Consider the following 57,671-nt stretch of genomic DNA (forward strand, 5'->3'; position numbering starts at 1 on the left):
CGCTCACCGGATACGGATGCGCCGGAGCGAGCGCCGTGCAGTACGGGCTCGCCTGTCTGGAGCTGGAGGCCGCCGACTCCGGGATCCGGTCCCTGGTCTCCGTACAGGGCTCCCTCGCCATGTACGCCATCCACCGGTTCGGGTCCGAGGAGCAGAAGCAGACGTGGCTGCCGCGCATGGCCGCCGGTGAGGTCATCGGGTGCTTCGGACTGACCGAGCCCGACCACGGCTCCGACCCCGCCTCGATGCGCACCTACGCCAAGCGGGACGGCGGCGACTGGGTGCTGAGCGGGCGCAAGATGTGGATCACCAACGGTTCCGTGGCGGGTGTCGCCGTCGTGTGGGCGCAGACCGACGAGGGGATCCGCGGGTTCGTCGTGCCGGCCGGCAGCGCCGGGTTCTCCGCGCCGGAGATCCGGCACAAGTGGTCGCTGCGCGCCTCCGTCACCAGTGAACTCGTCCTCGACGACGTACGGCTGCCCGCCGATGCCGTGCTGCCGGAGGTGACCGGCCTGCGCGGGCCGCTCAGCTGTCTGTCCCACGCCCGCTACGGGATCGTCTGGGGTGCGATGGGCGCGGCGCGCAGCTGCTTCGAGACCGCCGTGGAGTACGCGAAGTCGCGGGAGCAGTTCGGGCGGCCCATCGGAGGCTTCCAGCTCACGCAGGCCAAGCTCGCCGACATGGCGGTCGAACTGCACAAGGGAATTCTGCTCGCCCATCACCTCGGGCGGCGCATGGACGCCGGCCGCCTGCGTCCCGAGCAGGTCAGCTTCGGCAAACTCAACAACGTCCGTGAGGCCATCGACATCTGCCGTACGGCCCGGACCATTCTCGGTGCCAACGGGATCTCGCTCGAATATCCCGTGATGCGGCACGCGACCAATCTCGAATCGGTGCTCACCTACGAAGGCACCGTCGAGATGCACCAGCTCGTGCTGGGCAAGGCGCTCACCGGAATCGACGCGTTCCGGTAGAACCCGCGGGGAGCGGGGGCCGGTGAGCGGCCCTGCCTCAGCTCTGGTTGTAGAAGCCGTCCGTCCGGTGCGCCGCCGGCTCCCCGCTGACGACCTCCGTGTCGGCCGGGCTCAGCAGGAACACACGGGTGGAGACCCGTTCGATCGAACCGCGCAGACCGAAGATCAGCCCGGCCGCGAAGTCCACCACGCGCTTGGCGTCGGCGGCGTCCATGGCCGTGAGGTTCATGATGACCGGGACCCCCTCACGGAACATCTCCCCGATGGCACGCGCGTCCCGGAAGCTGTCCGGGGTGACCGTGCCGATGCGACGGCCCTTCTCCTCGGCGACGTCCGAGGCCACCTTGACCCGAGGGTCGGTGACCCAGGCATCCCCGGGCTCGGTCCCGTCGGAGTAGTCGTCGTCGTAGTAACGCTCGTCTTCGTTGTCGTCGACGAGGCCAAGCCAGGCACTCGCCTTGCGTACCGATCCCATGGACGCCTCCTCTCACAGCGGTCTTTCGTGCTTTCCGCATCCCTATGGTCATCCATGATGCGGACGGTGCGCCAAGTGGATAGACGCCGCGCGGGGGGTTTGTGACGGTACTGGTGCACAGCGAATCCGTCGAGAGTCCGTGTGTCCCAAGGGTCTTGCCGTAAACGGATGCTGACTGTGAGTGAAATATGATTCTTGGCTGCGTACGGGTGAGGAACGCGGCGTACGGGTGAAGAGATCCGGTCGATACGATGCGTCGCTCAGCGTCATCGTGCGTACCACGGGGGAACGTCGTGTTCGGAATTGTCAGGCCCTGCCGTCACCGGCTCGGGGAGAGTCTCGCCGGCCAGTGGATGGCCCACCTGTGCGGGCTGTGTCTCGCGCTGCGCGGGGACCACGGGCAGTTGGCGCGGGTCGTGACGAACTACGACGGGCTGCTCATATCCGTCCTGACGGAGGCTCAGGCCGACCAGGGGAACGCGGGCGGGCGGCGGCGTACGGCGGGGCCGTGTCCGCTGCGCGGGATGCGCACCGCGTCCGTGGCGCACGGCGAGGGGGCGCGGCTCGCGGCGGCCGTGTCGCTGGTGCTCGCCTCGGCGAAGGTGCGGGACCACGTCGCCGACGGGGACGGGCTGCTGGCGCGCCGGCCGGTGGCGCTCGCCGCGCGCCGGATCGCCGCGAACTGGGGCGCGGCCGGGGCCCGTACCGGATCGGATGTCGGTTTCGACACCGCCGTCCTGGTCGACGCCGTGGACCGGCAGGCCGGCGTAGAGGCGCTCGCCGGCCCCGGAACCCCGCTCCTCGCCGTGACCGAGCCGACCGAGACGGCGACCGCCGCGGCCTTCGCACACACCGCGATCCTCGCCGGGCGGCCGGGGAACGCCGAGCCGCTCGCCGAGGCCGGGCGCCTCTTCGGACGGCTGGCGCACCTCCTGGACGCCGTGGAGGACCGGGAAGCTGACGCCGTGTCGGGTGCGTGGAACCCGCTCACCGCGACCGGCACGCCCCTCGCCGAGGCCCGGCGGCTCGCGGACGACGCAGTGCACGGGATTCGGCTCGCGCTGCGGGAGGTCACCTGGGGGTCAGGGAACTCCCCGGAAAAGCGCGGCGCGGACGCGAAGCTCGCGCACCTGCTGCTGGTGCACGAGTTGCGCCGCTCGGTCGACCGGGCCTTCGGCACCGCCTCCTGTGCCCACGGCGCCGGTCCCCACTCCCCGCCCGGCGGCCCGGGCGCTCCGCTGCCTCCACAGCCGCCGCACCGCGACCGGCGCGGGCTGCTCGCGGGATGCGCCGTGTGGCTGGGGCTGGCCTGTACGTGCCAGCTGTGCTGCGGCACGTACGAGGACCCCTGGTCGCGCGAGCGCAAGCAAGGCCCCTGCACCAACTGCGACTGCGACTGCGGCGGCTGCAGCGACTGCTGCGGTTGCTGCGAATGCTGCGGCAACTGCTGCGACGGCTGTGACTGCGGCTGCGACTGCTGAGCGGGCGTCGACCCGCCGTCAGTCCTTCAACCCCGGCGGCGAGATCCGCAGGACGGGAGTTGACGTTGCAGGTGATGCAGGAGTTGACGTGCAGCCCAAGGCGACCCGCCTCGAAAAATCACCCGCAGGACGGACAACTCGCACAGGTGGCTCAAAGGCTGACGGCCGAAAGGCACCCTTGCGCCCGTCGGCCGCGCCACCGAATACTCGCCCCAGCGCTTGTCAGGGGCACAACCTATCCGGAATGCGGACCACAAGAGCCCCTGGCTGCGCCTCACGGGCCCACAACCCCACGCGGGCCCCCGACTTCCCCTGTGGAGGAACGAAAAGTGAGGATCAAGCGCACCACTCCCCGTAGCGGTTTTTCGAGACGGACCCGGCTGATCGCCGTTTCCACCGGGCTCGTGGCCGCCGCCGCGATCGCGGTCCCCAGCGCGAACGCCGACACCCCCACCACTTTCAGCAGCGCCCAGCTCAAGAGCGTCAGCGGCTCGGTGCTCAAGGCCGACGTCCCGGGCACCGCCTGGGCGGTCGACTCCAAGACCAACCGTGTCGTCGTCACCGTCGACAGCACGGTCTCCCAGGCCGAGATAGCGAAGATCAAGAAGCAGGCCGGCGCCAACGCCGAGGCCATCACGATCAAGCACACCCCCGGCAAGTTCAACAAGCTGATCCAGGGCGGCGACGCCATCTATGCGAGTAGCTGGCGCTGCTCCCTCGGCTTCAACGTCCAGAACAGCAGCGGCACCCAGTACTTCCTGACCGCCGGTCACTGCACCGACGGCGCGGGCACCTGGTACTCCAACTCCGGCCGCACCACGGTCATCGGCTCGACCACCGGTTCGAGCTTCCCGGGCAACGACTACGGCATCGTGCGGTACAGCGGGTCCGTCAGCAGGCCCGGCACCGCGAACGGCGTGGACATCACCCGCGCGGCCACCCCGAGCGTGGGCACCACCGTCATCCGCGACGGCTCCACGACCGGCACCCACAGCGGCCGGGTCACCGCCCTGAACGCGACCGTCAACTACGGCGGCGGCGACATCGTCTCCGGCCTGATCCAGACCACGGTCTGCGCCGAGCCCGGCGACTCCGGCGGCCCGCTCTACGGCAGCAACGGCACCGCGTACGGTCTGACCTCCGGCGGCAGCGGCAACTGCACCTCGGGCGGCACGACCTTCTTCCAGCCGGTCACCGAGGCCCTGAGCGCCTACGGCGTCAGCGTCTACTAGGCCCTACCGGCCCTACCGGCCCTACCGGCCCTACCGGCCCTACCGGCCCTACCGGCCCTGCCGGCAGCCGGCTGCGCGACGAGCCCCCGCACGCCAGCGGCGTGCGGGGGCTCGCCCGTGTACGGGCACGGAGTTACCGTCGAAGCACACACCAGGAGCGCGCCCGCGGCACCGGGGCGTGAGCACGCCTGATGCGCCCACTTCGGAGCTCTTAAGGGGGCCGTGATGGTCGAGGAGCTGGTGACGGCGGCAGTGACGGTGGCATCCGCCGGAGCGGTGTACGTGGTGGCGGCGGCGCGGGTCGTCAAGCAGTACGAACGGGGTGTGGTGTTCCGGCTCGGCAAGCTGCGTTCCGAGGTGCGCGGGCCCGGGTTCACCATGATCGTTCCGCTGGTGGACCGGCTGCGCAAGGTCAACCTGCAGATCGTGACCATGCCGGTGCCCGCGCAGGAGGGCATCACCCGGGACAACGTCACGGTGCGGGTGGACGCCGTCGTCTACTTCAAGGTCGTGGACGCCGCGGAGGCCGTGGTGAAGGTCGAGGACTACAGGTTCGCGGTCTCGCAGATGGCGCAGACCTCGCTGCGGTCGATCATCGGCAAGAGCGACCTGGACGATCTGCTGTCGAACCGGGAGAAGCTGAACCAGGGTCTGGAGCTGATGATCGACAGTCCGGCGATCGGCTGGGGCGTGCAGATCGACCGGGTGGAGATCAAGGACGTGTCGCTGCCCGAGACCATGAAGCGGTCCATGGCCCGGCAGGCCGAGGCCGACCGGGAGCGCCGGGCCCGGGTGATCAACGCCGACGCCGAGCTGCAGGCGTCGAAGAAGCTGGCCGAGGCGGCGCAGCAGATGTCCGAGACGCCCGCCGCGTTGCAACTGCGGCTGTTGCAGACGGTGGTGGCGGTGGCCGCGGAGAAGAACTCGACGCTGGTGCTGCCGTTCCCCGTGGAGCTGCTGCGGTTCCTGGAGAAGGCCCAGCAACAGGTGCCCCAGCAGGCACCGGGAGTGTCCCGGCAGTCGGTGCAGGAGCAACTTCCGCCCCTCGTCGCCCCGGTGGATCCGGACCTTGAGGGGACGAAATCCAGCCAGGACTAGACCTCACGGAGTGCGTGCAGATTACTCGGGGTAACGTTTGCACTGCAGAAGCCGCCTGACGTTCCGTCCGATTTGACCGTGGACGGTCAAAGTTGAGGGGGCGCGTGCCGCGCAATCTACGCGCGTCCTGAAGTCGACCTTGTGCGCTCCCTGTCGTCCTCGGAATAGTGGGCGCCGTTCAACCGGCACGGACGCGTCGACGCGCGGCATTTTGTCGTGCGCAGGCTCCGTGGCCGTACGCCTTCCGGTTCGTGAGGTCCCCACAACCTCCCGGGCCGACCCCCCACAGGAGGACGTCAGTTGAAGCACCGACGCATACCCAGGCGGCGTGTGGCCGTGGCAGGTGCGGGCATCGCCGCACTGGTCGCCGCGGGAGTCACTTTGCAGTCCGCGAACGCCAGTGAGACCCCGAAGGCCTCCATGCCCGAGACCCTGTCGGTCACGGCGGCCGGAAAGCTCGCCTCGACGCTCGCCAAGGACCTCGGCGCGGACGCGGCGGGTACGTACTACGACGCGAAGACCAAGAAGCTCGTGGTGAACGTGCTGGACAAGACCGCCGCGCAGACCGTCGAGGCGGCCGGGGCCCAGGCGAGAATCGTGGAGAACTCCCTCGCCGAGCTGAAGAGCGCCCGCAGCACCCTCAAGCAGGACGCGACCATTCCGGGAACCTCCTGGGTGACCGACCCGACGACCAACAAGGTCGTCGTCACCGCCGACCGCACGGTCTCCAAGGCCGAGTGGGCGAAGCTCTCCAAGGTCGTCGACGGCCTCGGTGCCACGGCGGAACTCCAGCGCACCAAGGGGGAGTTCAAGCCCTTCATCGCCGGCGGCGACGCCATCACCGGTGGCAGCGGGCGCTGCTCGCTCGGCTTCAACGTGGTCAAGGGCGGTGAGCCCTTCTTCCTGACCGCCGGGCACTGCACGGAGTCCATCTCCACCTGGTCGGACTCCAGCGGCAGCGAGATCGGCACCAACCAGGACTCCAGCTTCCCGGGTGACGACTACGGTCTGGTCAAGTACACCGCCGACGTGGCCCACCCGAGCGAGGTGAACCTCTACAACGGTTCCACGCAGAAGATCACGGGCGCGGCCGAGGCCACCGTCGGCATGAAGGTGACCCGCAGCGGCTCCACGACCCAGGTGCACGACGGCACGGTCACCGGGCTGGACGCCACCGTGAACTACGGCAACGGCGACGTCGTCAACGGGTTGATCCAGACCGACGTCTGCGCCGAACCCGGCGACAGCGGCGGCTCGCTCTTCTCGGGGAGCAACGCGATCGGGCTCACCTCCGGCGGCAGCGGTGACTGCACCTCGGGTGGCGAGACCTTCTTCCAGCCGGTCACCGAGGCGCTGTCGGCGACCGGTACGCAGATCGGCTGATCCCCCCGAGGTTCCGTGAGGTCCCGCCCCGCGCGCGAGGGGCGGGACTTTCGCGTTGCGTCTGCGGTCGCGTCGCGGGAGGGGTCGGCAGTCGGGCTGCCCGGGCGTTTGCGCAGGTGGGGTGGGGGTGGACTCTTGTCGTACACGCATTCGAAAATTGGTCTATGGTGGGGGTGAGGTAGCTGGGAACAGACGTTCGAGGGATCGTCGGGTCCATGAGTGCGGGAGGTGCGTGTGCCGGGGTTCACGCATCTGCACACCGTCTCCGGGTTCTCCCTGCGCTACGGTGCCTCGCACCCGGAACGGCTGGCCGAGCGTGCCTCGGAGCGGGGGATGGACGCCCTCGCCCTGACGGACCGCGACACTCTGGCGGGCACGGTCCGCTTCGCCAAGGCCTGCGCCAAGGCGGGGCTCCGTCCGCTGTTCGGTGCCGAGCTGGCGGTGGCGGGGCCCGAGCCCGTGCGGGGGGATGCGTCCGTACGGCGGGAGCGGCGTCCGGCACCCGTGCGTGGCGGTGCCTTCATCGACGAGTCGGCCCCGCGCGTCACCTTCCTCGCCCGGGACGGTGCCCGCGGCTGGGCCGACCTGTGCCGGCTGGTGTCCGCCGCCCATACCGCGGCGGGAACCCCCCTTGTGACCTGGGCCGACAATCACGCCGACGGCGTGACCGTCCTGCTCGGCCCCGGCTCCGATGTCGGCCGCGCCCTCGCCGCGGGCCGTCCGGACCGTGCGGCCAGGCTCCTCGCGCCCTGGCGGGAGGTCTACGGCGACGCTCTGCGGCTGGAGGCCGTCTGGCACGGGCGGAAAGGCACGGGGCCCGGCTCCCTGCGGCTTGCCGCCCGTACCGTCGGCTTCGCCGCCGAGCAGCGCGTCCGGCCGGTGCTCAGCAATGCCGTCCGGTACGCCGACCCCGGCCTGGGGCCGGTCGCCGATGTCCTGGACGCCGCCCGCCGTCTGGTGCCCGTCGACCCCACCAAGGAGCTGGACTCCGGTGAGGCCTGGCTGAAGGACGCGGGCGCGATGCGGCACGCGGCCGAGCGGATCGTCGAGGCCGCGGGCTACCGGCGGGAAGCCGCCCACCGCCTGCTGGAGCAGACGCAGGAGACCGCCTTCGAGTGTGTCGTCGACCCCGAGGACGACCTCGGTATCGGTACCGTCCACTTCCCCGAGCCGCACCTCGTCGGCGCGGGACGCCGCACCGCCCAGCGGACGCTGGCCTCCCGGGCGGCGGCGGGGATGGTGCTGCGCGGTTATGCGGGGCGGCGGGAGTACTGGGAGCGGGTGCACCACGAGCTGGACATCATCGCCCACCACGGCTTCGCCTCCTATTTCCTGACAGTGGCTCAGGTAGTGGACGACGTGCGGGAGATGGGTGTCCGGGTCGCCGCGCGCGGCTCCGGCGCCGGCTCCCTCGTCAACCACCTCCTCGGCATCGCGCACGCCGACCCGGTCGAGCAGGGGCTGCTGATGGAGCGGTTCCTGTCGAAGGAGCGGGTCGTCCTGCCCGACATCGACATCGACGTGGAGTCCGCGCGCCGCCTGGAGGTCTACCGGGCGATCATCGGCCGGTTCGGCACCGAGCGGGTCGCGACGGTCTCGATGCCGGAGACGTACCGGGTGCGGCACGCGATCCGTGACGTCGGTGCCGCCCTGTCCATGGACCCCGCCGACATCGACCGCATCGCCAAGTCGTTCCCGCACATCCGGGCGCGGGATGCCCGGGCCGCGCTGGAGGAGCTGCCCGAACTCAGGCAGCTGGCGGAGGAGCTTCAGCGGGAAGGGGCGCGGTACGGCAAGCTGTGGGAGCTGGTCGAGGCCCTCGACGCCCTCCCGCGCGGTGTCGCCATGCATCCGTGCGGGGTGCTGCTGTCCGACGCCTCCCTCCTGGCCCGTACCCCGTGTAGGGGGCGAGGCTTCATGCGCAATACGAGCGTTCTGACCTGCAGTTCCAGAAAACATGCGCAACGGATCCGGTCCGGTCGTCCGAGGCAAATGCGCAACCCGCGAAGCCCGTGAAATCTGACCATCACGCGCTGTGAGACGCACAGCCTGTGGCGTCAGGAGGAGTTTCGGGCCCAGCGCGCCATCGACGTCGGACACTCCAGCAACTGTTCGTCCGCGGCACGAGGCGCCTGGGTATCCCATGAAGTGAGCAGGGAAGTCGTACTCACCGACCGAGCCGGGCTCATGGAACTACGTCGGCGCCGGGACGACCACCACTTCGGCCTCATGACATGGGGACTGAGTGACCGGGTCAGTAGGTCAAAACTCCACGCGAGGTCGTTCGCTGATATCCCTGCTGAGCAGGTTCCGAACGTCGGCTTCCGGAAGTCCGGAACGATTGATGAAATCGGCGAAGGAGATGCCGGTTGTTTCCATGAGCTCTAGCGCGCGTTCCAAGAGTACAGGAGCCTCGGGATTCCCTAGGGGGCCTGGCTCTACTTTCCTCCATCCTCGAACGGACAAGGCTTTCCACCCCTGCGCGTAGGTGTGTTCGCTCATGACGCCGAGCGTTTTTGCCCTGACCAGGAGAGCGGCTAGTGAAACGTGCCACTTCGCTTTCAAGCGGAGAAATTCGGGCCAGTCGAGTCGTTCCGGAAGCTCGGATTTGATGTCGTCGGCTGGCATGAGGAACGCGGCGGCGAACTCGTGGGCTTGGCTCTCGGTGACCTTGTCGCCAATTTTTCCGGTGAGGCCATGCAAGACCAGGTGGCCTAGCTCGTGAGCCGCATCGAAGCGGGAACGGTCGCGCAGTCCCTTGTCGGCCCCGAGAGCAATAATGGGCCGATCAGGAAAGTCGACGCAGAATGCATCAACTTTTTCAATACTGACACGGAAGCGGACGACAATAATTCCGTTCTTTTCCAGCAGTCGCACGACATTTTGGACTGGACCGGGTGGGACGTTCCAGTGGTCACGAACCTGGGCTGCTGCTTGTTCGATATCGGCGGCCTGAAGAGGCTGTCCTTCGCCGATTGGGACGCGCGGCAGATTGAGGTCGGGCAACGCGACGTGTTTTTCGAGCTCAAGCGCGAGTTCCCGTGCGAGGTGCACGTGCGCGAGCGCTTGTTGGCGATCCCGAGGGGAGGTGGATCGAAGGCTGCGGAAGAAGCCGTTGACCTGATCCTGAGCAGGGGGACGGGCTGGGGCGGCGAAGAACGACGGCGGTACCCGCAAGGCGACTGCGAGACGGCGAAGCGTCGATGTGGCGGGCTTCGTGTGTCCGGTCTCGAACTGGCTGATCGAGGCCGCGGTGACAGAGCCGACTTCCCGGGCCAGTTGCACCTGGGTGAGCCCACGGAGTTCGCGTGCCATTCGCAGTCGGGCGCGATCGAACAGGGCTGCGATGTCGCCGGGGTCCAGTTGCGGGTCGTTCACGTCGCTCGTCTCCGGGCCAGTCGACGTCCACCGATCAGCGGACGATTCTCGATCTTGAATGCTCCGCTCGCATCTTAGGCACACCTTGGTTACCGGTCGGTCAAATCACTCGGCTCCAGCGGAACACGCCCGAGTGAAGTGTGTCGAGTTGCATCCCCGGCGTGTCGTGTACTCTACCGAAAACATGGAAGATGATGTTCAGATCTGAGGTGACCCACCGCGCGTGGGGGGATGGAGTTGAGGGGATGCGGGTTCAGGAGTGCGTGCTGTCGGACGAGGTGATCACCGCCGACTCAGCAGAGGCCGGGTTGTGGGACGCCATCGTGGTGCCGGAGGAGATCAAGGAGCGGTTGCGCAACCAGACCGTGTTGTCCCTGCTCGTGCGGCCTGACCTGCCGTTCACGGTGACTGCGTTGCACGGCTTGTGCACGCTCTACGGTCCTCCCGGCACCGGCAAGACCACCCTGGCACGGGGCTTGCCGGCGCAGGTCGCCCGCTACGTCGCCGGAGGCGGGGTCCGGCGGATCGAGATCAATCCGCACGGGCTGATGAGCGCCGAGCACGGGCAGTCGCAGCAGCGGGTCAGCGAGCTGCTCGGCGAGTACGTGCCGGGTCTCGCGTCGGATGGCGTGCCGACCGTGGTGATCCTCGACGAGGTGGAGTCGATGGCAGTCGCCCGTTCGGCGGCGTCGCTGGCCGCCAACCCGGCCGATGTACACCGCGCCACCGACGCGGTGCTCACGGCCTTGGATCTCAACGCCGCCGAGCACCCGCACCTGTTCTTCGTCGCAACCAGCAACTTCACCACCGCCCTGGACGAGGCGTTCCTTTCCCGCTCCGACGCCGCCATCCTCGTCCCGCTTCCCGAGCCGGAGGCGCTGCGGAAGATCCTGGCCTCCACGCTGCTGATGCTGGCCGACAAGTACCCCGCCTTGGGTGAGCTGGCGCGCTCCTCGGCGGTGGTCCGCATCGCCGAGGCGGCTCACGGGCTGGACGGCCGCCGTACGCGCAAGGTGGTCTTCGAAGCCCTGGCTCAGCGGCTGGACACGGTGCTGGACCCCGGCAGCCTCACCGAAGACGACCTGGCCGCCGCGGTGCACAACGCCGTCGCGGAGATGAGGGAGCCGGAGGTGTCCCGTGCGGCGCACTAGGGAGGTGGCGGCCTCCCCCGTGCGTAGCGCCAGCGGAACCTGGGCGGTGATCTCGGACCTCGTGGCGGACACGGTGGCGCAGTCCTCCGCGCTGTCCCGCGACGAGGCGGTGCAGGCGATGTCGGCCGCTGAGGCGGTCGGGCGGATGCTGATCGCTGCAGGGCACTTGCAGCAGCACCCGATCACCCTGGTGGCCGGCAAGGTGCACTGCGAGATCACGACGGTGTCCGGCACGGCGGCGCTCACATTGGAGGAGAACCTCAACCCCGTCCCCGGCGCGGCGGGCGCCGACGATTTCACGATCCACCTGCCGTCGCCGGTTCCGCTCCAGGAGCAGGTGAAGGCAGCCGTCGGCGGTCACGCCCGCTTGTCTGACGCTGTCCCGCCCGCTCCGGAGACGAAGGCTTCCAACTCCGGTCCGCTGATCGACCGTGAGGCTCTGCGACGGGCGGTGACTCAGCGATGACCTCCACGTACACCTATAGCTACACCCGGACCCACACCGCCACGCACCTAACCGACGTCATTCTCGGCGCCATCAGCGACATCCTCGCCGACCTGGGGATCAACATGGACCGGATGCGCCGCGACTGGGTGCAGAACGAGAACGCGATCAAGGCGTGGATCGAGGAGGGCTCTCTCGACACGGTCGTCCTCGAGTGCCACCAGCCCTCGGGCGCCGTGGCACCAGTGATCGAGTTCCCGGTGTCCTACACCACCTCCGGCAACGGCAACGCCGAGTTCACCGCCTCCCGCGCCCGAGCCGCCCGGTTCCGAGCCAAGTTCGACCGGGTGCCCCCGGGCACCACCTACCGGCTGTTCTGCACCTTCAACGGGCCGCGCACCCCGCAACCAGGTTGGGGCCCCGGCCATCGGGCGAGCATCGACGGCCTGCGCGGCATCACCTTCGGCACCCTTGGCTCCGCCCCGCACGCCTCGACCGGCATGCGGTACTACCACACCTGAGACCACGAGCAGGGGACACAGCGCTATGGGATACATCGACGACGCCTTCGCCAACCTCAAGCACAACCTGGAGATCACCCAGACCGAGCAGAACCTGGCGAAGGCACGGCACGAGGCCATTCGAGACTTCGTCCGGTCGCACTGGGACCTCGCCGACGACTTCCTCACCGGCAGTTACCGGCGCGACACCAAGACGAAGAAGCTCAAGGACATCGACATCTTCGTGGTCCTCGATGCCAACGGCTCCCAGGCCGGCTTCCGCGATCAGGCCCCCATCCAAGTGATCAACGCACTGGAGACCCTGCTCCGTCAGAAGTGGAGCGCCGCCGCCCACGACGGCATGGCCGTCGTCATCCCCTACGGCTCCGACGACGAGGTCATGTCGATCGACGTAGTTCCCGCCTTCAAGCGAGAGGACGGCGGCTACTACATCCCCAATCCCTCGGCAGGGGACTGGATCGCGACCAACCCCAAGCGCCACCACGAGCTGAGTATCGCCAAGAACGGCGACTGCGACGGCAAGTACGTGCCCTTCGTCAAGATGGTCAAGGGCATCAACCGCGAACTCGGCGAGCCCGTGTCGCCCTCCTTCCTGCTGGAGGTCATGGCTCAGTCGCTGGTGAAACCGCCGATCGGGCGGTACCAAGACGAGATCGTTCTGTTCCTGGCCACAGCCGCCGAACGCATCGGCGACGAGTGGCCCGACCCTGCTGGCCTGGGCGGTGACGTCAACGACGTCATGAACGCGACCCAGAAACTCGCCGCGGCCAACGCGCTCGACCAGGCCCGAGCCATCGCGGAACAGGCGGTCGACCTGGAGGACGAGGAGCAGGAACGCGCCGCCTACGACGAGTGGAAGAAGCTGTTCGGGAACCGGATGACCAGGCCATGAACCTCTCCATCGACCCCGACGGCGTCCGCGGGATCCCGTCTCGGGCCATCCACGAGCGGCAACTCGACGACGACATGCTGCTCCTCCAACGCGCCGCGTCGGCAAGCCACCAACGCGGCCAACTCCTCGAAGCCGTGCGTGTCACCGCCGCCGTCGCGCTCGCCGCCGCCGGCGTCCTGATCACGCTGATCGGCCACGGCCGGACAGCCGTCTCGATCGTCGGGTTCTTCTGGTTCGTCGTCTCCGCGTTCCTGCTCAAGGGCCTCGCCGGGAACACCGCCCGCCAGGGCGCGCTGCTCCAGGAGATGTTCGACACCGCCCTGTTCCACTTGCCGTGGCGCGCCACCGTTGCAGGCGACCCCATCCCCGAACCAGACGTCCGCCGTCTCGCGCGCAAGCTCCCGCGAGGCGGCGCGAAGGACAAGCGCATCACCGACGGCTGGTACGACCCCACCAACGACGTCCACCACCCCTACGACGTGTTCATCGCTCAGGAACAGAACCTCGCCTGGGACGCCCGCCTCCGCCGCCGCTACAGCCACCTCATCGCCGCTACCGCGATGCTGTGGGCCGCCGTCGGCCTCGTCGCCGGTCTGGTGGTCGCGGACGCCACTCTGGGCGACACCCTCCTCAGCTTCTTCGTCCCGTCCCTGGCGGCCTACCAGATTGCCTACGAGATCTGGTCCGGCCAACGCAAGGTGGCCGAGGAACGCGACCGACTCACCAAGGTCGTCAACACCGAGCTACACAACGGACGCCCCGGCCCCATTCCCGACGACGAATGGCACCGCCTACGGAACGTCGCACGAGACGTGCAGGACGGCGTGCTCCGCACCCGCCTGGACACCACCCGAGTACCCGAGTGGTTCTACAAACGGTTCCGCGGCGACGACGAACGCGACTTCGGCGACACCGCAGAAGGCCACCGCGTTCGCCTCGCCCAAAAAACATCCCCACCTCCATAGTCCGCTGGGCGGGACGCTCCAAGCTACTCAGTGAACCGCGGGCACTGAAAAGGGAGAGGTGACAGGCCCGAATCTGAAATCTAGTTTCCGCCGGTTAACGTTCGATGTGGTATCGGCTTTGGGAGATGACGGCCTGGCGGAGTTTGGCGGTGAAGTCTGGTGTGCGGGCGATGCGGTCCACACCGCCGGCTTTGCTCTGACGCAGGGCGCTTTTGAAGTTCTGCTCCAGCGTGCCCGTCATGCGGGACATGAGGTCGTCGCTGAGGTGGTCGAGGTCAATGTTGAGCAAGTCCCGCGGGGTGGGCTGCCTCAGCCTGGTCAGGGTGTGGGCGGACATGGCTGCCAGGGGGTAGAGCCAGTTCTCTAGGGTTTCTCCCAGCAGGGGCCGGTCTTCGGTGTACTGAGCGAGGAAGGTTCGTAGGCGGGTGTGGACATCGAGGCATAGGCGGTAGATGTCCAGGTCGTGGCGGGAGGAGAAGATCTGGGCGTAGTGCTGGTCGTCCAGTAGCAATGCGTCCGAGTGCCGCAGGGCGGTGTGTGGTTCGCGCAGGACGAAGGCGGTGAACTCCCGGGCCAGGCGGGTCATGCTGATGACCCGGTCAAGGGGGAAGCCGAGGTTGCGGTAGTAGCTGGCGCGGCGTTCGTAGTAGTAACCACCGGCGTGGCCCAGGCTTTCCTCGATGTCCTTCTGGATGGCTTCGGTGGCTCGCAGGGCGCCCGCCGGTAGCTGCGTCTGGCTGTTCGTGGCTCGGATGATGCGGTCGCGGGCGGTACCGGACTCTGGTGCGACCACGATCTTGACCAGAAGGGAGCGGTCGCGGTGCTGGCCGCCGTTCTGAAAATAGCTGTAGATCTCATGGCTGGTCTGCAGCCCGTTGACGATCTGCGGCTCTTTGACGACGATCCTTTTACCTGCGATCTGGGCAGCGTCGGCGACCACGGTGACACCGTTGTTGAACCACCAGAAGTCCTCGCCCGTACCGGACTTGAGCGTCTCGCCGATGGCGTTGTTCACCGCAGTAGACCCAGCGTAGTCGCGCACGTTCGATTCGAACAGTTCCAGTCGGAGTGCTTCATTGTCCGAGGTGATGAAGCGGTAGTACTCGTCCAGGCGGGCCAGGCAAACGTATCCTTCGCCGAGCGAGGTGCTCATCGGGGTTTCGGTGAACACCAACTGCGCGACCGCTTTGGCACCTCGGGCGGTGCGTTCGCGTAGGTCAGCGGCGTTGAGGTACTCCAGCTCTGCCTTGGTGTCCGAAGTGATCTTCGCGAGCTCTCGCCGCAGCCGATCTCCCTTGGCCTTCACGTTGGGGTGCGGCGTCTCGGCGGCTTTGTTGGCGTAGATCACCTTGATGCGGACCTGCGGGAACGACGACGCCAGCTCTTCGAGGATGTGTAGGAAGCGCCGTGTGCGGTCCAGGAGCTTGGCGTTCGTGTGTGCGACCAGGTCATCTTCGTCCCGGCTCATATCCAGCAGCGTCGGCAGATGGAAGTGCAGCTTCTCGACCACGGTCTCCTGGTAGCCCGTCGAGGTCTTGGCTTGCAGGATCACCAATTCGATCTTGCCGGCACGCGACGGCAGGAACTGATGGGCATCGGCGGTGACGTAGCGCTCATCCACGAAAGTCCAGATGCCATCGATGCCGCAGTCGTGAGCACCGTCCACGATCCCGTCCATGATTTCGTCGTTGTCGAGGTCCCAGTCCTGCAGGGCCTTGTCGGCAGCGAAGAACGTGAAGAAGTCGTCCCTGCTCTTGTCCGGTGCCAGCTTCCGATGCTGGTCCTCCAGGATGCGGTCGAGTAGCCGCTGGTCGTTGTTCTGTACGGACGTCATACAGCACCACCCCCACCAAGGCGTCAAACCCGGACAACGATGTTGGCAGGCGGGTTGGGCCGTGAACAGCCCGCGCGCTGCCGAAAGTTGGGGAAAACTGCTGGTGTCTTGGGTGAGCGAGCCCCTCAAAAGTCCGGTTCTTAGGGCACTGTAGATCCCTGCAAGCTCAATCGAGGTCCTTGGCGTGCTTGTGACGGCGGTGGCACGGAAAGGTGATGGGCAATCAGTTTCCAAGGTGGCTGTCGATCCAGGACAGTCCACCAAGGTCGAGATGGCGACGCGCTCGGGTGACCGCGACATAGGCGAGACGGGCGTCAGTATCGCTGACAGGTTCAGGGATAGGACGGCTTTCGGAGTCCTGTTGGTCGGAGTCCTTGGGAGGTGGGAAATCGTCACCGATCCGAACCGTTGGCCATTCGCGGCCTTTGGCTTTGTGAGCGGTGGAGACGATTACGTCGGCATCGTCCTCGTCGGTGAGCTTGTCGACCGCCGCGAGGATCGCCTCGGGACCGTGCGTGTCGACTAGATCGACGAAGGGCTGAAGGTCGCCGCCAGCGGGGTCGTACGCCGCGTAGTCCTGGACTTCGCCCCAGGAAGCGAAGAGGACGAGTTCGGGATGGCTGGTTCGGCGGCCTTCTTTGAGGTCGCGAGCCGCCAACGCCAGTGCGGAGAGTGTGTGTCCACCACGGGCCAGTGCCACTCGGCGGCCTTCGGAGAGGAGCCGCATCACCTCGGCCATGGCACCAATGTTGGTGCGGCACAGTACCGCGTCCGGGTTTTCGATGTCTCCGACCTTGGTCGGAATGGTTTCGCTTCCGGTCAGCCGGATGGGCGCCTCGGCGAGTTCGAGCCAGCGGTTGGCCTGTTCGGCAAGGAGAGGGCCGAAGCGGAAGGAGCGAGTCAGGGTGAGAGCGGTGGCGTCAAAGCCGGTCATCACGTCGCGGGCGCCGCGCCAGCCGTAGATGGCCTGGGCGGAGTCGCCGACCATGACGAGTTGGGCATGGCCGCGCTGGGCGTTGAAGACTTGTTCCAGGACAGGGTTGGTGTCCTGGGCTTCGTCGAGGAAGAGGAAGTCTGCCTCGATCTTGGGTTCCGTCAGGGCCCACATCTTCAGGTAGTGGTCATGTTCGAAGCGGACCACACCCTGCTCGGGGTTTTGCAGATCGGCCCAGGCCTTGGCTGCGAACGGCAGGACAGCGTCGGCAAGTTGGGTGTGCTCGGCCTGTGCCGTCAGGCGCCGGATACGCGGTACATGATGACGGTCCAGGGCCCGGTCGGCGGAGTAGCAGAAGCGGGTCACGGCGCGCAGCACCGTGTGGGAGAGGGTCTTGTGGCTGATCTCCTGATCGCCGATGCGGATGGGTTTGGTGATGCCGAGTGCCTGGCCGGCCTTCCAGGCTGGTTGGCGAGGGCCGTTGAGGCGGCTGGCGTAGCGGTGGCCCAGCGCAGCGAACGCGGTCGCGTGCGCTGTCTTGCACATAACCGTCCGAGGGAACCGCGTGGCGGCGTCGCTGGCGATGTCCTTGTTGAAGGCAAGGTATCGACCACGTCGTTTGGTGCTGACGGCGAGCAGCGCGAGGGTAGTGGTCTTGCCGGTGCCGGCTCCCGCTTGCAGGACGAGGTGGTGTCCTGCTCGGAAGGTGTCAGCGGCTTGGACCTGCTCGTCGGTCGGAGTGGGCACAAAGGGCTCCTCAGGAAGGGGAGGCGGATGACTTGCTGCTGGGCAGGCAGGTGCGATGGCTGAGGAGCATGCTCGCTGCTCCGAGCAGCAGTTCTTCCGCGGTGTGTTGGTCCAGAAGCCCATTCAGATGGGTCGTCAGTCGGCGGGCGCGCTCTTCTTGGTGTCGGGCGACGGCATCGGTCACGGTCTGGCTGAGGAAGTCACGGGGCCGTTGACCGCCGGCTGCCGCAGCCCGATGGATGATGGTGCGGGCCTCGTGACTGAGAGCGAAGTTCACCAGGACGCAGCCCTGCCGGTCCGGGTAGTGGGTGGTGACGACGTCGATGGGCAGCGCGGCGTTGAGTCGATGACGAACTGCTCGCAGCGCGCGCCCGGGAGTCTTCGCACGCTGCACAATCAGCAGTCGAGTGTGGTCAGTGTTGCTGGCCAGAGCCACAATGCGCCCCGCACGCCGCAGTTCCCCATCGGTGGCGGGCCGGGTCAGAGTGATTTCAACGGCGTGGTGAACCGTCATGGCTGCGTCCCCTTCCTGCTCAGGCCGGCAGGGCCTGGACGCCGGGTGAGTGTCGGGAGCCGCGTATGGATGTGCTCGTGGTGGACGAGCGGATTGAAGGTCTCCCACTCAGTCACAGCCATGTCGGGCGCTGTCGGAATAGCGGAGTGCTCGGGGCAGCGTTGAGCCCTCCACCGCAACTGCTCGGCGTAAGGCAGCCCCGTGAGCACATAAACGGCCATGACCGCGCCGGGCAAAGGAAGTTGGCCATGCGCGGTAGCGGTGGACAGGAGAGCCCATACGCCTGCCGGAGCTCCGGGCGCGAGCAGCGGACTTGTGCAGCGGTGGCGTCGGCGGGTCTGGGCGACGCACTGGATTTCGTCTACGGGTCTGCTGGCGAGGTAACGGACGTACAGGAGTTGTACGACCGGCCGGGCCGGCCGACAAGCGGCAGTCGAAGAGCCTTCGGCGCTCGGCCGTGCGGAGGGGGGAACGAAGATGCCGCGGTCGATCAGACGGCGGGTACTGACTGCCAGAGCGCGCCGCAGCTCTGTCAGTTCAGGCACATCCGGAATTGCGCTGCGGGCAGGACACAGCAGGGCGTGCGGCAGGCGGCACCAGCCGCTGCCGTCGCCCGACGGATGAGCGACGCCGCAGCTGACATGCCACTGGCAGGCAGCAGGCACCGTCTCGACAGGCAGTTCCTGAGGGTGCAGCCGGACAGGTCGCTCGTTCGTGCGGTGGTACCACTCGATTCGGTTGCCGCAATCCTGGCAGCGGTCACTCTGACCGGACCGCAGCAGACGACTGGCACTGTCGCTGCTTACCCGCAGGGACCGCCTTGCACGGACATGGACGAGGCTGCCATCCCAACGGCGTGGAAAGGGAGGTGTGGAACGCATGCGGGCGAACCTGCCAGCCAACACGCCGTCTCATGGGTGTCACCACCGCAGGTGTCCTCCGGACTGCCGCATCCGGTGAGACTGGCGTTCGAGAATGCGATCATGTGTTCGTCATCGAGTCGCTGATTTGGGCGGTAGGTTAATGCCGCCCTGCGAGCGGTCAGCCCTCGGCCTTTCCGGGGCGTTCGTGGCCATTGCACAAGGTCGCGAAGAGCTCGTCGAGCGGGGTGCTCAGGGCGTGCGCGAGGGCGTGCCAGGTTTTGAGAGTCCCGATCGTGCGGCCCTGCTCAATTTCGATGAGCGTCCGTCTGGCCAGCCCGCTACGGGCGGCGAGTTCGTCGTAGGTCCATCCGTGGGCCGCCCGCAGGCGCGCGAGCTCGAGGCGGAGTGCCTCGAAGTCCGGATCGGGCGGAAAGATCGTCACCCAACCATCCGACGGTGCAGACCACTGCCCTGTCAGTGCAGACATCTGCCCTATCTCCGCAGGTGATGGCGCAGGTCGGAGGGCAGAGGTCTGCACTACCGTGTGCGGCCGTCGCTCTCGCGAGTGGATGGCGGCGCCGGACGGGACTGGGAGGAGCGCGCCCTATGAGGCTTTGCACAACACGTCCGACAGTGCGGCGTGCCTGGACTGTGGAGCTGCGGCCTGGATCCGGCGGACCACAGCTCGTGTGTCATCAATGTGACTATCGAGGCGCGCGGCTCGTTGCCGCTTCCGCTCGCTCTGCGGCGCTCGAACATCTGGCTGGGCATGCCCGTCGCGACGTTCTGCCGCCGTACATGCGCACCTGCCAGTGCCACGAACGGGGCTGTCGCTGGCACCCCCGTCATCGCGGCTGTGCCGGCCCCATCCTTCTGCTTCTCGCCCGCGAGCGAGGTGGACGGCTGTGGCGGCTTGCTGATGCCTGCACGGCCTGTGCATCGGTGACGGCGCAGGCCGCCGTGGTCCCGGAAACCTTCCTGCGTGCGGTTGTCACGCCCACGGACGGCACCTCGCGGCGCCGTAAGCGACGGCTCAACGGGCCGGGCGATCAGAATCAGGTGCGCGAGATGCTCAGCTACTTGGCCGCAGCCTTGCCGAGCCGCACTGGAGCTGCTGCCCGCCTGCTCGCCGTGCAGTGCGCCCTGCGCATGGACTCCGAGGGGAAGGCCCGCTTGCCGGTGGGGGTCCTGCGCAGTCTTCGCTTGGGGGGTGATCCCCGCCCATGGAGCGAGCTGGAGCAGGCGCGGTGGCTTCGCAGAACGCCAGCTGTGCGGGGCTCTGCCGACAGGGCGGTGGTCGCCCAGATCCTCGATGGCGCGCTGTTTGCCCAGCGTCCCGCGCGCCCCGACCGCAGGAGGGCTGCTGACTGGGCACTTCGTATGGCGAGAGGCGGCTGTATGGGTCCCGATGCGTCTCTGCGGCTGATCGCCCTCTGTCTCGCGGCGCATACGGACTTCTCGACCGGTCAGGGGTGGGTCGAGACGGACCGGATTACGCGTGAGTGTGGGCTTGTTCCCGATGTCTTGTTGTCTCTGCTCGACCGGTTGGCGGCATCCCTCGCCTCCTGGGGCGTGGCTCTCGACTCTGGAGACCTGCGCTGGGAGCTGCTGTCAAAGGCCTGCAATGCGAGCGTGCCGCCGACCAACCTGACGCCGACGTGACCCGGAGGGCGGGCATGGTCGCCCGCAGCTCGAACGGCCTTTGGAACAAGGTGGTTTGCTCGACCTGACCTCGTCTTGTCTAACACGCTGCCCGTCGGACCTGCCCGGCGGCGCGGGCGCCGCACCGCCGAACAACCTGCAGCGTCCTCACTCCGCATGTACCGAACGCCGTCATAGTCAGCCGTTGACCTCGACCATCCGAACGGATCCGGGAACGAGCCCGAGCCGGGTCTTCGGTTGGGCGTCCCACCCCGTCGTCTGCTCCACGCAACAGCTGCTGTCGAGGTCGAACACCGCGCAGGGCCTCTGGTTCAACGACGACGTGTAGATCAGCCCCTGAACGGGGTTGTCCGGGTTGAAGACCTTGAGGAGGAACTCCGCGACAACCTGCGTCGGCACGTAGTCGATCTGGTCATAGCCGTCTCGAACCGGCTTGGCCATCTGTGCAACGAACTGGTGCAGAAACAGCAGGGTGCGCCGCTGGTGGCCGCGCTCGGGGTCGAACATCGACGGAACGCTGGGAAGTCGGGTGAAGTCGACCACCGTGCAGCTGCGGGAGAGCTCGAAGGTGCCTACTGCCAGTCGTTTCTGCTCGCCGCGCGTCACCTCCTGCTCGGCGGTGTCCTGATCGAATGCGCCGTAGAACATCGGGATTCCGGCCGGGCTCATCCTGTTGGAGGTCCGGGCGAACTCGCGGGGTGCGGTGCCGAGGTCGGCGGCGCCCCAGCCGGCTGCTGCCGACACCTCGCTGTCCTGTACCTCGCGGGCGCGCCACAGCCTGGTGCCTGCGGGGATTTCCCGTAGCAAGTCCAAGTCCAGGATGTGCTGACTGATCTGATCAAGGATGCGTCCCGCGGGGATCTCCCCCCAGCGTTCCTCCTCCTGGTCGGCGTTGTCGCGGCGGAGCCAGAAGACGTACCTGGTCTTGTGCTGGATTTGTTCGCAGAAGCTCTGCCAGCTGGAGGTGAGCTGCTCGTTGTAGCGCAGGAACTGCCAGCCGATCTCGGTCCATGTCTGGAGGCCGATCGCTTCGCGAACGGCCTCCAGGACCGCATCGTTGGCAAAGACGTCGGAGTGCTCATCCACCAACTCCCAGGTGTCCCAGGTCGTGGCGACGTGGTAGCCGCCCTCACCGCTGTCGTAGGGGACTCCCTCGTCGTCGGCGTTGGCGTACTCGGTCTTCAGCCCCTCGATGAACGCTTCGGTTAGAACGTCCAGTTCAGCGGCAGGACTCTCGCCGCAAAAGTTGCATTCCTCGTCGTCCTGGGCGGAATCAGAGATCACCTTCTTGAGCGCCATGTCGCTGAGGCATCCCGCACACACATGTCCGCGCCGGGAGGACCAGGCTCGCTCGAACTCCAGCTCCATCTGCCGCTTTGCCGCACCCATGTCCGGCAGCCTACGCGCGGCAGGGGCCGGATCCGTTCACAGTCCGCTGGCCATCCGAAGCTCGATACAGCGCAAAGGCGTCACGACGGAAGTCGTGATCTAAGCGTTAGGGGGAGCGCATCAAGGGGTCACTACCCGCCACCCCCGTGCCACGCCTCACTGACCAACTGTGATGCAAAGAGTGGCCAAATGGCAACGCTCAGTTACGTGCAGGGGGTTCTTCAATTGCTCTGCCCGGCTGGGGAAGTGGCGGGGTGAGCTGTTTCGGACGCCGCTCACCTTCACCAGAGAATCGATGATGTGTTCGAGTATGGTCGCCGACCGGGGTTGATGGGGCTAGAGTAATCGAACGCGAGTACGATGAATATATCGGGCGTATGGCCGAAAAGGGGTGGAGTGATGGAGGTGCGGCATGGAGGCTTTCGCCCACGTGCACGTCGCGTCCGGTTACTCCGCCCGCTACGGCGCGTCCCATCCCGAGCAGCTCGCCCGTCGGGCGGCCGAGCGGGGCATGTCCGCGCTCGCGCTCACCGACCGGGACACGGTCACCGGCGCCGTCCGGTTCGCACAGGCTTGCGCGAAAGAAAGAGTCCGGCCGATCTTCGGAATCGACCTGGCGGTGGAGGCCCTCGCACCTCCGCCGCCTGTCCGGCGGGCCCGTACTCCGGTGCGAGGCGGCGCGCACGTCGTCGAGCCGCCGCTGCGGTTCGTGCTGCTCGCGCAGAACCGGGCGGGATGGGCACGGCTGTGCCGCATCACGTCGGCCGCCCACGCCGGTGCACTGTCCGGTACGCCACCGGTGGTGCCGTGGGATGCGCTGCGCGAGTACGGCGGCCCCGGCTTGACCGTGCTGCTCGGGCCGCTCTCGGAACCGGCACGGGCGCTGTCGGTGGGCCGGGAGGACGTCGCGGCAAAGCTGCTGGCGCCCTGGAAGGAGATCTTCGGGAGGGAGGTCCGGTTGGAAGCCGTTGCGCAGAAACGTTTCGGTACCGGACCGGGATCCCTGCGCCTGGCCGCCCGCACCCTTGCCTTGGCCGACCGCACCGGCATCACCGCCGTGCTCTCCAATGCCGTCCGCTACGCCGATCCCGACCAGCACCGCTTCGCCGATGTCCTGGACGCCGCGCGCCTGCTACGACCGATCGACCGGCGCTACCTGGACACCGGACAGCGCTGGCTCAAGGACGAGCGGGAAATGGAGATAGTCGCGCGAATGATCACCGAATGCTCCGGAGGAGACATTCGCTGGGCACGCCGTCTGATGGCGGACACCGCCGCCACGGCGGCCGCGTGCGCGCTCGATCCCCGGGCGGACCTCGGGCTCGGCACCCGCCACTTCCCGGAACCGTCCCTCTTCGGCGCCGAGCCCCGAGCGGACGGCGCGGCAAAGTTGCTGCGCAGGCAATGCGAGACCGGCATGGCCAGGCGCGGCCTCGACCGCGACCGAGTGGCGCTCGAGCGGCTGGACGAAGAGCTCAAGGTGATTTCCGCGCTGAACTACGACTCGTACTTCCTCGCCGTCGGCCAGGTCGTGGCTGACATCCGGGCCAAGGGCATCAGGGTCGCGGCCCGCGGCTCCGGCGCCGGCTCGATGGTCTGCCACGCTCTGGACATCGCCACCGCCAACCCGCTCGACCACCGCCTGCTGTTCGAACGCTTTCTGAGCGTGCGCCGGGCCTCGCTGCCCGACATCGACATCGACGTGGAGTCCGCCAGACGGCTCGAGTGCTACGACACGATCTTCGAACGCTTCGGCAAGGAACGGGTCGCCGTCACCGCCATGCCCGAGACCTACCGCGCCCGCCGCGCCCTGCGCGACACCGGCCTCGCCCTGGGTATCGCCCCGGCCGAGGTCGACCGGATCGCCAAGAGCTTCCCGCACCTGCCCGCCTCCGACATCACCGGCGCCCTCGCCGAACTGCCCGAACTGCGCCAACTGGCCGCCGAGGCCCACCGCTACGGACCGTTGTGGGAGCTGGCCGAGGGCCTCGATTCCCTGGTGCACGGCATGGCCATGCATCCCTGCGGCGTGGTCATCAGTGACGCGACCCTCCTGGACCGGCTGCCGGTCCAGCCCACCCCGCAGGGCGACTACCCCATGGCCATGGCCGCGAAGGAGGAGATCGAAGCGCTGGGCAATATCAAACTGGACGTCTTGGGGGTCCGCTTGCAATCTGCAATGGCTCACGCCGTCACCGAGATCGAACGGACCACAGGCAACCGCATCGACCTCGACGACCCGCGGCAGGTGCCGCTCGACGATGCCTTCGCATTCAAGCTCATCCAGGACAGCCAGACCCTGGGCCTGTTCCAGCTCGAATCGCCCGGCCAGCAGGACCTGCTGTCCCGGCTGCAACCGCGCGACGTGCAGGACGTCATCGCCGACATCAGCCTCTTCCGGCCCGGACCGGTCGCCGGCGGCATGCCCGAGCGGTACATCGCCGCCCGGCACGGGGGTGCGCCGTCGTACGCGCATCCGGACCTGGAGCCGGTGCTCGCCGACACCTACGGCGTGACCATCTGGCACGAGCAGATCATCGAGACGCTGTCGGTGATGACTGGTTGCGACTACGCGCTGGCGGAGATCGCCCGGCGGGCGCTCGGTGAGAAAGATCGGCTGCCCGGTATCAGGGAGTGGTTCCATGGCCTGGCACGCGCGCGTGGCTACAGCGAGGCCGTCCGCGACGAGGTCTGGAAGACCGTGGAGGCCTTCGGTGCATACGGCTTCTGCCGCGCTCACGCGGTCGCCTTCGCCGTACCGGCGTTGCAGAGTGCCTGGCTCAAGGCGCACTATCCGGCGTTCCTGCTGGCCGGCCTGCTTGAACACGATCCCGGGATGTGGCCCAAGCGGGTCCTCGTCTCCGACGCCCGCCGCCGGGGCGTCCCCGTCCTGCCCGTCGACATCAATCACTCCCAGGTGAAGCACACCGTGGAGAAGGCCGATGGAGATCGGTGGGGCGTGCGGCTCGCGATGTCTGAGGTGCGTGGCATCAGCGAGGAGGAGTGTGCCCGAATCGAGGAGGGGCAGCCGTACGGATCGCTGTCGGACTTCTGGCAGCGGGCCTGTCCCAGCAGGCCGGTCGCCGAACGCCTCGCCGAGATCGGCGCCCTGGACTGTCTGCATGACGGCCGCCTCACCCGACGTGATCTCCTGCTCCAGATTGCCGAACTCCACCGTGCCTCCCGCACTCGGTCCGCAGGCAAGGGCCAGCTGCCCATCGACGCGGGCGCCGTCGGCGGGGCGGAACCGAGTGGTCTGCCGGAGATGACCGGACGCGAGGCCCTCAGCGCCGAGCTGAGCACTCTCGGGATCGATGTCTCCAAGCACCTGATGGAGCACCACCACCGGCTGCTGCGCGAGATCGGTGCGACCGACGCTGCCCATCTGGCCGGTCTGCGGGCCGGGCAGCAGGTCCTGGTCGCCGGTGTGCGGGCCTCTACCCAGACCCCGCCGATCGCCAGCGGCCGGCGAATCATCTTCGTCACCCTGGAGGACGGCTCCGGCCTGGTCGACCTGGCCTTCTTCGAGGACTCCCACCCGGCCTGCGCGCACACCGTCTTCCACAGCGGCCTGCTGCTGGTGCGCGGCACGGTCCAGGTGCGCGGCACCCGTCGTACTGTCGTCGGCACCATGGCCTGGGACCTGGACGAGATCGCCGCCGCCCGCCGCGACAACGGGCCCGAGGCCGCGCTCGCCCTCCTCGGCGAGACCCACCCGCACCCGACCCCCGCCCAGCAGCACCGCACCCTGGCCAACGGCACCACAGGTGCCCGCCTGCACCCGTACGCCGATCTCCAGCCTGCCGGCACTCGTTCCGCCGACCTGACGAAGTTCGGCCACCGAAGCCCCGGGAGCGCGGGATGACCACACGCCAGCGGCACATTGCCCACCTTCACCTGCACGCCGCACTGACCGAGTCTCAGTACGACGATGTAATCGAACTATTGTCTGGTGTCACTCCTCACGTCCAGCCTGTCCCGCCCAACGCCGTCCAGCTCGACCTGACTTCGGCGCTCAGATACTTCGACTTGTCTCCCTACAACGTCGTTCAGCTGGCGAAGCTCCGGCTGAAGGCTCTCTACGGCGTCGATAGCAGCGCCGGGCTCGCGAACAACCGCATGCTGGCTGCCCTGGCGGCCGACGCCTCCGCGCCGGGAGAGACCACCTGGGTCCCCGCTGATCACGTGACCGACTGGCTGTACCCACGGCCGGTCACGGCACTGCCCGGGGTCGGCCGTACCACGGCCGAAACACTTCACAGATACGGTCTGCATACCATCGGCCAGATCACCGACATACCCGCGGAGACCCTGCAGCGGCTCCTCGGCGTCGGCCAAGCGCGGCTATTGGCCGAGCGCGCCCGCGGCCACGACCCTCGTCCGGTTGTCCCTGCGGAACCAGCGGTGCACCTGATCGCCGACCTCGTGCTGGAGAGGGACTGCCTTGACCCGGCACAGCATCACCGTGCAGTTCTGGGACTTGCCGACCAGATCGGTCAACGCCTGCGCGGCGAAAGTCAGATCGCGAGCCGGCTCACCCTCACCGTGCGGTACGCCGACTGCAGTTCCACCACGAGTACCAGCACCCTGCCGGAACCCACCAACCACTCGCCGGCCCTCGCCGCAACTGCATTGAACCTGCTGGCCGGTTTCGGCTTGCAGCGAGCGAGAGTGCGCGCCTTCGTGGTCCGTGCAGACCGCCTGCTGTCAGCCGACAGGGCCTACCGCCAGCTCTCTTTGGACCCCGGCGATGCCCGCGCCCGCGCAGCCGAAGCCGCCGCCGACCGTGCCCGTCGGCGCTTCGGACCGGAGGCTGTACGTTCAGCCACTCTGGCGAACTGATCGGTTGTGCCAGGAACCATGGTTCCTGGCGAAGGCGGTGGTGTGAGGCGTGGGCTTCCCGTCCCTGTGGGCGGGGCGGCGTCGCCCGCGTGCCACCTGACGGCTGTGGTTGGCTTTTTCAGCGTTGCCGCTCCAGGGTGAGGATGGCTGCGGTGATTGACGACATATTGGATTGGGGCTGCATCGGGACCTTCGGAAGATCCGCCACGACTTCAGTCGTGCGACGCCGCGTTCGGCGGGTGCCCGTGCCGCGGACAGCGCGCGGTTGACGGTCTGCTGGGTTGGCGTGAGGTTCCGGCCTGGCGGGCGTCCGAGGGGTGCTGTTACCCAGGGAGTTTGCAGCGACGGTTACCCTCGCGGGTGACGATGAGCATGGTCACCCACTCGACCAGCGCGTGGGGCAAGTCGAGTGCGGCAGAATACGGAACCAACGCGGCTCCTGGGCCTGTGGGTTGAGACTTCGAACACCTCCCCCAACGGCGCAGGAGCCTCGTCCGTTGCGCACACCGCGAGCGTCGCCCGATCAGGGCCCGCGCTGAAATGGCTCAATGATTCCCTGATTGCGAGGATGCGCACGTCACGCACGTCGAGCCTGTCAGGTCCTCAGACCTGCGCCGGTCCGGACATGCCCGGGGTCGTACTCCTCGTGGGTGCCCTCCAACCAGAGGTTGGCGTGATTGGCCGGGGCGCTGTGGCCGGGACCGGGCACCAAAAGCCCATCGGCGTCCCGCTCACGGACGGGCGTGTAGAGCGCCGCGTACACCATGGTGATACCCGGGCACGAGCCACAGTGGCCGAGCTGCCGCGGCTCCCGTAGCAGCACGTTGCCGCGCAGGAAGATCACTGATGCGGCTACATAGCCGGCCGCTCGCCGGTACCCGCACCTTCCTGGTGCGCCGAGCCTCATCCGGTGGGCCTCCGTTTCTTACGAGGTCAGGCGGGTACCCGGCTGCCTCGGCACACACGCCGAGCCGTTGCGGGCACAGCCGTGCGACGCGGTCCGGGCGGGGAAGGAGCTCCGTGTCGGCAGGGAACATCGGCCCAGTCCTGGTGGCCGACGCAGGCTCGTCCAGCCTGAGGCTGACCGTATTCGGCGACGACGGGCAGGTCCTGGCCGAACACCACAGCGCCTCCGCACCCGGCGAAGACGTGTCCGGCCCTCTGCAGCAACTGCTGGCCCAAACGCCATCGCCCACTGCCGTGGGTCACCGCATCGTCCACGGCGGACCCGGACTGCGCAGCCACGTCCTGGTCGACGACGACGTCCGGGCCGCCCTCGGGAATGTGGCCGACCTGGCACCGCTGCACGTCCCGCCAGCCCTCACTGTCCTGGATACCGCCCGGAACTTGCTACCCGACGTCCCGCACGCAGCCTGCTTCGACACCGTCTTCCACGCCGGCCTGCCCGCCGCCGCCCGCGAGTACGCGGTGCCCGCCACCTGGCGCGAGGAGTACGGGATACGCCGCTACGGCTTCCACGGGCTGTCCTACGCCTGGGCACTCGGCCGGACGGCCGAGCTGCTCGGTCAGCGCCCCCAGCAGCTCCACCTGGTGATCGCCCACCTCGGCGGCGGCTGCTCCGCCTGCGCCGTGCGCAACGGGACCAGCGTCGACACCACCATGGGCTTCACACCGCTGGAGGGGTTGGTGATGAGCCACCGCAGCGGAAGCGTGGACCCCGGCGCCCTGACCTGGCTGCAGACGCGGCACCGATTGTCCGCCGACGACATAGAGGACGTACTGAATCACCATTCCGGTCTGCTCGGCCTCTCCGGCACCTCCAACGACACCCGAGACCTCGTCCGCAGCCGGGCAACGGGCGACGAGCGCGCCGCTCTCGCCCTGGACGTCTTCACTCATCACTCTCGCCGCGGCATCGCCGCGATGGCCGCGTCCCTCGACCGGCTCGACGCCCTGGTCTTCACCGGGGAGATCGGCGAAGACCAGCCCGAGGTCCGCGAAGAGGTATGCACCCGGCTCACCGCCCTCGGCCTGACCGGCGGCCTGCGCACGCCCGACGACGCGAGCCGTCCGGCAATCGTCAGCGAGCCGGGGGCGGGAATACCGATCGTGGTCGTACCCACCGGAGAGGCCCAGCAGATCGACCACGAGACCCGAACCCTTCTGCGCGGCCCGTGAGGCGCATGTGCGCCTTCCGCCCCGCCTCGTCGCGTTCCTGGGAGAAGTGCGAGAAGGTCGTGACCGGCCGGTACCGCACCGCTACCGCTCCTAGCCGGCCCGGCTCTCAGTGGCGCCGTTCCCATCCCGTCAGCCCACGTGCGCAGGGCGATGCCGGCGGAAGGTCGCGAATGCCTGGGTAGCAGTTCCAAGACATGTGTCGGCGGGCTCCTGCAGCCAGGCTGGACCTGCTGCCCGGCCCCCGGGTCTCCGCAGTCAGCGTCGCCCGCCCAGGATGATCTTCCAGACGCGCGTTGCCACCTGCAGATTGAGCCGGGCGTCCACATCTGTCAGGTCGCGGTCGCTGATCTCACGGATGCGCTGCAGCCGGTAGCGCAGGGTACTGCGGTGGACTGTCAGCGCTGCGGCCGCCTCGTCGTAGTTGCCTCCGCAGTCGAAGTAGCGCGAGAGCGTTTCCACCAACTCCGTGTCGTGCTCTGCGTCGTAGTCGATCAGCTGGCCGAGCCACTCTCGCACGAAGCCTTCGAGCTCCCGGAGATCGTTTCCGGGCCCCAGAATCCGGTACAGCCCGAGGTCGTCGAAGAACGTCGTCCCGCTGGGCTGGCGGGAGTTCTGCCGCACCTCCAGGGCCCGCAATGCCTCCTGATAACAGCGGGGAATGCCGTTCGGGGAGTCGCAGCGGGTGCTCACCCCGATCGCTCTGTCGGGCGTCCCCAGCTCACGGGCCAGCGCCGCGTACACGGCATCGTCGTCGGGCCTCGCTTCGGTCAGCAGAACCATCCGGTCGCCGCGACGGGTGATCAGCGGACGGGTCGCCGTGGTGGCCGTCGCTTGCTCGACGACACGGGTGAAGGAGCTGGTCGCGGCGTTGCCCGGCCAGTGCACCACGACCACGTAGTGAGTACGTCGCAGGTCGTGGCCGACGGCTTCGGCCCGGGCGTAGGCGCTCGTCTTGTCAGTGCCTTCCAACAGGTCGTCGATCAGCTGGCGGCGCAGCCGCAGTTCGACCTCGGTGAGTTCGCGCATATGCAGGAGCTCCTGGGCGAGCGACTGCTGGGCGTGATCCAATGCGAACATGGTGTGGTCGTCGGCCGTCGCCTCGGGGTCCTCGAGGGCGAGTACGCCGAGGAGGTCGCCGCGCGGCCGGGCCAGGGCGATCAGCCGGTCCTTGACCCTGACCGGGCCCGCCTCGCGCGCGACCTGCCGCAGCATCTCTTCCTGGTGGGTCGAGGACTGCACGGGATAGGGGTCGGGCCGGTCTGGACCAGCCCAGGACCTCAGGTTGCCGAACCGGTCCTCGATGAGCGCCGACAGCCCGGTGAGCTCGTACAGCGCTTGGGTGATGGCGTCCTCGCCGTCGCCCCGGACAGCCACACGGGCGAGGGTCTCGTGCACGGTCTTCTGCAGGTGCAGCTCGGATCGCATGGTGTCCAGCTGCCGCACTGTGGTCTCCCGTTCGATGCGGAGTCGGCTCAGTTCGCCGGCGTTGTCCTGCTGCCAGGCGCGCGCGGCCGCCAGTGACAGGGCCGCCGATGTGAGTCTCACGAGGGTCGAGAGGAGGAAGTGCCCCTGCTCATCGGGTCCGGAGTGGGAGGAGACCACGATGTAGCCGAGCAGACCGCCGGCCCCACGCAGGCCGAACGCCCAGGTCCAGGACCCCTCAGGAAGGGATACGGAGCCGTCAGCCTCGCCCAACTCCTTCATCCGTGCGTCGTCGACCGTTGGCGCCCCCGCGTCGTGTCCGGGGACACGGGACAAGCCGTCGCCCGTCGCGAGATATCCGGCCTCGGCGTGGTAGGGGCCAAGGGCGCTGACGTGCCGCATGGCCAACCCCATGATCTGACTCTGCTCCGCGCAGGTGAACAGGGTGTGGGACAGCACCAGCAGCCCGTGCGGGTCCAGCGCCGCGAGCGGACTGGGGTCGTGCCGTTCGGTGCCCGCAGTGTTGCTCGGGTGGCGGGTCATTTCCTGGCTGGAGACGTGAGGGGACAGCCTCCCTGACGGATGGCGGGCCATGGATCACTCCGTTCCCCTCCGGTCATCGGAGGCGATCGAGCGAGTCGTGGGCTCTACGCCCGGGGCGAGCCCTGAGCCCCAGCCTAGGCGCAGAACCGTCCGACTTGTCCGTAATTTGAGCCTTGTTCTCGTGGACCGATCGACTGCAGCAATTTCTGTCCTGCGGGGCGCAGGCGGAGCGTGCTGCTCTCTCGCCACTCTGGGGTTGTCAGGGATCGCCGGGCGCACCGGTGGCCGTGGCAGGAAGGACTGGCTGATGAACGAGCAGGTCCGCAGGACCATCGCCTCGTACACGACCTACCAGGAGGCGGAACGCGCCGTCGATCACCTGTCCGATCAGGGTTTTCCCGTCGAGAGGGTGGCCATCATCGGGCAGGACGTGCGCCTGGTCGAGCAGGTGACCGGCCGCATGGGACATGGCGGGGCCGCGCTGCACGGGGCGGCGAGCGGCGCTCTGCCCGGCGCACTGATCGGGTGGATCTTCGGGCTGCTGAACTGGCTGGACCCGGTCGTGTCGGGACTGCTCCTCGCCTTGTACGGGCTGGTTTTCGGAGCACTCGTCGGTGCTCTGCTCGGTCTGCTGGTGCACGCGGCCCAGCGTGGCCGCCGGGACTTCGCCTCGGTGAGCTTCATGCAGCCCAGCCGGTACGACGTCGTCGCCGACGACGCAGTCGCCGAGGAAGCGGTGCAGCTGCTGGCCGAGCTGCCCACCGACATCGACACCAGCACAAGCGGCGGGGCTTGGAAGAGCCGCCCGCGGAGCGGTCCCGCCGTCACCTGAGCGAGTGCGGAAGACCGGGCGCGACTCTGAGGCGAACGGGGGCCGCCCGTCGCGGAAGGAGTTCCTCATGGCCAAGGCAGTAGGCATCGACCTGGGCACCACGAACTCGGTGATCGCCGTCTGGGAGGGCGGCGAGCCGGCGGTCGTTCCCAATAGCGAGGGCAACCGCACGACGCCGTCCGTGGTGGCCTTCACCGACACCGGCGAGCGCCTGGTGGGCCAGCTGGCCCGGCGGCAGGCGATTCTCAACCCGAAGGGCACCATCTACTCGGCCAAGCGGTTCATCGGCCGGCATTTCGACGAGATCTCCGAAGAGGCCAAGGCCGTCGCGTACGACGTGGTCGAGGGAGACGGCGGGGCGGCGCGCTTCAAGGTGCGCGACAAGCTCTACGCGCCCGAGGAGATCAGCGCGCAGGTGCTCCGCAAGCTCGCCGACGACGCCTCCAAGCAGCTGGGAGAGCGGGTCACGGAGGCGGTCATCACGGTGCCCGCCTACTTCAACGACGCCCAGCGCACCGCCACCAAGGACGCCGGACGGATCGCCGGCCTGGAAGTGCTGCGGATCATCAACGAGCCGACCGCGGCCGCCCTGGCCTACGGCATGGACAAGAAGCAGCACGAGACGGTGCTCGTCTTCGACCTGGGCGGTGGCACCTTCGACGTCAGCATCCTCGACGTCGGCGACGGCGTGGTGGAGGTACGGTCCACGGCGGGCGACAGCCATCTGGGCGGCGACGACTTCGACCGCCGGCTGGTCGACCAGCTCGCCGACGGCTTCCAGAAAGAGAACGGCATCGACCTACGCAAGGACCCACAGGCCCTGCAGCGCCTGTTCGAGGCCGCCGAGAAGGCCAAGACCGAGCTCAGCTCGGTGACCCAGACGCAGGTCAGCCTGCCGTTCATCACGGCCGACGCCTCCGGGCCCAAGCACCTGACCACGACGATCATGCGGTCCACGTTCGAGCAGATCACCGGCGACCTGGTGGAGCGCTGCCTCGGCCCCGTGCGGCAGGCCATGGACGACGCCAAAGTCAGTGACAACGACATCGACGAGGTCATCCTCGTCGGCGGCTCCACCCGCATCCCCGCCGTCCAGGCCCTGGTGCGGAGGCTGACCGGCGGCAAGGAACCCAACATGAGCGTCAACCCCGACGAGGTCGTGGCGATGGGGGCCGCGATCCAGGCCGGGGTCCTCAAGGGCGAGGTCAAGGATGTCCTGCTGCTCGATGTCACCCCGTTGTCGCTTGGCGTGGAGACACGCGGCGGCGTGATGACGAAGATCATCGAGCGGAACACCACCATCCCGGTGCGCCGGACCGAGACCTTCTCCACCGCCGAGGACAACCAGCCCGCCGTCGATGTCGTCGTCCTGCAGGGCGAGCGTGAGAGGGCCGCCGACAACCGGGTCCTGGGTCGCTTCCAGCTCACCGACATCCGCCCCGCCCCGCGCGGCGAGCCGCAGATCGAGGTCACCTTCGACATCGACGCCAACGGCATCCTCAACGTCACCGCGCGGGACAAGGACACCGGCAAAGAGCAGGGCATCACCATCAGCGAGAGCTCCAACCTCGACCGCAGCGAGGTCGAGCGGATGGTCCAGGAGGCCGAGCGCAACCGCGGCGAAGACCAGGCCCTGCGCGAGGCAGTCGACGCCCGCAACGAACTGGACGCCATCGCCTACCAGGTCGAAAAGCGCCTCGGCGAGCTCGGCGACGCCGCGCCCGCACACGAGAAGGCCCGCGCCGAGATGCTGGTGGCCGAGGCCCGCGAGGCGGTCAAGAACGAGGCCGGGGTGGACAAGGTCCGGCCGCTGACGTCCGAACTCCAGCAGGTCTTCGCGGGGCTCGCAGCCCACCAGGCGGGAGCCGCCACCGGCGGTCCGACGGGCACCGGCTCACCAGACGGATCCAGTCCCGGCGGGACCGCGCCGGGCGGCGCCGGGGACGACGACGATGTGATCGACGCCGAGTTCGACAAGGGCTGAGGTGGCCCGCCATGCCCAAGCCACACCGAGGCCGAGAGCCCGACCCGCCACCGGAAGGCGCCGTACAGCCGCCGCGCGGGGACCTTGAGCAGCCTGGACCGCCGGCCGAGGAGGCCGAGCCGGGGCCCGACGCCGCAACCGCCACGGCCGCACCCGACGACGAATACGCGGCCGCGCTGCGAGAGGCCGAGGACCGCTGGCGCCGCGCCCTGGCCGACCTCGACAACCTGCGCAAACGCCACGCCAGGGAGCTGGAGCGGGAGGCCGCGGCCGAACGCGCCCGTACGGCTGCGGCCTTCCTGCCCGTCATCGACAACCTGGAACTCGCCCTCAGCCACGCGGCCGCCGACCCCGGTGCGATTGTCGAAGGTGTCCGGGCCGTGCGTGACCAGGCCGTGAACGTCCTGGAGCGGCTGGGCTACCCGCGCCACGCAGAGAGGGGCGTGTCGTTCGACCCGGCCCGGCACGAGGTGGTCGGCGTGGTCCAGGATTCCGACGCCGATCCGAACACCGTGGTCCAAGTGCTGCGACCGGGTTACGGGGAGGCCGAGCGGCAGCTGCGGCCTGCCGCCGTGACCGTCGCCAAGCGGGAGTGACCGTCCATGGCACGCGACTTCTACGAGGTGCTCGGCGTTCCTCGCACCGCCGACCGGGACGAGATCCAGCGGGCCTACCGCACCCTGGCCCGCAAGTACCACCCCGACGTCAACAAGGACCCCCAGGCGGAGGAGCGGTTCAAGGAGATCAATGAGGCCTTCAGCGTCCTGTCCGATCCGGAGCAGCGAGCCCGGTACGACCGCTTCGGCGAGGACTTCCGGAAGGTCCCGGAGGACTGGGAGGAGCGGGTCGGCGCCGGCGCCGGAGCCGGCAGCGGCTTCCGGTGGACCACCGGCGGCGGTCCCCGGGTGCGGTACTCCACAGCAGGTTTCGGGGGGGAGGGAGTCGACGTCGAGGATCTGTTCGGCTCGCTGTTCGGCGGCGCCGGACGGATGCGCGTGCCCGGTGCCGACCAGGAGGCCGAACTGCCGCTCACCGTCGAGGAGGCCTATCGGGGTGGCCGCCGTACGGTCACCCTCGCCGGGCCGGCCGGGCAGCGGCGCTACCAGGTCGACGTGCCGCCCGGCACCACCGATGGGCAGCGCATCCGGCTGGCCGGGGAGGGCGGGCGCGGGAGCGGCGACGACGCTCCCGCCGGGGACCTGTACCTGAGGGTGCGGATCCAGCCGCACCCCGAGTTCCGCCTCGACGGCCGGGACGTCCACGTGAGGCTTCCGGTCACCCCGTGGGAGGCGGCGTTGGGTGCGACCGTGCCGGTGCCCACGCCGAGCGGTGCCACGGCGAAGGTGACCGTGCCCGCCGGATCCTCCAGCGGGCGGCGACTGCGGCTGCGCGGCGAGGGCATGCCGGGCCCGCGCGGCGCGAACGGAGACCTGTACGCGGAGCTGCGGATCATGGTGCCGCCCCGGCTGAGCGACCGGGAGCGCGAGCTGATGGAGGAACTTGCCGCTGTCTCCTCGTTCGACCCCAGGAGGACCTGATGAGCGACCGACCGGCCGAGGCCCGCCCGTCCCACGAGCGCACGCTGGAGGTGGGCGTGCAGTACGCGATCGTGCCCGTGCCCAAGCTCTCCCTGGAGACCGTGGCCCGCCGCTCAGGCCTCCATCCCGACCTGATCCGTCGGTTCGTCGCCCTCGGACTGGTGGACGCCGACCGTGACGCCTCCGGACGACTGGTGTTCGCCCCCACGGCCCCGGCCTCCCTGGCCCGCGTCCAGCGGTTGCGCACCGGGCTGTGCCTGAACTACGCATCCATCGGTCTGGTGCTCGACCTGCTCGACCGGATCAGCTTGCTCGAAGCCGCGCTGCGGCGTGCAGGCATGAGGAGTGATCTATCGCCATGGACATGAACCGCCTGACGCAGAAGTCCCAGGAAGCCCTGCAGGAGGCCCAGAGCGCCGCCGGCCGCCTGGGCCACACCGAGGTCGACGGCGAGCATCTGCTGCTCGCTCTCCTCGACCAGGAGGAGGGCCTGATCCCGCGGCTGCTGCAGCAGGCGGGCACCGAGCCCGAGGAGTTGCGCACGGCCGTACGCGAGGACCTCTCCCGCCGGCCCAAGGTGACCGGCCCGGGCGCGGCGCCGGGCCAGGTCTTCGTCACCCAGCGCCTGGCCCGGCTGCTGGACGCGGCCGAGCGGGAGGCCAAACGCCTCAAGGACGAGTACGTGTCCGTGGAACACCTCCTGTTGGCGCTGGCCGAGGAGGGCTCGGCGACCGCCGCCGGGCGCCTGTTGAAGGAACACGGCGTGACCCGGGATTCCTTCCTCGGCGCGCTCACCCAGGTCCGCGGCAACCAGCGCGTGACCTCCGCCAACCCCGAGGTGGCCTATGAGGCTCTGGAGAAGTACGGCCGCGACCTGGTCGCCGAGGCCAGGACCGGGCGCCTCGACCCCGTCATTGGCCGGGACGCCGAGATCCGCCGCGTGACCCAGATCCTCAGTCGCAAGAGCAAGAACAACCCTGTCCTGATCGGCGACCCCGGCGTCGGCAAGACCGCCATCGTCGAGGGTCTCGCCCAGCGCATTGTGCGCGGTGACGTGCCCGAAGGTCTGCGCGACAAGACGGTTTTCGCCCTCGACATGGGCTCGCTCGTGGCGGGCGCGAAGTACCGCGGCGAGTTCGAGGAACGCCTCAAGGCCGTGCTGTCTGAGGTGAAGGCCGCCGAGGGACGGATCCTGCTCTTCGTCGACGAGTTGCACACGGTCGTCGGCGCGGGCGCCGCCGAAGGAGCCATGGACGCGGGCAACATGCTCAAGCCCATGCTGGCACGCGGCGAACTGCACATGATCGGCGCGACCACCCTGGACGAGTACCGCAAGCACATCGAGAAGGACGCCGCCCTCGAACGGCGCTTCCAGCAGGTCCTGGTCGACGAACCGAGCGTGGAGGACACCATCTCCATCCTGCGCGGACTGCGCGAACGCTTGGAGGTCTTCCACGGTGTCAAGATCCAGGACACCGCGCTGGTCGCGGCGGCGACGCTCTCCCACCGCTACATCACCGACCGGTTCCTGCCCGACAAGGCCATCGACCTCGTCGACGAGGCCTGCGCCCGTCTGCGCACCGAGATCGACTCGATGCCTGCCGAACTCGACGAAATCACCCGCCGCGTCACCCGTCTGGAGATCGAGGAGGCCGCCCTGTCCAAGGAGACCGACCCCGCCAGCAAGGCCCGCCTGGAGGAACTGCGCAAGGAACTCGCCGACCTGCGCGCCGAGGCCGACGCCAAACACGCCCAGTGGGAGGCCGAACGGCAGGCGATCCGCCGCGTGCAGGAACTGCGCCAGGAACTGGAGCAGGTCCGCCACGAGGCGGAGGAGGCCGAACGCGCCTACGACCTCAACCGCGCCGCCGAACTCCGCTACGGCCACCTCCAGGACCTGGAACGCCGACTGGCGGCCGAGGAGGAGCAACTGGCCGCCAAGCAAGGGCAGAACCGGCTGCTGCGGGAGGTCGTTACCGAGGAGGAGATCGCCGACATCGTCGCCGCATGGACCGGCATCCCCGTCACCCGCCTGAAGGAGGGCGAACGCGAGAAACTGCTGCGCCTCGACGAGATCCTGCGCGAGCGCGTCATCGGCCAGGACGAGGCCGTCAAGCTCGTCGCCGACGCCATCATCCGCGCCCGCTCCGGCATCCGCGACCCTCGCCGCCCCATCGGCTCGTTCATCTTCCTCGGCCCCACCGGCGTCGGGAAGACCGAGCTGGCCAAGACCCTCGCGGCGGCCCTGTTCGACTCCGAGGAGAACATGGTCCGCCTCGACATGAGCGAGTACCAGGAGCGGCACACCGTCAGCCGGCTCATGGGCGCCCCGCCCGGATACGTCGGCTATGAGGAGGGCGGCCAGCTCACCGAGGCCGTACGCCGCAAGCCGTACTCGGTTGTGCTGTTCGACGAGGTCGAGAAGGCGCACACCGATGTCTTCAACACCCTGCTGCAGATCCTCGACGACGGCCGCATCACCGACGCCCAGGGCCGCACCGTCGACTTCCGCAACACCGTGATCATCATGACGTCCAACATCGGCTCCGAGCACCTCCTCGACGGCGCCACCGCCGAGGGTGAGATCAAGCCGGACGCCCGCGCCCTGGTGATGGGTGAGCTGCGCGGGCACTTCCGTCCGGAGTTCCTCAACCGCGTCGACGACATCGTGCTGTTCAAGCCGCTCGGTGAGCGGCAGATCGAGCGGATCGTGGAGCTGCAGTTCGACGAGCTGCGACGCCGCCTCGCCGAGCGTCGCATCACTGTTGAACTCACCGACGCGGCCCGGGAGTTGATTGCCCACCAGGGCTACGACCCGGTGTACGGGGCCCGGCCGCTGCGGCGTTACATCTCCCACGAGGTCGAAACCCTCGTCGGGCGCGCCCTGCTGCGCGGCGACGTACAGGACGGCGCGAAGGTCCGCGTCGACGCCGAGCACGGAGAGCTGGTGGTCACCTACGACCAGCCCGAGGACGTGAAGGGAGCGAGGGCGGCATGAGTACCGTGCAGGCCACCAACGTCACCTGTCCGCACTGCGGGCGCACCAACCGGGTACCCGTGGTGGCCGAGGGCCGCCCCAGGTGCGGCAACTGCAAGCAGCCGCTGCCGTGGATGGCCGACGCGGGCGACGACGACTTCACCGAGGTCGTCGAACAGGCCACCGTGCCCGTCGTCGTCGACCTGTGGGCCACCTGGTGCGGGCCCTGCCGCATGGTGAGCCCCGCGCTGGAGAAGGTCGCCGCCGATCTCGCGGGAAAGATCAAGCTGGTCAAGGTCGACATCGACAAGAACCCACGCCTCGCGCGGCGGTTCGAGGTACAGGCGGTACCGACGCTCTTGGTCCTCGACAAAGGACAGACCATTGCCCGGCAGTCGGGTGCCGCACCTGCCCCTGCTCTGCGGCGGTGGGTAGAGCAGTCGATCGCGGGCCGCGAACCGGCCGGGAAAGGGTGATCGGCCATGACCGTAGGAACAGACCCCCACCTCGCCCTCGTACGCCCCGTCACCCCACGCGCCCCGGGATGCGAGGAATGCCTGGCCACACGTTCCCCCTGGGTCCACCTCAGGCTCTGCCTGACCTGCGGCCACGTCGGCTGCTGCGATTCCTCGCCGAACCGGCACGCCCGCCGTCACGCCGCCGCCGACGGTCACCCGATCGTGGCGTCGCTGGAGCCCGGCGAGGACTGGCGGTGGTGCTTCGTCCACGAGGCGCTCGTGTGATGCCCGGCGACGAGACGCGGCCGGGCACAGCGCCGGTGCCGGACGAGGCGGAGGAGAGCGTCCCCCTCGAGACCCCCGACATCTACGGCGCCTATCCCCGTCTGTCGGACGACCAGATGGCCCGCCTGGCGCAGCACGGCCAGAGGCGCGCGGTTGACGTTGGTGACGTGCTGATCCGGGAGGGGGAGCGGTGCGAGGCGTTCTACGTCGTCCTCAGTGGCTCGGTCGCCATCGTCGAGGGCTACGGCACACCCGGCGAACGCCTGCTGCGTGTTCACGGCCCTGGCCGTTTCATCGGCGAACTCGGCCTCCTGAACGGACAGGTGGCCTTCTACACCGCCGTGGTCAGGGACCCCGGCAAGATCCTCGCCCTGTCCATGGATCAGCTGCGTGACCTGGTGACCCGGGACTCCACCCTCGGTGATGTGGTGCTGCGCGCCTGCCTGGGCCGCCGTGCTCTGCTCGTCGGGCAGGGCGCCGGCTTCCGCATCATCGGCTCGCGCTATTCGCCCGACACCCGGCGGCTGCGCGAGTTCGCCGCCCGCAACCGCCTGCCGCACCGCTGGATCGATCTGGAGACGGACGAGGAAGCCGAGGCGCTGCTGCGCCGCTTCGCGGTCGGTCCGGAGCAGACGCCGCTGGTGATCTGGCGGGACACGACCCTGCTGCGCAACCCGAGCAACGCCGAACTGGCCCGGCTGATCGGTCTGCCGCCCCTGCCAATGGGCAACGGCCGCGGCGATCTCCTCATCGTCGGCTCCGGTCCGGCCGGTCTCGCCGCCGCGGTGAACGCCGCCTCGGAAGGCCTCGGCACGACCGTGGTCGAGGCGATGGCCACCGGCGGCCAGGCCGGGACGTCGTCCCGCATCGACAACTGCTTTGGCTTCCCCTCGGGCATCTCCGGCGCCGAACTCACCGAGCGGGCTGTGCTCCAGGCGGGCAAGTTCGGCGCCCGGATCAGCGTCCCGGCGGAGGCGGCCCGGCTCGAACGGCGGGACGGCCACTACGCCGTCAAGTTCGCCGACGGCAGCGAGATCACCGCCCGTACCGTCGTCCTGGCCACCGGCGCCCACTACCGCCGCCTCCATGTGCCCGGCATCGAGCCGTTGGAGGGCGCGAGCGTCCACTACTCGGCGACCGTCTACGAGGCCCAGCAATGCCGTACCGACCCGGTGGCGGTCGTCGGCGGCGGCAACTCCGCGGGGCAGGCCGTGCTCTTCCTGGCCGGGTACGCGCCGCAGGCGTATCTGCTCGTCCGTGGGCAGAGCCTCGAAGCGCACATGTCCCGCTACCTGATCGATCAGATCGAGCGCCACCCGCGGGTGCGCGTGCTGCTCTACACCGAGGTGACCGAGGCACTCGGCGACAAGACGCTGGAGGCGGTCACTGTGGTCGACCACCGTACGGGCGAGCATCGCCACCTCGCGGTGCGAGCCCTGTTCGTCTTCACCGGCGCCGACCCCCACACCGAATGGCTGTCCGGCGCACTCGCCCTCGACGCACGCGGCTTCGTGCTCACCGGCGCGGAGGCACAGGCCTGCTCCGTTCCCGAACTGTGGCAGAGCCAGGGCCGCGACTGCCTGACATTGGAGACCAGCCTGCCTGGCGTCTTCGCCGCCGGCGACGTCCGCAGCGGCTCGGTGAAGCGCGTGGCCTCCGCAGTCGGCGAAGGCGCAATGAGCATCCACTTCGTGCACCGCTACCTGGGCCACACGGCCGCCCCCGGCGGTACCGACAGCTCCCCGCACACCCGTCCGAAGGAGTCCGCTTGGCTCGCATGACACCCAGCGGGCGACGAAATCACGAGAAGGAGAAGGAGGCGATGGAAATGACCACGCCCGTCCGGCGTCACCGCGGTGGCGCAATGCAGGACAGGCCCGTTGGCTGGGCACGCAACCCGCTGACGGAGTTCGACCAACTCCTCAGCGAGATGAGCGGACTGATCGAATCCACGGTGGCAGGCGCGGCGCCCGCAGTCGCGTGGACACCCCTGGCGGATGTCACGGAGTCCGACGACGCCTTCCACGTCGAGATCGAACTCCCCGGCGTCAAGAGCAAGGACATCAACGTCGAAGCGAACGGCCAGGAGCTGGTGGTCACCGGAGAGATCAAGGAGAAGGAACGCAAAGGCGTCCTGCGCCGGAGCACCCGCCGCACCGGAGCCTTCGAGTACCGGCTGCGGATGCCCGGAGAGGTCGACACCGAAAAGATCAATGCCCAGATGTCGGACGGGGTGCTCAACATCACCGTCCCCAAGGCCGAGGTCGCAAAGCCCCGGCACATCGAGATCAGCGAAACGAGTGAAAGCACCGAGAACAAGGGCTGAGACGCGAGCGCCGCGGTTCCGGACACCCGTCCGGCACCGCGGCCGGGCCGGCGAGGCTCGACAACCGGGGTGACTTATGAACGACGTCCCGTATGACAACCCCTCACGGCGGCGGAGACTCGGCATGCGGCTCCCCACTGGCTTCCTTTCGGCGCCGCAGGCGCCAGGCGCGCAGCAGCCGAAGGGGGAGCAGACCCAACGGTGCTCGCCGGCCCATGTCCGCCTGGTCCTCGCGGTCGAATGCCCGTGCGTAACGCTCGGCGTCCTGGGCCGTGGGATATCGCTTGCTTCCCTCCGCTCCGCACCCACGCGCGCAATGCCAGAGCATCGTGTCGCCCTCATGGAGAAAGCGGAAACGGTGTCCCAGAAGGTGGCAGCGCAGCACAGAAGACCACCCTATGCGGACCAGTCCATACCGGCCTGTTCTACAGGTGACAGTCCGTGGCCCTGAACGAGGAGGCACGGCATGACCACCACCGCCGAGCTCGGTGTCGTCACGACCAAGGTCCCCGCCCGGCTTGACCGGCTTCCGTGGTCCCGATTCCACTGGCGGATCGTCATCGGTCTGGGAACCGTCTGGATTCTGGACGGACTCGAAGTGACGATCGTCGGGGCGGTTGCCGCCCGTATGACCGAGCCGGGCAGCGGCATTAACCTGACCAGCGCCGACATAGGCACTGCCGCCGCCATCTACGTGGCAGGCGCATGCGCGGGCGCTCTGTTGTTCGGGAGGCTCACCGACCGCTACGGGCGCAAGAAGCTGTTCATGCTCACGCTCGGCATCTACATCCTCGCCACCGTCGCGACCGCGTTCGCCCACGACGCCTGGTACCTCTACCTCGCCCGCTTCATCACCGGTATGGGTATCGGCGGAGAGTACGCCGCGATCAACTCGGCCATCGACGAGCTGATTCCTGCACGCAACCGCGGGCAGGTGGACCTGGCCATCAACGGCAGCTACTGGGTCGGTGCGGCGCTCGGCAGCCTGGTCGCCGTGCTGCTTCTCAATGAGAGTCTGCTGGCAGCCGACCTCGGCTGGCGGCTGGCCTTCGGCCTGGGCGGCATCCTGGGCCTGGGCATCATGCTGGTACGCCGCCATGTGCCGGAGAGTCCGCGCTGGCTGTTCATCCACGGGCATGAAGACGAGGCTGAACGCATCGTCGACCGGATCGAGGCCGAGGTGTGCCAAGAGACCGGCCGTGTGCTGCCGGAACCGGGCGAGGCGGTCACCGTACGGCAGCGCGACGTCATCCCGTTCAGGGAGATCGCCGGCGCGGCTCTGCAGCGGTACCCGCGTCGCGCCGTTCTCGGTCTGGCGCTCTTCGTCGGACAGGCGTTCCTGTACAACGCGATCGTCTTCGACCTGGGCACGATCCTGAACGGCTTCTTCGACATCGGCTCCGGCTCGATCCCCTACTTCCTTGCCCTCTTCGCGATCGCCAACTTCCTCGGACCACTCCTTCTCGGCCGACTGTTCGACACCGTCGGCAGAAAGCCGATGATCGCGGGCACCTACTTCGGCTCGGCAGTCGTGGCAGTCGTCCTCGCCGTCCTGCTGGCCAACGGCTCCCTGACGACGTGGGGGTTCTTCCTGCTGGTCTCGCTGACCTTCTTCGTGGCATCCGCGGGAGCGAGTTCGGCCTACCTGACGGTGAGCGAGGTCTTCCCCATGGAGACCCGGGCCCTGTCCATCTCGCTGTTCTTCGCGATCGGCACGGCCGTGGGCGGAATCACCGGCCCGCTGCTGTTCGGCCACTTGATTCACACTGGCGACGCGGACCTGGTGGCCATCGGCTTCCTCGTCGGAGCGGCAGCCATGGCGCTGGGCGGGCTGGCCGAGGTCTTCTTCGGTGTCCGGGCCGAACAACAGTCCCTGGAGAACATCGCCCGGCCGCTCACCGCTGAGGAAGCCGAGGCAGCCTGGCGCAACGAGTCCGCGCCACAGGATGCACGAGACCGCCTCCGCCCCGCGCACGTCCGGCAGGCCGAGCACGAGCGGGAACGGCGGATCGCCGACCGCACCGCCCGCCGCCGGGAGCGGGAGCGCGCCGGAGCCCGCCGCTACCGCCCGGGCACCGGACCGGGCAGCACCCTGTACTCGCCGGGGATGGCCGGCACTGCGGGCACGGCAAGCCGTACGTCCGCCATGGCCGAACAACGCCTCGACGACGAGATCGAACAGATCACCCACGCGCTCCAAGAAACGGGCCCGACCAGCCGCGACCAACTCGAACAGGCCGTGGATGGCCGTTCCTGGGGCCCCGGGCGCTTCGGCCGTGCGCTGCGTGAATCCGTGCGGGAGTCCCGGGCCAAAAGCCTTGCAAATGGCAGCTATGCGCCGACGGACGGACCCGGCTGGCCCGACAGCGCACCGGGCGGCCCCCATGACCAGCGGTGACCGGGGCAGAAGGAGGCAGCGATGAAGTACGACGGATTCCTCGCCCGTGTACGCGAGCGAGGCGAATACAGCGACCAGGACGAAGCCGCAGACGTCACCAACTCAGTGCTGGAAGTGCTGGCCCAACGGATCAGCCCGGGAGAGGTCAAGGACCTCGCATCCCAGCTGCCCGGCCCGCTGGGACACGTTCTGGACCATGCCACGCCGCAGCAGGCGCAGAGCTTCGGGATCGAAGAGTTCTACCGCCGGGTCGCCGAGCGCACCCATGCCCGGCCGCGCACGGCGCAGTGGGACGCCAGCGCGGTCCTGACCACCGTTGCCGACGCTGTGACTGGCGGAGAGCTGAATCAGATCATCAGCCAACTCCCCTCCAGTTACGCAGTCCTGTTCGGCAAGGCCGACCTCGCGGACTGAGCCCGTGAGGAGCCCAGAACGAAAGGCCCACGAAAATGGTTGATACAGGCTTTTCCTCGTTCGACACCATGGTGGACAAGGCCAATCGGCTCCTCAAAGACGTCGAGGAGGCCTTCGAATGGCCCAAAGACCGGCGCAAGCAGTCGTATGCGGCAGTGCGGGCCGTGCTGCACCCGCTCCGGGATCGTCTCCCGGTCGAGACGGCCGTACAGTTCGGTGCCCAGCTGCCGACCATCGTCAGAGGCGTCTACTACGACGGCTGGAAACCGGCCGAGACGCCGGTGAAGATGAGCAACGAGGAGTTCTTTGCACGGGTCCGTAGCGAATTCCCCTACGCGGTCGAGGGCGACAGCGAGAAGCTGGTGCGCACCGTACTGAAATCCCTGGAGCGCCATGTGAGCGCCGGCGAATGGCAGCACCTCAAATCCCGGGTGCCGAACTCGTTTGCCGCGCTCCTGCCGTGATCCGGGCGGAGGAGGTCTCGAGCGCGGCCAGCCCGCCGAGCAGGCCTGCGGCCCCCGGGCCGTCCCAACACCTGGGTTGCGCTGGTTGCCCGAACGTGTTGATCGTCGACAGTCGGGTGGGCTGGCCACCGGTCACGGATCGGGGGGCTGCCACTCGAACATCAAAATCGTGGCGTCGTCGCTGAGTTTGTCGTGCCGATGCTCGAGGATGGCATGGATGAGCAGGCGCAGCGCTTCCGAGGCGTTCTGCCCCGCTGCGGTCGACCGGATGATGTAGTCGGTGAAGCGCTCCAAGCCGAACTCTTCGCCTGCATCATCGCGTGACTCCACGACGCCGTCTGAGTAGAGCAGTATTCGGTCACCGGGTTCGAGGCTGACGTCGTGCACCTGACGGGCGGTCCCGGCGAGACTGGCGGGCAGGCCCAAAGGAGGCTCAGGTGGCCGCTCCAAGGCTTTATGGAGCAGGCGGTGGCGACGGATGAGCAACGGAGCCGGGTGGCCGCAGTTGCACCAGCGCAGCACACCGGTGAGCATGTGCAACTGGGTGAAGACACCCGTGCAGAACTGATCCGGAAGCCACTTCGCCAACGCCTCGTCCACGGTGCCCGCGAGTTCGTTCAGGTCTGCCCCGCTGCGCCGGGCGTTACGGCAGCCTGCCATGGCGACAGAGGTGGCAAGTCCGGACGCCAGATCGTGCCCCATGCCGTCAAGGATTGCGGCGTGCAGAACGTCCTCGGTGAACGCATGGTCGAAAGCATCGCCGCCGAGTTCGTACGCAGGCTCCAGAACCGCCGTGGAGACGACCCGCCCGGTGCCGATCGACCGGGGAGGGAGAAATGCCCTCACCATCTCCGTGGGCAGGTGCATCGGCCTGGTACGCATGCGCTGCGCGATGGTGTCGCTGTAGGTGCGCTTGGATGTGATGATCAGTGCGAGGAGCAGCGCCATCGTGCGGCAGCGCCGTAGCTTGAGCCCGTCCAGGGTGCTCATGTTCAGCTCCACGACGCCCAGCCGCTCCGCTCCGTCGGCCAGGGGCAGCCAGATGTTCATCCCGCCGGAGGGGCTTTCTTCCACTCGGAGAGAGTCGGTGCGGTAGGCCCAGCCGGCCAGCGAAGTGTCGAGGTGCATTTCCGGCTCGCCTTCGACAAGCGGCACCAGCAGTCTTTGCTGGAGGTCGACCAGATAGATGGCGGCCCTGCCCAGACCCATGGCCTCGGCATACCGGCTCAGGACCACGGGCAGTTCCGCAGGTGATGCCAGCTGGGCTGCTCTGACCAGTTCCTCCAGCAGCCGCTCCCCGGACCCGTTGGACACGTTCCTGTCCATGCCTTCGATGATCTCCGCGAGGTGGAGCCGCCACAATCTGAGCCCTCAGGCACCCGAGATGTGGGCCGATCAGCCGCGTGCCGGCCCGCTCCAGCAGTCGGCGGGTGCCCGCCGCGGTCTCGGTCGGCTCACCGACCAGGCTGGTTGTCCAGCGCGCGTGAGGCGTTGCGCTCCACCGCAGGACGAGCTCGGCGTGGACGTGGCGCTGCGGCGGGCTCTGGACCTCCAGGCGCTGCTGGCTGGCGGAGTACACGACCGTTCTCTTGACAACACCCTGGACGTGGACGAGGCCCTGCGGCGGCCAAGCGGGATCGTTGCGGCAGCCGAGGAAGCAGAACGCGCTGAAGCTGTTTGGCCCATGGCCTGCTCCGCCTGGTCCGGTCGCCACTCACAGCAGGAGGTCGAAGACGGCTCGAGCCTCGTCCCAGTGCTGGGTCTGGGGGTTCTTCACGTCGGGGTGGAGGATCTTGAAGCTCTGGGCAAGGGCCAGGCTGAGTCCGCCGATGATGTCCGGATAGGCCGCCTCGGTCTCCTCGTCGGGCGTGCGGTCCAGAGCGGGGTGGGTGGCGAGCTGTTCCAGGATCGGCTTGAGCTCTACTTCCTGGTCGATCTTCCGGAAGTGGTGAATGCTCTCCTGCAGGCCTTTCGTTATCGGTAGGTCACACGTCCGGATGACATCGCGCCCGTTGGCCTTGGCAGTGGCCTGGGCGACGGTCAGCAGATCGTAGAGCTTGGCGTCGACGAAGTCGCTGTAGCGCTTGAGATCGCTCTTGTCGACATCCAGCCCCCCGGCCGCGCGGAAGAACCTTTCGAACCTGGCGATGGACATCACGGTCATGACGGCAACCTCCGGCTGCGGGCGTCGGGGGGCTCCCGCCCCCTGGGCTTCCCCGCCAGCCTGGCCGAGCGAAGTGCGTGAACGCATGCGCATACCGGGCCCAATTACCCTCCCTGTGTTGCCCTGCCAGGCCCAGGCGTCCGACTGCCTGGGGAGTCGGACGGGCGTGCGGAATCGACAGCACGGTGAACACCGCGTCTCCGAGCGGCCACGTAAGGGGTCCCCAAATATCGCTGCTGATGAGGCCGAACGCCGCGGTGGCGAACACGCCAGGGACCGCTCGGAAGAGGCCGGTGGACAACGCCCGGGCCCGGTTGACGTGGACCTTCCGCCTACCAGCCGCCCCGGCGTCGGCAGGACGTAGTGCTGTGCCTCGCAGCCGTTATGGACTCTCCCGCATGGCAGGGCTTTGCCGGACTCCGGCTCCCGGGCGGACACAGAAGGGGAGCGCTGGATGGCGCGGAGTGCGGTGCGCGCCGGGGTGATGCCTGAGCGGGTGGCGCCGGCGGACCCGATCGCGGCCAGGTGCTGGAACAGGCCCTGAGCTCGAAAGACCAGGAGATCCGGCCGTACCGCCTGCACCGGCAGGCGGAGGCCAGCGTGTCATGCGGCATCGACGTTACCTCGGCGGCGTCTGCGGGCACCTGGGATCACGGGGCAGCCGAATAGGAGGGTCGAGCCATGCCGGTGTCGTCGCAGGGCGTTACGGTCGTGGCGCTCCTCGCGGACCCGGACACGCCGACGGAGATCGCTCAGCGCATGGCCGGGACACTTCCTGATCGGCTCGCCGACAAGTCGGGCCAAGGGGGACGGTTCGACGTCGAGGTGGTCAGTGAGCCCTTCACCTCGGGGACCGAGGACCCGCCCACCTTGATGCGCCGGATCATGGACCGTGGGAGTGCGGAGAACTGGGACATCGTCGTGGCACTCACCGACCTTCCGCTGCATTCAAACGGGCGCAGGCTCGCGGTGAACCTGAATCGCGAACACGGCTTGGCGCTGCTCTCTCTTCCTTCACTGGGGGGCCTGCGGCTGCAGACGAGGGCCCGGCGGGCCGTCGAAGAAGCCGTGCTTGGCTTGGCGGGTCCGCAAACCACCGGGGCTGAAGGACCTCCGCGAAGTCAGCCGCTTCTGGGGCCCTTCGTCAATCGTCTCGCGCCTATTCATCCGGGCCAATCCGGTGAGAAGGAGACCGACGATCTTCGGTACGCCGTCAGCGGCCCGCGCGGTTACCTGCGGGTGCTCGCCGGTATGGTCCGCGCCAACCGGCCGTGGCGGCTGGTGCCGGGCTTGTCGAAAGCCCTGGCGGCCGCACTCGCCACGGGAGCAGTCGCCACCGTGAACGCCACCGTCTGGAGCCTGGCCGCGTACCTGAGCACGCCACGCCTCGTCATCGCCATGGTCGGATCTGTCGCGATCATGATCGGCTGGCTGATCGTGGACGCGGAGCTGTGGCATCGAGCACCAGGGAGCTCGCCGGAGGCGAGGCAGAGGGCGCGGCTCTACAACGCCTCGACGGTCGTGACCGTGGGGATCGGGGTGCTTGTCTGCTACGTGGGTTTGATGGTCATCAACTTGGTGTGGGCGCTGTTCATCCTCAACGACCAACTGTTCGCTTCCGTGACACGAACCCCGCTTCACGCCGCGGAGTACTTGACGTTGTCCTGGTTCGTCGCTTCGGTCGCCACCGTGGGCGGCGCGCTGGGATCAGGCCTGGAGAGCGACGAGGCGATCCGGGCAGCCGCCTACTCCAAGCGCGAACAGGAACGTCGCCGCACGCTCCAAGACGACCACGGTGACAAGCCCTCGAAGTGAACCTATACCGGCGCAAACGGCTCCCGGACGCGCGTCGGCATCGCCGCTCACCCATTAGCAGGCGTACCAGGAGATTCGGCTACGCGCGGCGGTCCTGCGGACTAACCCCACGCCCGCTGAACCAGGGCCGCTCCCCTCAGCCCGCGGGCGCAGAAGCGGGCACTGGAGGACCTCGCGGCAACAGTAAGCCGCACGCCACTGGAACGGGATGTCGGCTCCGCTCGCGAGGAGCAACGGATGGGGGCGGCCATGGTTGCGGAAGGCGGCGGATCAGGACCCGCGCGCCGAGGTGGGTGAGGGCTCCGGCGGCGGGGAGCGCCGCGCCTCCTGAAGCGGGAAGTAGTCTCCGGGCCGCGTCGAGCGCCGCCACACGTACACCGCTGTCGCCATCACGAGGATCAGCCCCGCCAGGATGAGCAGTTCGATCCCCTCGACGTTCCACCGGAAGGACTTCTCCGCCTCGGCCGTCACGATGAGCACCTTGCGGATGCCGGCAATCAGGCCGACGACGAGGAACGGCTCCGCATCGAGGGTCCGGTTCCTGATGGTGAGGCGGACGGTGTGGAGCAGCTCGGCAACGATGAACAGCACAAGGCCGTTGTCCAGGGCGGAGAGAACGACCGTCTCCGCGCGGTACGGCCCCTGGATCGACCTGATGACATCGTGGACGACCTCGACGGTCAGGAGCCCCGCGAGCAGTACCAGGAGCCCAGCGACGACGAGGTGGATGCCGTCCTCGATGAGCTGCAGGAGGCCCTGCACCCGCCCGCCCTCGAGCTTCGGGAGAATGGGTCGCACATTCAGCATGCTAGGAGTCCCCCGGCCCGTAGGCGCGGCGTGCTGCCGAACGGGCGGACGAGCGGATCCCTTCCTCTGCTGGCAGCCTGGGGAAGCGGCGAGGCGCCACGGAGCCTACCCGGCGGCAGGACGAGATGAGGCAGCCCGACCCGGACACGAATGGCAGGAGCCTGCGGCTCGTCCTGGTCGCTGACCCGGCCTGCCCTCCGAGAAGGGCCGGACCCTCGCCCCCCGCGTGGGTGTGAGTGAGGGGGAGTCAAGGTCGATTCGAAGGTGGACTCTGCGTGGGCGCCGCCCACGCCTACACCACCACGGCCAGGGCGTCCCCGTCCTCGCCGACCGCGCCTACATCGGAGCCGGCCGGTGGGTAACCGCACCCCTCGGACGCCCGCAAGGCCGGAACCTCACGCCAACCCAGCCGACCATCAACCGCGCGCTGTCCGCGGCACGGGCACCCGTCGAACGCGGCGTCGCACGACTGAAGTCGTGGCGGACCTTCCGAAGGTCCCGATGCAGCCCCAATCGAATGTCGTCAATCACGGCGGCCATCCGCAACCCTGGAGCGGCAACGCTGAAAAAGCTCAGTACACGACGGCCAGCGCGGCGCGACTACTGGGTCTTCCTGAACATCAACGCCTCTATGCAAACCCTGACCAGCAGAACTACAGCCTGCCCGCTCGATCCCGACCGTCACTTCAGAGGGTCCGCACCCTTGAGAAAATGGCCAGAAGCATCTGCATATCGCGGCAGCGAATCGGCCGTGGTGGATGCGAGGCAAGAGGCGCGAGCCGCTTCGTGCGCAGCGTCCGATGGTGAGCGGCGGCCGGCTATGGCATTCCCTTTTCCAGGTATTCGTCAGCGGGGTCGTCAGTTTGATGCACTACTGGCCGTTGAATGGCGGTCAAGAAGTATCAGAAGCCGCCTGCCCTCCGAGAGGAAGGGTTTCCCTTGAGATGTCACGCTGAGAGGTCTGGTGCGTTCGATGATGGTGAAGCCAGCCGCTTCTTCGACTTTGGCCAACTGATACCGCACGGTGTTACTCGCGACGCCCAGAGCCCGGCAGGCTGCGGCGATATCGTGATGGCCTGGTAGTCTGATGATATTGCGTAGCCCTTTCACATGGCTTCTCAACTTGGTGACGGACTGCATGGCCGGCGAGAGCGGCACGCCCAGCCGGACAAAAGGACTGGCCACTCCGAAGAGCGGCCTGGTAGGGATACCGTGCCGCTTGAGAAGGTGTGAAACAAACGCGTTGTGACAGTCGAGTTCCTCAGCCAACTCCGTTGTGGTCCGGCCCAGTTGCACATATTCACGTTCCAGCCAGTCAGCTGTGACCACGGTCCCGTCGGCTGCGCGGAGAGGCCCCTCTCGGCGGCGCACCGGGATGCCCGCTTCCTTGAGGAGTCGCCCAATGGTGGCTGGAGTGCAGCCGACGAGGGCGGCGATTTTCGGTGTTGACATGCGGTCGGTGATGTAGAGCTTGTGCAGGCTCTCTGGGGCGAGGATGCCTTGCTTCGGTAAGGGAGCGCCTAGGCTGCGTTTTGGCGGCTCAGGGGGAATTCTGGGGGCCGCGAGCGCGGTGGTCTCCAAATACAAGCGGATGTGGTCCTCACTGACGCCGACCGACTCAGCGACTTGGCTGAGCGGCTGTCGCTTGGCCAGTTGCGTTCCGATGCGCTCCAGGTTGATGTCCTCCCAGTCGACGCCCGGCCATCGGAGGGCAGGGAGCCAGTCGCTGGGAGGCTCCCACAGAAGGGGTTCGTCGATGCCGTGAATGTGCAGGTTTTCCTTTGCTTGTTGGTGCGCGAATACACGTAACTCGGTCTCCAGGAGGTGGGCATTGTTCATATGCGCCGCGAAGCTCCGAGACGAGGATCCGGGTTCGGCACCCAGCAGGAAGTGCCGGACGAGCCACAGGAGGTATTTGTACAGGCCCTGGTTGTACAGTCGCCCCTGTCGACGGCAATATGCGCGGAATGCGGACGCATCGACGACGACTTCACCTTCGGTGAAGAGAGCCCGGCGACGGTCGTAGTCGATCGGCGACTCGTGAGCGTCCAAGGCCCGAGCCAGCAGGACGAGTGTTGTGGTCAAGACGCTGCAGTCGTCCTCGTCCACGATCTCAGTCAGGGCGTCCCAGTTGGTTTTCGTGAGGTTGTTTCCCAACAGTCGTGACGCCTGGACGAAGGTCCAGTACGTGCCCGGAAGCAGCAAGAGGGATGCGGTGCCGCGACGGAATCCAGCAAGCCGGTGACCCGTCGGACCACCCTGGAGAACGCGCATCGTCCACGCCGGCCAGAGCATCGCCGGAACTTTGGCGGCGCGGCGCTGGACGTCCACTTCAGTGGACGTGGGCCAGGCGGGGGAAGAGGTAGTGGTGCCGTACCGAATCCGAGTGACCCAACTGACCCTTTCATCCACGGTTGCGAGCGCACGAGTGGCCAAGCCGGGCCCAGCCGCCTTGTACCAGCCGTGGGCCCACGTGATGGGATAGGCGTCTTGTGCGCGGGCCGCCGCGTTGGCTTGCATAAGCCAAGGAAAGACGGCTTCGTGCTCGGCCATCTTGCTGTCCAGCACGACATCGGCAACGGCTACGCCGACAGCTGTGTTGTGCGCGTCGCTTGCCTCTCGCCGTCGTGTTCTTGTGGGCAAGGTGTCGCCACACTCGGTGAGGACTTGGTGAACGAGCGTCGGCGCTTCGTTTACATGGGTGGGCAGGCTGCGCAGCACCCGTTGGGCGATCACCATGAGGTCCTTGGCGCGTTGGCGAGCCCTGGCCGACGCAGGAGACGGGCCCAGTACGGTTGCGTTGATGTTCTCCTGAGCCCGCAGGACATGGCCGCCAGCAGGCAGTTCGATGCTCGGCGACTGGGAGAGCGGGAAGCCGCAGCCTGTCGCGCCTCTGGCTCCGATGCATACACCGGCCTTGGGGACATCCAAGCGCTTGGTGATGCGTTGCGTGGTCCCGCACCGGGGGCAACGGTCGTGAAGAAGGCTGCTGTGGCGGGTACAGGCGAAGGTCCATGGCAGGCGCCACGACAGCAACCACCGACCCGGCGTGGCGTCCAGGCACGCCGGGCAGAAACGGCTGTATCTGCCGGAATGCAGAATGTTCGGCGGAGTGGAGGCAATCAGACGAGTCTCGGGGTCGAAGGTGACGACCAGACCGTTCCAGGACTCCAAGGTCATGGCCACAAGGTCTGCTGGTTCCACTCCGGTTCGGCGCGAAACCGCGTCCCGCTCGCGGCCTGTCAGTGCCCTGACCATGAATTCGAACCGGGCATCGGGAAGACCGAATTGGGCCAATAGATCTGTCTCTGAGACCGCCAGGCGCCGTGCGTATGCGGCGAGCCAGCTGTCGAGCCCCTCATGGGTAACGGGTGCCACCCAGATCGGGATGCGGTCGTTGCTCCAGGACATCAGGCGGTCTTCCTGCTGCTTCGTCGATGCGGCTTCGCAGTTAGCAAGCCTGCCTCCAACGCGGCAACCAACTCCAGGCGTGCGGCCTCAGCCGCGGCGTCGTTCTTAACCCTGTTCATGAGCTCGGCATCCAGTCGTTCGTGACCTGAGTGGATCGCGCGGTAGCAGCCACGATTGATCAACGCCATCAGAGAAGCGAAGTGGCCGCTGGAGTGCGCCAGCAGGTAGTCCGCCAAGTCGTCGGCGAGCATTCCCGGATACTTGTCAGCCAGCACGAGCTTCTTCTCGATGGTCAGCAATACCTTGCGGAACTCGATGCGCCCTGACTCGTCCCCCACCTGGAACGGCCGCAAGGTCAGGGCAGTCGTACGTCGCCCGAACTGAGCATGCAGGGCTTCCGTCAAGGAGCGCCCCTCGCTGAGGATTCCGCGTTCTCGCACACCGACGCCCACGTAGATCAAGGTCACTGGGAAGGTGTTCGAAAGGAACTTCAGCTGATTGACGAGCCGAGCGGAATTAGAATTCGCGGATGCAAGAAAGTGGATGTCATCGATGATAAAGATGGACGTCTTTAGACTCAGCACGGCGTCGACCGCTCGCTCCGCCAGAGTGTCCGCGTCACCCGCGGTGGGCAGTCGGTAAAATCGGCAGATCGCTGCATTGAGGCCACGGATCTGGGTGTTGCCCGTCAAGGCGATATAGATGACCGGCACCCGACGGTGCCCTTCAGTTGTCGTCTCGCCACGCAGCGCAATCTGCTCACGGTGGAAGTCACGGCCGAACTCGCGCACGGCTGTGCTCTTGCCGATTCCTGGATAGGCGTCGACCAGCGCCGCAGGCTTCGCCTTGTCCCCGTCGTGTCGGTTCGAACCGACGATCTCGTACAGGTCCTCATGAAGTTGCAGGAGTTGGGGTGTCTTGATCGGGCCGATGTTGGCGTGCCAGACATGACGGCTGTCGTTGTACCGCAGCAGTTCTTGACGTGACAGCTCGGCCATCTGTTCGCGTGTCAACAACGGTGGCGAGATACGGTCGGGCCCATCGACGAACTCCAGCCAGCCGTCAAGACGCGTGGGAGAGTACTGGCGGTCGTCACCCTCGAAGAGGACGCTTGTGAGGGGACTGGTCAACGGCTGTCCAGGATGTCTGAGTAGAAGTCGTCTTCGTCGACCTCGACTTCGTTGTTGGCTTCATCCCCGGGCAATAGAGCGGCGCACTCATCGTCTGCGTCGTCGTCCCCACCCGGAATCTGCTTGGGGTCCGGCACCGCAAGCAGGCCTGACGTGGCGTCGGATACACGCCTCTGCGAGTCGTCCGCAGTTGATGGGGTGGTCAAGGATGCGAGACGCTCGACCGTCGGCAGCGCGGTGACCTCGGCGTCCGAGTCGCCATCCTCGCCGACGATGCGGAAGCGCTGCTGCGACAACCGGATGGCCATACGTCGTTCCGTCCGATCAGCGGTCAGTCCGGCACCCCATCGCTCCAACAGCTCGACCAGAGCACGCTTGGTGTCCGGAAAACGATGAGTCTTCGCGGCGATCCTTCGGGCATATTGCAACGCCTCCAGACTGGCTGGACCGTTCAGTGAGGGGGCGTGCTCCCAGTCCAGTGCATGCCACTCATGCGTCCTGGGGTGCTGGAAAAAGACCTTCCGGATGTCATCGCGGTCCACTGCGACCGGCCATGCGCCGGCATGTCGTCCCCGGTGATGGCTCGTCTGGTTGTGGAGACCTTTCAACGCCTTACCGTTGTAGCGAAGGCCATGCACTTCAACGCCGTAGTGATGAATGGTGCACCATACTTCCTCCAAGAACTCGTAGGCGAGCCCCGGCCGGGAAGGGATTCTCAACGGCCCCGCCCGCATGACCCCGTGCTCGTACATCTCCAGAGGGCTGAGCTTCAGGCCCGGAACTTCCGGGACCTTCAGCCCCCGGTGATGGCGACGGTGATAGACCAGAGTGATCCATTCGCGGATGATGGCCTCGAGCTCATCCACGAAGAAGTAGGCCTCATCCTCCACCTTCTCCCCGCGACTGTAGACGTCCGGCCCCTTGTAGCCCGGCAGAGCAGCGAGGAGCCCTTGGTTGATCGTCTTAAACCAGCGCTCCACCGGCTTGTCAGTCGGCGTGTGCGGGCGAGCCGGCTGCAGGGAAATATCGAGCTTGGCGCACACACTCTCGATATGCTTGGACACGTAGATCTTGCCGTGGTCGTAGACGATCGCCTCCGCGGCCACAGAGGGCAGCAGATGATGCCCATCATGATCCACGAGTTTCTCTGCATCGACGATCACAGCTGATGGCACTCCGCAATAGGGAAGCGGATCGCCTTTACCGGCAGCCTGCCCGCGGGAACGCACGGTCTCGAACAGGACCTCGGCCACGTCGACGGACTTGGTCGACACCGGGGTCACCCGCAAGCCGCAAATGCACCGGCTGTACAGGTCCATCGCCACAGTGAGTTCACATCGAACCCACCTGCATGTCACCGGTTCCATGGCGTACACGTCCAGGCTGTTGGTATCCAGGATCACGTACTCACCAGGGCGGGTGGCCCGCAGCTTGCCATATACTCCTGGCGGTCGCTGCGCAATGGAACGCTTGCCCTTCGTGCTGCCGTTGAATGCGTTCGTTCCCCGGCTGAGCTCTCGCAGAAGCTCGTACGCGGTTGTTCGTTTGGGGAGACGTACTGCATCACGACCGTACTTCTCGGCCAGGCGTTCCTCGATCTCGATGAGCGTCAAATTCCGTACGGGACGACTCGCTGTCTCCTTTTCTTTGAGGACCAATCGCGCCATGTCCAACCAGCGTGAATCGACACGATCGAGGATGTGGGTGGACTGGCGCTTGCTCACCAGGCCGGCCGGGCCATCGTCTTTGGCCTTGGCCACCCACCGGCGGATGGTAGCCGGATCCACCCCGAGTTCCGCAGCCTTGGCTTCGTAGCGGCGCATCAGAGGCACCCCGGGCGCATAGTCGGGCCTGGGTTCGCCCTCCAATGCCAGCTCGGGGGAGCCCAGCTTGTAGCCGAAGCGGACTTCCTGGACGTGCTGGAAGCGGGTGTTGAGGTTGCCTTCCTCCTCGTCGACCAGGTTGCCGAGAACCGTGGCACTTGCTGGGCCGGGTGGCGGTGTCTCAACCAGAAACTCGGTCGACGGGTGGCTCATCAGCATAGAGAGATCCACCTGCCGCCACCGCGGGCGGCCGTCGGGGCCTGTCTGTTGGAGAAGGACCCGTCGGCCGTCGAGTTCGGCGATGGTGAATTGCTCACCGTCAAACGCTAATGGAAGGCCTTGTCGAAGAGGTGTCGTCCACGTACTCATTCAGACCTCCGCAGAACCCAGTCGCCGGACAAGGGTTGAGTCAGATCAGTGGTCAGGCGCCCCGCCCACAGCAGGGCCATGAGGGGTGGACGGACTTCGTGTCTGTCTCTTCCTTCTGCAAGCCGACGCTCAACTGCCGCCAACTGATCCCCGTCCTGCACGCTCTCCCATGCCCGTTCGATCTCCGCCGCTGGGACCACCCCGGGGCGCCGATAGGCCGCCAGGAATCGAATGTTCTCCAGGACGACCGGGTCCGCTCCGGACCAGACCTCATAGGCCCAACCGTGTCGCTCGATCAAATCGCCGGGCCAGGCCAGGGCTTCTTTGATCTTGGGATCGGCGAGTAGATCCTCAGGCTTGACGTTCACGACGACGGCCACTCCGGACCGCATGACCAGCAAGAAGTCGGGCACGTGATGTCGCACTCTGCCGTCGATTCGGGCCGTCATGCGGCATGGTTGGGCATGAATTCTCTGGACCGAGGGATCAAAGTCAGCGAGGAGCAGCCGTGCCAACTCCAGGCGACTCTCGTACACCACGTGTCTACCCATCGTTGCTGACGCGTACGAGCCCGAGTGATGGGTCATGCCGTGGACCGAGCGGACCGTGCGCCATGGTTTGGATTCGGTGAAGTGGGCCAATCGCAAGTCGGCAAACGGGATTTCGAGCACCGTGTCGTCCTCGTGTCGAATCGACGCGCTGGGGGGCCTCTGCCTAGAAGGCGCTCGAGTGGAACTCCGTGTTGCCATGCTCTGACGGTATGGACTGTGGGCTTCGACTCACTGAGAAAGATCGAAAAGGAGCGCTAAGAGCCAGTTACGGAGCGGAGTCATTGGGCAGCTGGTTCCGGATTTGCGCGTACGGTGCGCATTGAGTGCGAACGCTGCGCATCGAGCCACGGATCCTAGACCCCGGTCATGCCGACCAGCGGCGAGGGCTTCCCCATGTCCCAGTTCGACAAGGACGACGTCGAGGATCTCGGGCTGCTCAAGCTCGATGTGCTCGGCGTGCGGATGCAGTCGGCGATGGCGCACGCGGTGGCCGAGGTGGAGCGGGTGACGGGCGCCAGGGTGGACCTGGACGCCGTGCCGCCCGGCGATCCGGCGACGTACGGTCTCATCCGTTCCGCCGAGACGCTGGGCTGCTTCCAGATCGAGTCGCCGGGGCAGCGGGACCTGGTCGGGCGGCTGCAGCCGACGACCTTCCACGACCTCGTCGTCGACATCTCCCTCTTCCGGCCCGGTCCGGTCGCCGCCGACATGGTGCGGCCGTTCATCGAGGCGCGGCACGGGCGGGCGCCCATCCGCTATCCGCACCCGGACCTGGAGGGTCCGCTGCGGGAGACGTACGGCGTCGTCGTCTTCCACGAGCAGATCATCGACATCGTGCACATCATGACCGGCTGCGGGCGCGGTGAGGCGGACCGGGTGCGGCGCGGGCTGTCCGACCCGGAGTCGCAGGGGCGGATCAAGGTGTGGTTCGCGCAGCGCGCGGCGGCGAACGGATATGACGCGGAAACGATTCGGCGGACCTGGGAGATCATCGAGGCCTTCGGGTCGTACGGCTTCTGCAAGGCGCACGCGGTCGCCTTC

45 protein-coding genes and 4 pseudogenes (2 of these 49 cut by a window edge) are annotated in these 57,671 nt (G+C 67.6%); 31 read left to right on the forward strand and 18 right to left on the reverse strand.

Translation table 11 applies throughout. The features are described from left to right. Positions 1 to 974: the 3' portion of an acyl-CoA dehydrogenase family protein gene (locus tag NW895_RS12720; RefSeq protein ID WP_289935577.1), read on the forward strand. Its footprint begins 217 nt before the window's first position; 974 of the gene's 1,191 nt are visible here — the last part of the coding sequence; its start codon lies off the left edge, out of view; its stop codon occupies positions 972 to 974. Positions 975 to 1,011: 37 nt separating this feature from the next. On the opposite strand, the gene NW895_RS12725 is transcribed toward NW895_RS12720, so the two are convergent. Next, entirely contained in the window at positions 1,012 to 1,449 is a 438-nt protein-coding gene (locus NW895_RS12725; protein WP_289935578.1) for a cell division protein SepF, read from the reverse strand. Positions 1,450 to 1,742: 293 nt separating this feature from the next. Here NW895_RS12725 and NW895_RS12730 point away from each other — a divergent pair, with 293 nt between their 5' ends. The 5 genes and pseudogenes from NW895_RS12730 to NW895_RS12750 all read left to right on the forward strand — a co-directional run. Next, a complete protein-coding gene (locus tag NW895_RS12730; protein WP_289935579.1) occupies positions 1,743 to 2,930 on the forward strand; it encodes a DUF5685 family protein in 1,188 nt (395 codons plus the stop codon). 329 nt (positions 2,931 to 3,259) lie between these two features. Continuing rightward, positions 3,260 to 4,162: a S1 family peptidase gene (locus NW895_RS12735; protein ID WP_289935580.1), complete on the forward strand. Its 903-nt coding sequence runs from the start codon at positions 3,260 to 3,262 to the stop codon at positions 4,160 to 4,162. Positions 4,163 to 4,387: 225 nt separating this feature from the next. Then, entirely contained in the window at positions 4,388 to 5,260 is an 873-nt protein-coding gene (locus tag NW895_RS12740; protein WP_289935581.1) for a slipin family protein, read from the forward strand. Positions 5,261 to 5,560: 300 nt separating this feature from the next. Next, entirely contained in the window at positions 5,561 to 6,643 is a 1,083-nt protein-coding gene (locus tag NW895_RS12745; RefSeq protein WP_289935582.1) for a S1 family peptidase, read from the forward strand. A 234-nt stretch (positions 6,644 to 6,877) separates the two neighbouring features. Next, positions 6,878 to 8,589 (forward strand): annotated as a pseudogene (locus tag NW895_RS12750) (PHP domain-containing protein); the annotation flags it as partial. A gap of 316 nt (positions 8,590 to 8,905) precedes the next feature. Here the strand turns inward: NW895_RS12750 and NW895_RS12755 are convergent. Further along, complete coding sequence (locus tag NW895_RS12755; protein WP_289935583.1) at positions 8,906 to 10,021, reverse strand: XRE family transcriptional regulator; 1,116 nt, start codon at positions 10,019 to 10,021, stop codon at positions 8,906 to 8,908. 245 nt (positions 10,022 to 10,266) lie between these two features. On the opposite strand from NW895_RS12755, the gene NW895_RS12760 reads away from it, so the two are divergent. The 5 genes from NW895_RS12760 to NW895_RS12780 are packed head-to-tail and all read left to right on the forward strand — an operon-like array spanning position 10,267 to position 13,995. Next, positions 10,267 to 11,172, forward strand: coding sequence for an AAA family ATPase (locus NW895_RS12760; RefSeq protein WP_289935584.1), 906 nt, complete (start codon positions 10,267 to 10,269; stop codon positions 11,170 to 11,172). A 19-nt stretch (positions 11,173 to 11,191) separates the two neighbouring features. Beyond that, positions 11,192 to 11,638 carry a hypothetical protein gene (locus NW895_RS12765; RefSeq protein WP_289935585.1) on the forward strand — a complete coding sequence of 149 codons (447 nt, stop codon included), beginning with the start codon at positions 11,192 to 11,194 and terminating at the stop codon, positions 11,636 to 11,638. Then, positions 11,635 to 12,138, forward strand: coding sequence for a hypothetical protein (locus NW895_RS12770; RefSeq protein WP_289935586.1), 504 nt, complete (start codon positions 11,635 to 11,637; stop codon positions 12,136 to 12,138). Before NW895_RS12765 ends, NW895_RS12770 begins: the two co-directional genes overlap by 4 nt. A 25-nt stretch (positions 12,139 to 12,163) precedes the next feature. Continuing rightward, a complete protein-coding gene (locus NW895_RS12775) occupies positions 12,164 to 13,030 on the forward strand; it encodes a CBASS oligonucleotide cyclase (RefSeq protein ID WP_289935587.1) in 867 nt (288 codons plus the stop codon). After that, a complete protein-coding gene (locus tag NW895_RS12780) occupies positions 13,027 to 13,995 on the forward strand; it encodes an S-4TM family putative pore-forming effector (RefSeq protein WP_289935588.1) in 969 nt (322 codons plus the stop codon). Before NW895_RS12775 ends, NW895_RS12780 begins: the two co-directional genes overlap by 4 nt. A gap of 94 nt (positions 13,996 to 14,089) precedes the next feature. On the opposite strand, the gene NW895_RS12785 is transcribed toward NW895_RS12780, so the two are convergent. The 5 genes from NW895_RS12785 to NW895_RS12805 all read right to left on the reverse strand — a co-directional run bounded on the left by NW895_RS12785 (position 14,090) and on the right by NW895_RS12805 (position 19,329). Further along, complete coding sequence (locus NW895_RS12785; RefSeq protein WP_289935589.1) at positions 14,090 to 15,829, reverse strand: AIPR family protein; 1,740 nt, start codon at positions 15,827 to 15,829, stop codon at positions 14,090 to 14,092. Positions 15,830 to 16,052: 223 nt separating this feature from the next. Then, positions 16,053 to 17,510 carry a UvrD-helicase domain-containing protein gene (locus NW895_RS12790; protein WP_289935590.1) on the reverse strand — a complete coding sequence of 486 codons (1,458 nt, stop codon included), beginning with the start codon at positions 17,508 to 17,510 and terminating at the stop codon, positions 16,053 to 16,055. Positions 17,511 to 17,520: 10 nt separating this feature from the next. After that, the gene (locus tag NW895_RS12795) at positions 17,521 to 18,024 is read right to left on the reverse strand and encodes a hypothetical protein (protein ID WP_289935591.1); all 504 of its coding nucleotides are present in this window, start codon (positions 18,022 to 18,024) and stop codon (positions 17,521 to 17,523) included. Continuing rightward, complete coding sequence (locus NW895_RS12800; RefSeq protein WP_289935592.1) at positions 18,021 to 18,905, reverse strand: DUF6083 domain-containing protein; 885 nt, start codon at positions 18,903 to 18,905, stop codon at positions 18,021 to 18,023. The genes NW895_RS12795 and NW895_RS12800 overlap by 4 nt, the downstream gene beginning before the upstream one ends. Before the next feature lie 160 nt (positions 18,906 to 19,065). Then, positions 19,066 to 19,329, reverse strand: coding sequence for a helix-turn-helix transcriptional regulator (locus NW895_RS12805; protein ID WP_289935593.1), 264 nt, complete (start codon positions 19,327 to 19,329; stop codon positions 19,066 to 19,068). Between the two features lie 500 nt (positions 19,330 to 19,829). On the opposite strand from NW895_RS12805, the gene NW895_RS12810 reads away from it, so the two are divergent. Then, the gene (locus tag NW895_RS12810; protein WP_289935594.1) at positions 19,830 to 20,549 is read left to right on the forward strand and encodes a hypothetical protein; all 720 of its coding nucleotides are present in this window, start codon (positions 19,830 to 19,832) and stop codon (positions 20,547 to 20,549) included. A 177-nt stretch (positions 20,550 to 20,726) separates the two neighbouring features. Here NW895_RS12810 and NW895_RS12815 read toward each other — a convergent pair whose 3' ends face one another. Beyond that, entirely contained in the window at positions 20,727 to 21,938 is a 1,212-nt protein-coding gene (locus NW895_RS12815; protein WP_289935595.1) for a HEPN-associated N-terminal domain-containing protein, read from the reverse strand. 412 nt (positions 21,939 to 22,350) lie between these two features. On the opposite strand from NW895_RS12815, the gene dnaE reads away from it, so the two are divergent. Together dnaE and NW895_RS12825 are read left to right on the forward strand one after the other, a co-directional pair. Next, positions 22,351 to 25,803, forward strand: coding sequence for a DNA polymerase III subunit alpha (dnaE, locus tag NW895_RS12820; protein WP_289935596.1), 3,453 nt, complete (start codon positions 22,351 to 22,353; stop codon positions 25,801 to 25,803). Beyond that, positions 25,800 to 26,780 carry an ImpB/MucB/SamB family protein gene (locus NW895_RS12825; RefSeq protein WP_289935597.1) on the forward strand — a complete coding sequence of 327 codons (981 nt, stop codon included), beginning with the start codon at positions 25,800 to 25,802 and terminating at the stop codon, positions 26,778 to 26,780. The genes dnaE and NW895_RS12825 overlap by 4 nt, the downstream gene beginning before the upstream one ends. A 118-nt stretch (positions 26,781 to 26,898) precedes the next feature. Here NW895_RS12825 and NW895_RS12830 read toward each other — a convergent pair. Both NW895_RS12830 and NW895_RS12835 read right to left on the reverse strand, forming a co-directional pair. Further along, positions 26,899 to 27,110: pseudogene (locus NW895_RS12830) on the reverse strand (transposase family protein); the annotation flags it as partial. A gap of 265 nt (positions 27,111 to 27,375) precedes the next feature. Then, positions 27,376 to 27,687, reverse strand: a complete 312-nt coding sequence (locus tag NW895_RS12835) for a hypothetical protein (protein ID WP_289935598.1) — start codon at positions 27,685 to 27,687, stop codon at positions 27,376 to 27,378. 113 nt (positions 27,688 to 27,800) lie between these two features. Here NW895_RS12835 and NW895_RS12840 point away from each other — a divergent pair, with 113 nt between their 5' ends. Further along, positions 27,801 to 28,919, forward strand: coding sequence for an acetate/propionate family kinase (locus tag NW895_RS12840; protein ID WP_289935599.1), 1,119 nt, complete (start codon positions 27,801 to 27,803; stop codon positions 28,917 to 28,919). Positions 28,920 to 29,174: 255 nt separating this feature from the next. Here the strand turns inward: NW895_RS12840 and NW895_RS12845 are convergent, their stop codons facing one another. Then, on the reverse strand, positions 29,175 to 30,884 hold the full coding sequence (locus NW895_RS12845) for a helix-turn-helix domain-containing protein (protein WP_289935600.1): 1,710 nt from the start codon (positions 30,882 to 30,884) through the stop codon (positions 29,175 to 29,177). Between the two features lie 307 nt (positions 30,885 to 31,191). Between NW895_RS12845 and NW895_RS12850 the strand changes: the two genes are divergently transcribed. The 13 genes from NW895_RS12850 to NW895_RS12910 all read left to right on the forward strand — a co-directional run bounded on the left by NW895_RS12850 (position 31,192) and on the right by NW895_RS12910 (position 44,560). Next, positions 31,192 to 31,716, forward strand: a complete 525-nt coding sequence (locus NW895_RS12850; RefSeq protein WP_289935601.1) for a general stress protein — start codon at positions 31,192 to 31,194, stop codon at positions 31,714 to 31,716. 67 nt (positions 31,717 to 31,783) lie between these two features. Then, the gene (gene dnaK / locus NW895_RS12855; protein ID WP_289935602.1) at positions 31,784 to 33,700 is read left to right on the forward strand and encodes a molecular chaperone DnaK; all 1,917 of its coding nucleotides are present in this window, start codon (positions 31,784 to 31,786) and stop codon (positions 33,698 to 33,700) included. An 11-nt stretch (positions 33,701 to 33,711) separates the two neighbouring features. Continuing rightward, complete coding sequence (locus NW895_RS12860; protein WP_289935603.1) at positions 33,712 to 34,296, forward strand: nucleotide exchange factor GrpE; 585 nt, start codon at positions 33,712 to 33,714, stop codon at positions 34,294 to 34,296. A gap of 6 nt (positions 34,297 to 34,302) precedes the next feature. Continuing rightward, positions 34,303 to 35,238 carry a J domain-containing protein gene (locus NW895_RS12865; protein WP_289935604.1) on the forward strand — a complete coding sequence of 312 codons (936 nt, stop codon included), beginning with the start codon at positions 34,303 to 34,305 and terminating at the stop codon, positions 35,236 to 35,238. After that, a complete protein-coding gene (locus tag NW895_RS12870) occupies positions 35,238 to 35,606 on the forward strand; it encodes a chaperone modulator CbpM (protein ID WP_289935605.1) in 369 nt (122 codons plus the stop codon). The genes NW895_RS12865 and NW895_RS12870 overlap by 1 nt, the downstream gene beginning before the upstream one ends. After that, positions 35,597 to 38,236 carry an ATP-dependent chaperone ClpB gene (clpB, locus tag NW895_RS12875; RefSeq protein WP_289935606.1) on the forward strand — a complete coding sequence of 880 codons (2,640 nt, stop codon included), beginning with the start codon at positions 35,597 to 35,599 and terminating at the stop codon, positions 38,234 to 38,236. The genes NW895_RS12870 and clpB overlap by 10 nt, the downstream gene beginning before the upstream one ends. Next, positions 38,233 to 38,691, forward strand: coding sequence for a thioredoxin (gene trxA / locus NW895_RS12880; protein WP_289935607.1), 459 nt, complete (start codon positions 38,233 to 38,235; stop codon positions 38,689 to 38,691). The genes clpB and trxA overlap by 4 nt, the downstream gene beginning before the upstream one ends. Positions 38,692 to 38,697: 6 nt before the next feature. Next, entirely contained in the window at positions 38,698 to 38,958 is a 261-nt protein-coding gene (locus tag NW895_RS12885) for a UBP-type zinc finger domain-containing protein (RefSeq protein WP_289935608.1), read from the forward strand. After that, entirely contained in the window at positions 38,958 to 40,739 is a 1,782-nt protein-coding gene (locus tag NW895_RS12890; RefSeq protein WP_289935609.1) for an FAD-dependent oxidoreductase, read from the forward strand. The genes NW895_RS12885 and NW895_RS12890 overlap by 1 nt, the downstream gene beginning before the upstream one ends. Before the next feature lie 47 nt (positions 40,740 to 40,786). Continuing rightward, entirely contained in the window at positions 40,787 to 41,284 is a 498-nt protein-coding gene (locus NW895_RS12895; RefSeq protein ID WP_289935610.1) for an Hsp20/alpha crystallin family protein, read from the forward strand. A 466-nt stretch (positions 41,285 to 41,750) separates the two neighbouring features. After that, complete coding sequence (locus tag NW895_RS12900; RefSeq protein WP_289935611.1) at positions 41,751 to 43,682, forward strand: MFS transporter; 1,932 nt, start codon at positions 41,751 to 41,753, stop codon at positions 43,680 to 43,682. A 21-nt stretch (positions 43,683 to 43,703) separates the two neighbouring features. Next, entirely contained in the window at positions 43,704 to 44,096 is a 393-nt protein-coding gene (locus tag NW895_RS12905; protein ID WP_289935612.1) for a DUF2267 domain-containing protein, read from the forward strand. Positions 44,097 to 44,131: 35 nt separating this feature from the next. Then, positions 44,132 to 44,560 (forward strand): DUF2267 domain-containing protein, encoded by a 429-nt coding sequence (locus NW895_RS12910; RefSeq protein ID WP_289935613.1) that lies wholly within the window; start codon positions 44,132 to 44,134, stop codon positions 44,558 to 44,560. Between the two features lie 132 nt (positions 44,561 to 44,692). Here the strand turns inward: NW895_RS12910 and NW895_RS12915 are convergent, their stop codons facing one another. Together NW895_RS12915 and NW895_RS12920 are read right to left on the reverse strand one after the other, a co-directional pair. Further along, positions 44,693 to 45,886 (reverse strand): PP2C family protein-serine/threonine phosphatase, encoded by a 1,194-nt coding sequence (locus NW895_RS12915; protein ID WP_289935614.1) that lies wholly within the window; start codon positions 45,884 to 45,886, stop codon positions 44,693 to 44,695. Positions 45,887 to 46,274: 388 nt separating this feature from the next. Further along, positions 46,275 to 46,724, reverse strand: a complete 450-nt coding sequence (locus NW895_RS12920) for a DUF1931 family protein (RefSeq protein WP_289935615.1) — start codon at positions 46,722 to 46,724, stop codon at positions 46,275 to 46,277. A 681-nt stretch (positions 46,725 to 47,405) separates the two neighbouring features. Between NW895_RS12920 and NW895_RS12925 the strand changes: the two genes are divergently transcribed. Then, positions 47,406 to 48,539: a hypothetical protein gene (locus NW895_RS12925; RefSeq protein ID WP_289935616.1), complete on the forward strand. Its 1,134-nt coding sequence runs from the start codon at positions 47,406 to 47,408 to the stop codon at positions 48,537 to 48,539. 270 nt (positions 48,540 to 48,809) lie between these two features. On the opposite strand, the gene NW895_RS12930 is transcribed toward NW895_RS12925, so the two are convergent. After that, positions 48,810 to 49,346, reverse strand: coding sequence for a phosphate-starvation-inducible PsiE family protein (locus tag NW895_RS12930; protein WP_289935617.1), 537 nt, complete (start codon positions 49,344 to 49,346; stop codon positions 48,810 to 48,812). Positions 49,347 to 49,653: 307 nt separating this feature from the next. On the opposite strand from NW895_RS12930, the pseudogene NW895_RS12935 reads away from it, so the two are divergent. Next, positions 49,654 to 49,912, forward strand: a pseudogene (locus NW895_RS12935) (transposase family protein); the annotation flags it as partial. A gap of 292 nt (positions 49,913 to 50,204) precedes the next feature. Here the strand turns inward: NW895_RS12935 and NW895_RS12940 are convergent. From NW895_RS12940 to NW895_RS12955, 4 genes are read right to left on the reverse strand one after another with little or no spacing between them, the layout of a single operon-like run. Continuing rightward, positions 50,205 to 52,757: a TniQ family protein gene (locus NW895_RS12940; RefSeq protein WP_289935618.1), complete on the reverse strand. Its 2,553-nt coding sequence runs from the start codon at positions 52,755 to 52,757 to the stop codon at positions 50,205 to 50,207. After that, positions 52,757 to 53,887 (reverse strand): AAA family ATPase, encoded by a 1,131-nt coding sequence (locus NW895_RS12945; protein ID WP_289935619.1) that lies wholly within the window; start codon positions 53,885 to 53,887, stop codon positions 52,757 to 52,759. The genes NW895_RS12940 and NW895_RS12945 overlap by 1 nt, the downstream gene beginning before the upstream one ends. After that, a complete protein-coding gene (locus NW895_RS12950; protein WP_289935620.1) occupies positions 53,884 to 56,079 on the reverse strand; it encodes an integrase in 2,196 nt (731 codons plus the stop codon). Before NW895_RS12950 ends, NW895_RS12945 begins: the two co-directional genes overlap by 4 nt. Then, positions 56,076 to 56,750 (reverse strand): TnsA-like heteromeric transposase endonuclease subunit, encoded by a 675-nt coding sequence (locus NW895_RS12955; protein WP_289935621.1) that lies wholly within the window; start codon positions 56,748 to 56,750, stop codon positions 56,076 to 56,078. The genes NW895_RS12950 and NW895_RS12955 overlap by 4 nt, the downstream gene beginning before the upstream one ends. A gap of 237 nt (positions 56,751 to 56,987) precedes the next feature. Here NW895_RS12955 and NW895_RS12960 point away from each other — a divergent pair. Next, a pseudogene (locus NW895_RS12960) lies at positions 56,988 to 57,671 on the forward strand (OB-fold nucleic acid binding domain-containing protein); its annotated part runs 1,101 nt beyond the window's last position; the annotation flags it as partial.

Origin of the sequence: Streptomyces sp. S.PNR 29 (assembly GCF_030386795.1) — a bacterium.
Taxonomy (GTDB): domain Bacteria; phylum Actinomycetota; class Actinomycetes; order Streptomycetales; family Streptomycetaceae; genus Streptomyces.

Bases quoted from the DNA above. Each gene is read 5' to 3' on its own strand.
- NW895_RS12725 (WP_289935578.1), bottom strand. From the start codon at position 1,449: ATGGGATCGGTACGCAAGGCGAGTGCCTGGCTTGGCCTCGTCGACGAC.
- NW895_RS12740 (WP_289935581.1), top strand. From the start codon at position 4,388: ATGGTCGAGGAGCTGGTGACGGCGGCAGTGACGGTGGCATCCGCCGGA.
- NW895_RS12760 (WP_289935584.1), top strand. From the start codon at position 10,267: ATGCGGGTTCAGGAGTGCGTGCTGTCGGACGAGGTGATCACCGCCGAC.
- NW895_RS12770 (WP_289935586.1), top strand. From the start codon at position 11,635: ATGACCTCCACGTACACCTATAGCTACACCCGGACCCACACCGCCACG.
- NW895_RS12775 (WP_289935587.1), top strand. From the start codon at position 12,164: ATGGGATACATCGACGACGCCTTCGCCAACCTCAAGCACAACCTGGAG.
- NW895_RS12780 (WP_289935588.1), top strand. From the start codon at position 13,027: ATGAACCTCTCCATCGACCCCGACGGCGTCCGCGGGATCCCGTCTCGG.
- NW895_RS12785 (WP_289935589.1), bottom strand. From the start codon at position 15,829: ATGACGTCCGTACAGAACAACGACCAGCGGCTACTCGACCGCATCCTG.
- NW895_RS12795 (WP_289935591.1), bottom strand. From the start codon at position 18,024: ATGACGGTTCACCACGCCGTTGAAATCACTCTGACCCGGCCCGCCACC.
- NW895_RS12800 (WP_289935592.1), bottom strand. From the start codon at position 18,905: ATGCGTTCCACACCTCCCTTTCCACGCCGTTGGGATGGCAGCCTCGTC.
- NW895_RS12815 (WP_289935595.1), bottom strand. From the start codon at position 21,938: ATGGGTGCGGCAAAGCGGCAGATGGAGCTGGAGTTCGAGCGAGCCTGG.
- dnaE (WP_289935596.1), top strand. From the start codon at position 22,351: ATGGAGGCTTTCGCCCACGTGCACGTCGCGTCCGGTTACTCCGCCCGC.
- NW895_RS12825 (WP_289935597.1), top strand. From the start codon at position 25,800: ATGACCACACGCCAGCGGCACATTGCCCACCTTCACCTGCACGCCGCA.
- NW895_RS12835 (WP_289935598.1), bottom strand. From the start codon at position 27,687: ATGAGGCTCGGCGCACCAGGAAGGTGCGGGTACCGGCGAGCGGCCGGC.
- NW895_RS12845 (WP_289935600.1), bottom strand. From the start codon at position 30,884: ATGACCCGCCACCCGAGCAACACTGCGGGCACCGAACGGCACGACCCC.
- NW895_RS12850 (WP_289935601.1), top strand. From the start codon at position 31,192: ATGAACGAGCAGGTCCGCAGGACCATCGCCTCGTACACGACCTACCAG.
- dnaK (WP_289935602.1), top strand. From the start codon at position 31,784: ATGGCCAAGGCAGTAGGCATCGACCTGGGCACCACGAACTCGGTGATC.
- NW895_RS12860 (WP_289935603.1), top strand. From the start codon at position 33,712: ATGCCCAAGCCACACCGAGGCCGAGAGCCCGACCCGCCACCGGAAGGC.
- NW895_RS12865 (WP_289935604.1), top strand. From the start codon at position 34,303: ATGGCACGCGACTTCTACGAGGTGCTCGGCGTTCCTCGCACCGCCGAC.
- NW895_RS12870 (WP_289935605.1), top strand. From the start codon at position 35,238: ATGAGCGACCGACCGGCCGAGGCCCGCCCGTCCCACGAGCGCACGCTG.
- clpB (WP_289935606.1), top strand. From the start codon at position 35,597: ATGGACATGAACCGCCTGACGCAGAAGTCCCAGGAAGCCCTGCAGGAG.
- trxA (WP_289935607.1), top strand. From the start codon at position 38,233: ATGAGTACCGTGCAGGCCACCAACGTCACCTGTCCGCACTGCGGGCGC.
- NW895_RS12885 (WP_289935608.1), top strand. From the start codon at position 38,698: ATGACCGTAGGAACAGACCCCCACCTCGCCCTCGTACGCCCCGTCACC.
- NW895_RS12890 (WP_289935609.1), top strand. From the start codon at position 38,958: ATGCCCGGCGACGAGACGCGGCCGGGCACAGCGCCGGTGCCGGACGAG.
- NW895_RS12895 (WP_289935610.1), top strand. From the start codon at position 40,787: ATGACCACGCCCGTCCGGCGTCACCGCGGTGGCGCAATGCAGGACAGG.
- NW895_RS12900 (WP_289935611.1), top strand. From the start codon at position 41,751: ATGACCACCACCGCCGAGCTCGGTGTCGTCACGACCAAGGTCCCCGCC.
- NW895_RS12905 (WP_289935612.1), top strand. From the start codon at position 43,704: ATGAAGTACGACGGATTCCTCGCCCGTGTACGCGAGCGAGGCGAATAC.
- NW895_RS12910 (WP_289935613.1), top strand. From the start codon at position 44,132: ATGGTTGATACAGGCTTTTCCTCGTTCGACACCATGGTGGACAAGGCC.
- NW895_RS12915 (WP_289935614.1), bottom strand. From the start codon at position 45,886: ATGGACAGGAACGTGTCCAACGGGTCCGGGGAGCGGCTGCTGGAGGAA.
- NW895_RS12920 (WP_289935615.1), bottom strand. From the start codon at position 46,724: ATGACCGTGATGTCCATCGCCAGGTTCGAAAGGTTCTTCCGCGCGGCC.
- NW895_RS12925 (WP_289935616.1), top strand. From the start codon at position 47,406: ATGCCGGTGTCGTCGCAGGGCGTTACGGTCGTGGCGCTCCTCGCGGAC.
- NW895_RS12930 (WP_289935617.1), bottom strand. From the start codon at position 49,346: ATGCTGAATGTGCGACCCATTCTCCCGAAGCTCGAGGGCGGGCGGGTG.
- NW895_RS12940 (WP_289935618.1), bottom strand. From the start codon at position 52,757: ATGTCCTGGAGCAACGACCGCATCCCGATCTGGGTGGCACCCGTTACC.
- NW895_RS12950 (WP_289935620.1), bottom strand. From the start codon at position 56,079: ATGAGTACGTGGACGACACCTCTTCGACAAGGCCTTCCATTAGCGTTT.